The following is a 57671-nucleotide window of genomic DNA, read 5'->3' as shown; positions in this document are numbered from 1 at the left end:
AACTTGTTTACCCCACAGGAGTTCCTAGATGCAGCTCAGCAAACACCCGATCCGCTCCCTCATGGCGGCTGCGATCGCACTGGCCGCGCTGCCGGCCATGGCAGGCGAAAATCCGTACTCCAAGGCGGTGTTCTTCGGTGACAGCCTCACCGACGCCGGCTACTTCCGCCCGCTGCTGCCCGAGGCCACGCAGGGGCTCTCCGGCCAGTTCACCACCAACCCGGGCTGGGTGTGGTCGCAGCAGGTCGCCAATTACTACGGCCTCAACAAGGACCCCAACGGCAACGGCCAGAACGGCGACAACTACGCTGTCGGCGGCGCCCGCGTGTCGGTCGAAGGCAGCGGTGCCCTCGGCGCGATCCCGTCTCTGAAGTCGCAGGCGGCCCGCTACCTGGCGGCAAACGGTGGCAAGGCTGACCGTAACGCCCTGTATACCGTCTGGGGTGGCGCAAATGACCTGTTTGCCGCCGCCGGCGCTGCCGGTGCGGGTGCGCCGCCGGCCCAGGTGCAGGGCATCATCGGTGCGGCGGTTACCGACCAGATCGCGCTGGTCGGTGCCCTGAAGCAGGCCGGTGCCCAGTACGTGCTGGTGCCGAACCTGCCGGACGTGGGCATCACCCCGCAGTTCCGCGGCCCGAACGCGGCGGCTGCCACCGCCATGTCGGTCGGCTACAACAAGGCGCTGTATGGCGGCCTGAAGCAGGCGGGCATCGAGTTCATTCCGCTCGATACCTTCAGCATCCTGCGTGAAGTGACCGCCAACCCGGGCATGTACGGCTTCACCAACGTCACCGGCACCGCCTGCAAGATCAACCCGGCCAACACCACGGGCAGCATCATCGGCTGCAACCCGACCACCTACGTCAGCCCGGATGCGTACCAGACCTATCTGTTCGCCGATGGCGTGCATCCGACCGTTACCGGTCACCAGCTGCTGGGCCAGTACGCCGTCTCGGTGCTGGAGGCTCCGCGCCTGCAGCAGGTGCTGAGCCACTCGGCACAGACCGTCGGCCGTTCGCGTGCCGACCAGGTCAGCAACCACCTGGGCGCCCGTCCGGCCGATGGCCTGTCGTGGTGGGGTGGCGTGCGCGGTGACCTGCAACGCTATGACCACGCCGACCTGTACGACGGCGTGGCGCCGGCCGGCCTGTTCGGTGTCGACTGGGCACGCAACGGCGTGGTGGTCGGCGGCTTCGCCGGCTTCGGTCGCATGAGTGCCGACTTCGGCAACAGCCGTGGCGACTTCACCCAGAAGGACACCACCGCCGGCCTGTTCGCTGCCTGGTATGGCGACCGCGTCTGGGTCAACGGCCAGGTCAGCTACACCTGGTTGTCGTATGACGTGAACCGCAAGGTCCAGCTGGGCCCGGCTACCCGCGAACACGGTGGCTCGCCGGACGGCAGCAACCTGACCGCTGCACTGAATGCCGGTTACGAGTTCGGCACCGAAGGTGGCTTCCGCCACGGCCCGATCGCTGCGGTGATCTGGCAGAAGGTCAAGATCGATGGTTACAGCGAAAGCGCTGCTGCGGGCACGCTGGCCACCGCCCTGGGCTACGACCGCCAGAACGTCGACTCGACCGTCGGCCGCATCGGCTGGCAGGCCCGCTTCGATGGCGGCACCGTCAAGCCGTACGTGCAGGTGACCTACGACCACGAGTTCGAGGACACCAAGCAGGCCAGCGCGTGGCTGCAGACCCTGCCGGAACTGGGCAGCTACCGCGTGCCGGGCCTGGACTTCGACAAGAACTACGCCACCGCTGTTCTGGGTGCGCGCATGGACCTGTTCGGCCTGCAGGGCAACGTTGGCCTGAGCACCACGGCCGCGCAGAAGCGTGCCCGTGACGCGACGATTTTCGCCACCGTGGGTGGCAGCTTCTGATGAATGCAACATCCCGGGCACCGCAAGGTGCCTGGGATGCCTGCACGGCAGCGCCGGGCCATGCCCGACGGGTGCGGCGGCCACCATTGCGCAACACCGGCCGCTCCGCATAGACTTTCACCCGCAATGCGGGCGTAGCTCAATGGTAGAGCTGTAGCTTCCCAAGCGTGCGACACGAGCCGTGCCGCACGTTCAACCGACCAGGCGGTTTCCTGGCCACAGCTGTACAGATCTCGGTCTGACAGCAAAACGTCCCCCAGCAACACGGTGGACGATACGTTGAACGGTAGGAGTACATCCCTACTGGCACGGCGAAGGCTGTGCATGCAATTGTTGGTCGTCCACCCTGCCAAGGGTTGTCGAACCAACCCGGTGTTCAGCCACCGGTAGCCAAGGAGTGGTGCGGGAGAAGTAATTCTCCGGTGCTAAGCTCTCCGTTAATGTAGCCATCCTCACGGATACGATTCTCCCGTGAGGGAGGACTCGTGACCTCGGTAGTCGTAACCGAGTAGGCGCTAGGCTGAGTATCAAGGATCAGTACAAACGAATCGCCATATAAACGTCGTCAAGCTAGACGGGCCAACTGCGACTGGGCCCTACCCAAAACGGGACGAGGTCGGATGTTTCTCTGCTTGGTAGAGACACGCTGACAATTGCACCTCCGGCGAAAAGGCGAGATCCTAGGTACTCTGTTGCATGTACGGAACGTGGTAAGCCCAACTGGTTGTCGCCTCGGCGACTAGGTTCTCCGCAAGGAGAAACGATGACCAAGTGGGTATAGGATGGTGGAGTAAGCGAACGCCTCTCTGTAATCGAGGGGATAGGGGATGAAAAGATCGCCCCAACCCGAAAGGGTGCTGACTTCCACCGGGTGGTCTGTCGCTAGACAGGCTTCGCAAACTCACACCCAACGGGGAACGACTCCCCTTTGGGGCGTCTATCCCCTGACGGGCTCTGGGCGGGTGTAGCTCAATGGTAGAGCTGTTGCTTCCCAAGCAACTGACGAGGGTTCGATTCCCTTCACCCGCTCCACTCCAGGAGGTAGATATGGACGCCATCATCGATGGTGATGTCGCCTCCTCACACCTCAGCAACTGGCACTCCATCAACTGGAAAGCCACAAGCTGCGCTGTGTCGAGGATGCAGGCAAGAATAGCGAAGGCAGCCAAGGATAAGCAGTGGCGTAGGGTCACACGCCTACAGAAACTACTTGTCCGCTCAACTGCAGCCAAAGCAACGGCTGTACGTCGAGTCACGGAGAACCAAGGCCGTCGTACCCCGGGTGTAGACCGTGCAACGTGGTCGACACCTGCGGCAAAGTGGAATGCCATCAACTCCCTGCAACGTAAGGGATACAAGGCAAAACCGCTTCGCCGAATCCACATCCCCAAGGCCCGAGGTGGCACCCGCCCTCTCGGTATACCGACGATGAAAGATCGAGCAATGCAGGCGCTGTATCTGTTTGCGCTCGACCCCGTCGCCGAAGCATATGGGGACATTCACTCATACGGGTTCCGTAATTTCAGGTCGACAGCTGACGCTGCCGCCCACCTGAAGACCTGTCTGAGCACGAAGACCAGCTCACGCTGGGTGATGGAAGGGGATATCAAAGGCTGCTTCGACAACATCAGTCACGACTGGCTGATGAAACACGTACCAATTGACCGGCATGTGCTGTCGCAGTGGCTGAAAGCAGGCTTCATGGAAGACCGTAAGTTGTTTCCGACGGACGCGGGTACACCACAGGGCGGAATCATTTCCCCCGTGCTCGCAAACATTGTCCTTGACGGATTGGGCCGGCTCATCGATGCGCTCCCACGCCGCAACAAGTGCAACTTCGTCCGCTACGCAGACGACTTTGTCATCACAGGAGCCTCTGCGGAGATCCTGGAACGCAAGGTCAAGCCGATCGTCGTCAAGTTCCTCGCAGAAAGAGGGCTCACGCTCTCCGAAAGCAAGACGAAGATCACACACATGGACGAAGGCTTCGACTTCTTGGGATGGAACTTCCGGAAATTTGGAAATCTCCTCCTTAGAAGGCCGTCGAAACAAAACACCAACGCCTTCATGGCTAAGATCCGCAGCCAGCTCCGGCTACTGCGGGGATCCACCCAAGACGACGTACTGCACGTCCTTAACCCGATCATTCGGGGGTGGGGCATGTATCACCAAGTCGTGAACGCTTCAGAACCGTTCGCAAGATTGGATCACCTTATCCACCACGCGGTCTGGTGTTGGGCCAAACGCCGTCACCCCACCAAAGGTCTCCGCTGGATCAAACGTCGGTACTTCCGGCGCGACAAGTCCCGCGACTGGATCTTCGGTGTTGGTAAACACACTCTGATGCGCCTGTCGTCCCTCAAGGTCGGCGAGTACATCAAGGTGCGGTCTGACGTTAGCCCCTACGACCCCAAAGACGAGAGCTACTTTAATCAGCGGTTGCAGTACCGCATGAAGCGCTCGCTGACCGGGAAAAGGAAACTGCTATGGCTTTGGACAAAGCAAGAGGCCAAGTGCGCCTGCTGTGGGCGGAAACTGACCAGCACCAGCTGGCACATCCACCACAAGGTTTTCAGGGTGTACGGGGGGTCTGACCGCCTCTCCAACCTTGTTTTGCTCCACACCACCTGTCACGAGCAGCTTCACGCCCGTGCCAGGCTACGGCTGTCGCCCCCTCCCATAGAAGAAGGGGGTTCGTGACTGCTTGAGCCGTGTGAAGGGTAACTTTCACGCACGGTTCTGAGGGGGGAGGGTGGCCGCGAGGCCACCTTCCCACCCGACTACTGACGTGGGTTCGATTCCCATCGCCCGCTCCATGTCTCCAAGGTGTTCACCCCAGGCAGACGCGGCGCAATCGTTGAACCACACCCCAGTCCAGCGTGTGGCAACGGCGCCGGAACCTCATTCTTCAATGCGTCGGGCTGTGGCTCTTCCGAACCACAGCCCGGGTGGCTTATGCGCCCGCTTGCGCAGCCGCGTCCTTGGCCGCGGCAGTGACGGAACTCCCGAAACCGGTATAGGTCGATCCGTTGCAGTGCAGGTATGCGCGGAAGACGACGCCATTCAACTCGGCGTTGTCAAAATAGCAGTGCGTACCGGTCTTGGATGATTTCTTCACAAGCCGCATTGCCATGGCGTTTGAATCGTCGACGCTGGAGCCAAGACCGGCAACGCTCCAGGACTGGCCGGGGCGGTTGCAGGTGTAGGGGTACTTATAGCCATGCGCCGACCCATAGTAGTAGTCGACATTGCACCAGGCCTGCGTCGCCGCCAGGTTGATGGCCAGCTCAAGTACGTTCTGTCCCGCAGTGGTGGTCGTCATGCCATAGGCGGAAAGCGGCGTGGAACTGCACTGCGCCTTGATACCGACACCCGGTGCCCGGAGGCTGACATAGGGGTCGCGCGCGAAGACACTGCAGACGGGACCTTCCTCGGCGACGGCAAGGAAGCCATTGGTGTTGGCCGTCGCAGCATCGATATTGCTGCCAACGCCAGCGACCGTTCCATTCTTGCCGCAGCGCCGGATCACCACCCCTCCGCCGTTCGGCAGCATGTCCATGCCGGGGTCGCAGATGCCAGGCCCGATCGAGGATGCCCCTGCCGGTCCGGTGTAATCACGTTCGGCGTTTGCGGCCATCGGGGCCTGGGTGGAAAGCAGTGCCAGCATCAGCGGAAAAGAAATCGCAGCCATTCAAAACCTCGAATCCATGAGTGAGTCGTGACGCTAGCAGAGGCGCCATTCTGGAAAACTGGAATTCGACCAATCCGCCACTGCTGCAAGCCAGTGATCCGATTCAGAATGCCCACGCCCATGGAAATGTGCGGTAGTTCGCGCTGCGTCTCTGGCTGCGCGGCTGCCGCGGCGGGCTCCTGCAACCTCCGCTGTCTGCCGGGTCCGCCGGGTCGCAGGGTTCAGTTGGTGCTGGGCTTGGGGATGCTAAAAGATCGTTAACCCTTGCCTCCCATCGTCCGCTGCCCGGAGCGCGAATGATCCCCGCACTTTTGCCCCTCAGGCGTTGCTTTGATTTTTCAGGGCGATCCAACCGGAAGGAGTTCTGGTCGTACTCCCTGTCTGCTGCACTTGTGGGGGCAGTGGGCTACACCTTGATGGACGGCGGATACTGGCTGACGGGCACCGTGCTGCTCGATGGGGAGGCCTTCGAGCCGTTCCGGACGCTGGGGTGGGTCATGACGGTCTGCGCGGTCATCGTCCTCCTTCCGCCCATGCTGGCCCTGGCCGTTCGACGACTGCACGACATCGACGAGTCCGGCTGGTACGTCGTGATCGCCTTCATCCCGTTGGGTGTGTTCGTCCTCTTCCCGGTCATGCTTCTGCCGGGCAACGAGGAAGAGAATCGATTCGGCGGTGTTTCCGGCCTGCCGGGTGCCTGACTCAACGCCGGGCGAAGTCCACCAGGTCGGAAGGGTAGTGGGGGCAGGTGCGTAGCGTGGCGTCGTCACCGCCATACAGCACCACCAGCGCAGCCACTTCAAATGCCCAGTAGCCCCACGCGTTCGGCCCGATCAGGCGCCGGGTCCGCTTCTGAGCCTTTGGCGGCAGCAGGAAGAAGTCGCGGTACTGCACCTGCAGGTAGCCGGCCAGCAGTGAAGGGTCGAACGCTTCACCGTCGCGCAGCGGCGCGAACAGCTCGGCGAACGGTCGCGGATGAAAGACCTCATCACTGGCTTCCACCAGGCCCAGCGCCGGCGCGCTGAGGTAGTCCAGCACGCGGTCGGTGTCGAAACAGAGCACCTTCTCCACCAGCGCCGGCAGGCGTTCCTGCGCATCCAGCAGCACGTCCAGTGACAACAGCTGCAGTGCGTACTCGTAGTGCTGCGTTGTACGCGATTGCAACGACGCAGCCAGCGCGATGTCGTGACCTTGTTGCTGCAGGCTTTCCCGGGCAATGGCCAGCAAACGCGCATGCTCGAGCCAGAGATCTGCTACGTCGGCATGCATCTGCTGCAATGCCGCGGGGGCGAAGCCGCGGTCGATGCCTTTCAGCAGCAGGTTGCTGCCGGTCTGTGCAACCGTCTCCCAGCCGTAGGCATGCTCCAGGGCTGCATGTCCCTGCAGCGGTTCCTCCGCAGATTCACCGCCATTGCGCGCATGGCGTGCAAGCAAGGCCATGCCTGCGTTCCAGTCCGCCTGCCAATCCGGCAGGCGAAGCGTGCGGCGCGGCTGGCCCGGGGCCTTGGCCAGTGCTCTCCATCGCGGCAGCATGTCCTGCAGCAGATTCCGGCGATTCACGGCAGTCATCGATTCCATCATCAGCGAGAGTCTAGCGGCATTGCCGGCTCGAACCCCATTGCCTGGCACAGCGTTGAAGGTTTGAATTGTGCACAGTCGCCGCCACCAAGCCTGCATGACCGTTGATCGAATCGCCCTCCGTCGTTTCACCCAGTGGCTGCCGTTCCTGATATGGGTAGCGATCTGCGTGGTGTGGTGGTCGCCTTGGGGCGTGGTCGTTGGCCTGGCCGCATGTCTTGCCCTGGGCGGCGTGCTGCAGCACTTCGATCTGGTCGGCGATGCTGTAGGGGGCGCACTGCTGCGCTCGCGGGCGAAGCTGCCCTTCGCCACCCGGCCGCCCACGCATGATGTCCTGTTGGATTGGGGCGAGCTGGGCATGGGCGGGCCGGCCTACGGCACCCTGATGCTGCGCGATGGCGCCATTGTCGAGGGCGTATCCACCGCAGGCAGCCACGATGCCAGCGGCGAGTGGCTGGCGCTGGCGGGTAGCGCGCTGCGTGTGGCCAGTGGCTACAGTGATCGCAGCGAAGCGGTGATCGTCTACGACGAAGCGGACAAGAGGGTGATGCACCTGCTGGCGATTGTTCCCAGCCTGTTCTGGCAGGAACTGCACGAGCGCCGGCAGCTTGGCGGGGATGCCGAAGCCGCGATGTGGTTGCGGGATATTCCCAGTCGATCGACCACGCTGCGCCCCTGCCGGGGTTTATGGCTGGAACAGGAGCATCCGGCGCTGGCCGCCGGGGTGCCGCAGGTGTTGCGGCATGTCCTGCCTGATGCCCGGGTGCTGCAGGCCATCCCGCTGCTTCCCGACGACCTGCGCCTGACTGCGCATCCGACCTTGTTCGCGCGCATCTGCCCGTACGCGCTCTGTCTTGATGGCGAGCCCAGTGACCGTCACGCCTGCGATCTGGAGACGGTCATTGCCAGCCCGTCCGGTCGATGCGTGGTGGTGGCGGGAAGCGTGCTTGATGGGGATCTGCGTCCCATCGAGGGCGTATGGCTCGTCCACTGGCAGGGGCGTTGGCAGGCCATTGGCCGCCGTGCGATGGGCGGCACTGGCAAGACCCGGAGTGGGGCCTGGATCGATGTCATCGCGGTCGGCGATGACGGAACGCTTCGCTGCGAAGCCTATGAGGAACACTGGACGTTCGAGGCGATCACACGCGTCCCCACGCCACACACGGCATTGGCGCTGCCTGTGGAATGGCGGGAAACCGCATTGGCCGTGCGTGTCCGCGATGGGGGCTTCTCGCTGCGCCTGCCCCGCGCGGATCAGCGGCCCTCAGTCACAGGTTAGACTGCGTCGAATCAAACAAGGAGGTTCCGGCATGCGTCGTCGATGCACGCCGGGAAAACGCTGAAAAAGCTGAAGAAATGGGCTGCGGGCAGTACCGGGTGCGGATGACCGGACTACCGTATGGCTCATGCGCCTGCCGCCTGCACCTGTTGCGCATACTCCTCGGTAAACAGCCCTGACAACGCCCTGCGCTGCTCTGCGTCGATGGCGCGCGAGGCGTTGGTTGTGTAGTCGAAATGCACCATCACGCAGCGCCCGCTGGCCACCAGGGCCTCGAACTGGAACGCCTGCTGCACGATCGACAGCGAGGAGCGGCCGATGTTTTCGATGCGGGTCTCGATGCGTACTTCGTGTCCCGGCTGTATCTGCTGCAGGAAGTCGATCTCGTAGCGGCGCAGGATCAGCGTCAGGTCGCGCATGCTGGCCTCGCGGCTGAAATGGCGGAAGATCTCCTGGCGACCTTCCTCGAACCAGACGGGCAGGGCGGTGTTGGTGACGTGGCCGAGTACATCCACTTCGGAGAAACGCGGAAGGATCGTCAACGGCATGAAGTCTCCGGGGTGTAGTGGGTGGGGTCTCCGGCGACGGTGCAGCCATCGCCGGAGACAGTGCGGCGACTACCGGCTGTCAGTCTGAGTAGAAGCCGTTGCCGAGGGTGCCGGGCAGGCCGGGTTCCGGCCACGGCATCAGTGACGTGCAGGCGTCGTACAGCGTGCAGAAGTCCTGCCGCAGTTGCGCAGGCACCCAGCTGCCATAGGAAACGTCGGTCGAGTCGCCCTGGCAGGCGTAGGAAACATCGATCCAGCGGGTATTGGCGTGTGAGGCAACGCCCTGGTGCTGTGTCTTGCCCGTGCAGTAGCGCAGGCCCTGGCCGATCAGGGTGTTGTTGGCATCGAAGTAGAGCCGGGAGACTGCGTGGGTGGGCGCAGCCTGTACGTGTGCGGCGCTCCCCATCAGGCCAAACAGCAACAACAGCGGAATTCCCATTCGCATCTGTGGTTCTCCTTGGGTTGTGTAAGCCGGCCGTGTCCTGTCCTGTAGCCGGCAACAGCCATCTTCGCACAGCCCCGGCAGGCACGCAGATGCGGCGGCCTGCAGGGCATCATCCGCCCGCCACACGCCCGCGCTATGCTGCGCGCCTGCCGTCCGATCCTGCCGCGATGAAGCTCGCCATCCTGTCCCGCAACAGCTCCCTGTACTCCACCCGCCGGCTGGTCGAGGCGGCCCGCGCGCGCGGCCACACCGTTCGCATCCTCGACCCGCTGCGCTGCTACATGCGCATCGCCGCCGATGGTTTTTCGATGCACTACAAGGGTCGGCCGATGACCGGCGTGGACATGGTCATCCCGCGCATCGGCGCCTCGATCACCCGCTATGGCACCGCCGTGCTGCGCCAGTTCGAGCTGATGGGTGCGCGCACTCCCAACCCGTCCGATGCGATCCTGCGTTCGCGCGACAAGCTGCGCGCGCACCAGCTGCTGGCAGCCAAGGGCATCGACATGCCGGTCACCGTGTTCGGCGACAACCCCGATGACACCGTCGACCTGCTGTCGATGCTCGGCCCGCCGCCGCACGTGGTGAAGCTCAACGAGGGCACTCAGGGACGGGGCGTGATCCTCACCGAGAAGGCCAGCGCTTCGCGTGGCATCGTCGAGGCCCTGCGGGGCCTGTACGCCAACTTCCTGATGCAGGAGTTCATCGGCGAAGCCAAGGGCGCCGACCTGCGCTGCTTCGTGGTCGGTGACCAGGTGGTGGCGTCGATGCAGCGCCAGGCGCCGGAGGGTGACTTCCGCTCCAACCTGCATGCCGGCGGCACCGCGGTGGCGGCCAAGGCCAGCCGCGCCGAACAGCAGGTGGCGGTGCGTTCGGCCAAGGCGCTGGGCTTGTCGGTCTGTGGCGTGGACCTGATCCGCTCCGCGCGTGGGCCGCTGGTGCTGGAGGTCAACTCCACGCCAGGGCTGGAGGGCATCGAAGCCGCCTGCGGGGTGGATGTGGCCACGCGCATCATCGAGCACGTTGAGAAGATCAAAAAGCCATGATTAATCAATGGCTTGGAATTCTCATGGGTAAATGAGGCCGGCTTTAACGCGCCTTTAATCGGCGCCGGCGTAGGCTTCAGCGAACCGCAGCTCTGCCTCTCAGCAGGATCGGTATCGGGATACGACTTCAGACCCAGGCGGGGCACCGCCTGGGTCTTTTTTATGCCGCCGGAAGTCCCTTGTGGAGGCAGCGTGACGGCCGTAGAGTGGCGCCCATCGTTCCTGGATGGATCCGGAGGCTGGCGATGTACCGCATCACGATGATCGCGTTGTTGCTGGGGCTGTCTGGTGCTGTCTCCGCCAAGCCGGAGAAGACCGCCATACAGATGGATGGGCAGGCCCCGGTGGCCGAGCAGGTCCGGCGGGTTGAGAAGGCCCTCGATGACGGCGAGTACAGCGAGATTTCCGCCGATGACCGCGCCCAGGTGCAGCAGGCACTGGCGCGCATCACCCAGCGCATGGGCGACCACCGCACGCTTCAGGAGCTCCCGCCGCAGGTCCAGGCGGAGGTGTTCAACGACCAGGAGCGGATCAATACCGTTCTTGTCCGCGCCCACGAGGACAGCCGCCAGATCTGCCAGCACACCCGCACCACCGGCAGCAACATGCCTAAAAGCCGCTGCCTGACCGTGGCCGAGCGCCGCCGGATCGAGGAAAAGGGCAAGGCCCTGCTCAACGACCAGCGCACCTTCAACAACTTCAACCCTGCCACCAACCACTAGGCCGTCCGATGCCCCTGCGCATGGCACTTGCTGGCGTGAAGGTGGTGCGAATACAGTCAACACTCAACTCAAACAAGGATTCGTTTGTCATGAAGTCCCTCCTGTTGTCGGCGGTCCTGATCTCGGGCCTGACCCTGGCCACCGCCGCCTCTGCATCGAACCAGTCCGGTGAGGTCTTTATCCCCGGCAAGCCGCTGCAGCAGCAGATCGAGCGCATCGAAATCGAACTCAACGATGGCGAGACCTACAGCGAACTGAAGCAGACCGACCGCAGCCGCGTACGCGAGGCGCTGGTGCGCATGCGTACGGCCGTCGAGCAGCATCCTGACCGCGATTCCATGCCTGAACAGGTACGAACCGATGTCTTCAACGACCAGCAGATCGTGAACACGGTTTTGACACAGGCACGTGAAGATAGTCGTCTAATATGCCAACGTGAAAAGGCCACGGGTTCGAACCGGTCCACGACGCAGTGCACTACCGTTGCCGAGCGCGCCCGGCGGAAGGACAAGGCACAGCGTGATATGGGCCAGGCCCAGCGCATCGGCAAATTCGTAAATTAGAGGTGACAGTGAGAATCCTGGTAATCGAAGACAACAGCGACATTGCGGCCAACCTGGGCGACTACCTGGAGGACCGGGGCCACACCGTGGACTTCGCGGCTGACGGGGTTACCGGTCTGCACCTGGCCGTGGTGCACGAGTTCGACGCGATCGTGCTGGATCTCAATCTGCCAGGCATGGACGGCATCGAGGTCTGCCGCAAGTTGCGCAATGAAGCGCGCAAGCAGACCCCGGTACTGATGCTCACCGCCCGCGATTCGCTGGACAACAAGCTGGCCGGCTTCGATTCCGGCGCGGACGACTACCTGATCAAGCCGTTCGCGCTGCAGGAAGTGGAAGTGCGTCTGAACGCCCTGTCGCGACGCGGCAAGGGCGTGCAGACCCGCGTGCTGGAAACCGGCGATCTGGAATACAACCTGGATACGCTGGAAGTGCGCCGCCAGGGCAAGCTGCTGCAGCTCAACCCGACCGCGCTGAAGATCCTGCAGGCGCTGATGGAAGCGGCCCCGGCCGTGGTGACCCGCCAGGAGCTGGAAACCCGTGTGTGGGGTGAAGAACTGCCCGATTCGGATTCCCTGCGCGTGCACATCCATGGCCTGCGTGCGGTGGTCGACAAGCCGTTTGAAGTGCCGCTGATCCAGACCCGCCATGGCATCGGATACCGCATCGCCACCCCGGAAGCCTGATTCGGTGGCAACCAAGGGGGAGCGCCGGCGCACGCCTTATCGGCGGCGCCTGCGCAGCCGCATCATCGTTTCGTTCGTGTTGTTGGGCTTCTGCCTGACGACACTGTTTGCGTTCGCCACCAACTGGGCCCGCCTGCGCGTGGAAAAACAGCTGGTGGAAGAGCTGATGAACCGCAACATCGACGAGTATGCGCGCCGCTATTACGAGCACCCCGGGCATAACCCGGACGCACCGGTGCTGCAGATCAAGGCCTATGCCTATTCGAAGGACAAGTTCGACCGGGTGCGCGAAGAGCGCGCGCAGTGGGCGGGCTTTTCCGATGGCATCCACAGCGTCAGCGGCGATGAGCACGGCGAGCCGTACTCCTACAAGCTGGCCGTACGCAAGACGCCCGACGCCTGGTTCTTCCTCGCCTATGACATGACCGACAGCGTGCGCGGCGGCAAGCAGCTCAACCGCGCGCTGGTGCTGTCGGTGCTGGTGTTCAGCGTGCTGTCGCTGGTGCTGGGCTGGTGGTCGGCCTCGAAGGTGATGAAGCCGGTGTCGGATCTGGCCGCGCGGCTGCGTGCCTATCGCGGCGGCACCAGTGATCCCGAGCCGTTGGCGCCAGGCTTCCCCGACGACGAAGTGGGGCAGCTGGCCCAGGCGCTGGACGACTATTCCTCGCGGCTGACCGAAGTGGTGCAGCGCGACCGTGAATTCAATGCAGACGTCAGCCATGAGCTGCGCACGCCGCTGGCGGTGATCCGTGGCGCTACCGAACTGTTGCTGACCCGGCCCGGCCTGGACGAGAAGGTGCTGCAGCGCCTGCAGCGCATCCAGCGCGCCGAACAGCAGTGCAGCGATCTGATCGGCGCGCTGCTGCTGCTGTCGCGCAACGAGCGCGGGCAGGGCACCAGCAACGTCGCCCGCGTGGCCGAGCAGCTGCTGGACGCACACCGTGCGCAGCTGGGTGGCAAGCCGCTGGAGCTGCTGCTGGAAGGTGAGCGCAATCTGGTGATCGACGCGCCCGAGGCGGCGCTGTCGGTGGCACTGGGCAACCTGATCGGCAACGCCGTGAAGTACTCGCAGGACGGCGAGGTACGCGTGTTCGTCGGCACCAATTCGGTGTCGGTAACCGACAGTGGCCCGGGCCTGAGCGAGGAAGACGCGGCCAAGCTGTTCCAGCGTGGCTACCGCGGCACGCATGCTGGCCACTCGCAGGGCGGCGGCATCGGCCTGTCGATCGTCAGTCGCCTGTGCGACCTGTACGGCTGGCAGGTAAGCGTGCGCCCCGGCGGCCAGCGTGGCGTGATTGCCACCCTGACGTTCTCGCCGAAGCCGTTGTAAGGGCCCCTGCTTTGGTGGGTGCCGACCTTGGTCGGCACGAACCCCGCCGACCCTGCATCGCGCCCTGTGCCGCTTGTGCCACCACCGTGATCGCTGCCGCGCCCCGCGCGTGTAGATCCACGCCATGCGTGGATGCACTTCGGTAGTGCCGGCCGCTGGCCGGCAACCAGGCCTCAACCCCCGGCCAACCCCAGATACCGCGCATGCAGCTGTTCCACCTGCACCTGCAGGTCCTCCGGCCGCCCATCATTGACCACCACGTCATCGGCCAGCGCCAACCGCTGTGCGCGGCTGGCCTGCGCAGCAATCATCCGGTCGGCCAGCGCGGCATCAATGCCATCGCGCTGCATCAGCCGCGCATGCTGCACGGCTTCGGGCGCATCCACCAGCAATACCCGGTCCAGCCACGGGTAGGCTTTCTGCCCGCCCACCTCGGTCAGCAGCGGAATCGCGGCAATCGCATAGGGGCTCTCAGCCTGCTCGCACTGCTGTTGCATCAGCAGGCGGATGGCCGGGTGGGTGATGGCTTCCAGCGCCGTCCGCTCGGCCGGGTCGGCAAACACGTGGGCGCGCAGGCGCCCCCGGTCCAGGCTGCCATCGGCCAGCAGCATGTCGGCGCCGAAACGCTCGGCGATACGGGCCAGCGCCGGGCTGCCGGCAGCCACCACGGCCCGTGCGGCCAGATCGGCGTCGGCCACCACGATCCCCAGCGCCTCAAAGCGCCGGGTCACCTCGCTCTTGCCCGAGGCGATGCCTCCGGTCAGGCCAACCACATAGCGGCTCATGGGGACTCCCCTCAGCGCAGCCCGCTCATCACCAGATACTGCTCCACCAGTGGCGCACCCCACATGAAGTACAGCCAGCCGGCGATGGCCAGGTACGGCCCGAACGGGATGGGCGTGGCGCGGTCACGGCCGCGGCTGTACAGCCAGATCGAACCGATGATGGCGCCCAGCACCGACGACAGCAGGATGATCGGCAGGATGCCCTTCAGACCACACCAGGCGCCCAGGGCCGCCAGCAGCTTGAAGTCGCCGTGGCCCATGCCTTCCTTGCCGGTCAGCTGCTTGAACAGCCACCAGACAGTCCACAATGACAGGTAGCCCACCGCCGCGCCCACCAGGGCGGGCTTGGCTGGCATGTAGAGGTTGTCGATGCTGCCTATCAGCCCCAGCCACATCAGCGGCAGGGTCAACTGGTCGGGCAGCAGCTGCGTTCGCAGGTCGATGCCGGACAGGGCGATCAGGAAGCAGGTCAGCACGATGGCACCGAAGCCCTGCCAGCCGAAGCCGAACTGCCAGACGCAGGCCAGCACCAGCACCGAGGTCAGTGCCTCCACCAGCGGGTACTGCAGCGAGATCGGCGCCTTGCAGTGGCGGCACTTGCCACCCTGGATGATCCAGCTGAACAGCGGGATGTTCTCGTACCAGCTCAGCTTGTGCTTGCAGTGCGGGCAATGCGACGGCTCCACCACGATCCCCGGTGGGGGTGGTTCATAGAAGTCCGGTTCCTCCAGGACTTCGCGCGCATCGCGCTTCCACTGCCACTCCAGCCGCTTGGGCAGCCGCAGGATGACCACGTTCAGGAAACTGCCCAGCAGCAGTCCCAGGGCGGCCGCGGCGGGGTAGCCGAGGCCGGGGTGCTGGTCGAGAAATGCCATTGATACCTTTAGCCGACGACGGCGCCGAGTTTGAAGATGGGCAGGTACATGCCGATGACCATACCGCCAACGACGACACCGATGAAGACCATGATCATCGGTTCGAGCAGGCTGCTCAGGGCGTCAACGGCATTGTTGACCTCCTGCTCATAATACTCGGCAACCTTGAACAACATGGCGTCCAAGGCACCGGCCTCTTCGCCGATGCCGGTCATCTGGATGACCATGTGCGGGAACAGGTTCAGCTGCTTCATGGCTACATTGACCGGATAGCCGACCGACACGTCGTCGCGCATCCGCAGTACGCCTTCCTCATAGACCTTGTTGCCGGTAGCGCCGGCAACGATGCCCAGCGCCTCCACCAGTGGCACGCCAGCCTTGAAGGTCACCGCCGTAGTGCGGGCGAAGCGGGCGATCGAACTGTTGTGCATGATCTGGCCGATCACCGGCACCCTCAGAATCAGCCGATCCATGGTGTGCTGCATGTTGGGTGATCGTTTGTAGGCCATGGTGAACGCAACGACGGCGCCAATCGCCACGATCGCCATCAACCACCACCACGAAACCATGAAGCGTGACAGATTGACGATCATCTGGGTGAATGCTGGCAGGTCCGCGCCGAAACCACGGAACACTTCCTCAAACTGTGGTACGACGAAGATCAGCATGATGGCACTGACCACCAACGCAACCACCACCACCATGGCAGGATAGAACAGCGCCTTCTTGATCTTGCCCTTCAGCGCTTCGATGTTTTCCTTGTAGGTGGCGACCGTGTCCAGCACCGTTTCAAGCACACCGGCGCCTTCCCCGGCCCGGACAAGGTTCCGGTAAAGCTCGTCGAACTGCACGGGATGCTTGCTGACCGCCTCATATAGCGAGGAACCGCCCTCGATATCGGCGCGGATCCCTTCCACCATCTTCTTCATGCGTGGGTTCTTATGCCCACTTGCGATGATGTCCAGCGCTGAGACGATCGGCACACCGGACTTCATCATCGTCGCCATCTGACGGCTGAAGAAGGCAATGTCCTTTGGTGAAACCTTGCTGCCGGCTGCTCCGAACAGTGGCTTCGGCTTGGGCTTTACCGTGCCGGGGTTGATGCCCTGGCGCCGTAGTTCCGCCCGCAGCAGATTCGCGTTCTTGGCGACCTGCTCCCCTTTCATCTTCACGCCCCGCTTGTCGGTCCCCTCCCAGACAAACGGTTGCAGCTCCGTGGTGGTGCGAGCCACGGGCTCTTTCTTGATCGCACTGCGACTGACAGACATGTTGGCTCCCCAAGGCCCGCCATCCCCAGGCGGGCATCATGACCGGCGATGGTAGCCGGTTCGGGGCCGTCCGGGGAGTGTACCAGCGTGACGTTGCGCAGAGTTCTTGACCAGCGGAGACGAAAGGTGACGCGCTGCGTCACATTGCCGCGTCCATCGCAGATTCGGCCGGAGGGGGTTTCCATCCGCGAAATTGCTGCCATCATGGGCGGGGGGAAATCGGGGAGACGCTGCCATGGGAGATTGGCACGTAACCTGCGTTGATCCACCCGCGGGGACGGGTAGCCTGCTCAACCGGCCATTGGCTGGTCGGCCGCCACCCCGACATCAACTACCACTCATCTTGGGGACGTACCACCATGAAGAACCAGAAGGGCTTCACCCTGATCGAACTGATGATCGTCGTTGCGATCATCGCGATTCTGGCTGCCATTGCCATCCCGCAGTACAACGATTACACCGCTCGTGCTCAGCTGACCGAGGCTTTCACCTTGGCTAGTGGCCTAAAGACTCCTGTCGCTGAAGCTTATGCCCAGGATAGTGCCACGACTTCCTGTGCCGTTCCGACTGGCACGGTTACCTCGGGTAAGTATGTGACCAGCATTACGCCGACGGGTGCTGCCGATAGCTGCAAAATTGTTGCAAAAATGAAGGGCTCCGGCGTCAACGACAAAGTCAAGGATGCCGAGATTACCCTGACCTATAAGCCGTCGACCGGCGAATGGTCCTGCAATAGCAGCGTCAATGCTGCATTGACGCCGAAGGCCTGCACTGCTGCGGCTGCCGGTGGCGGCGGCACCACCCCCCCGTAAGAGTCAAGGCTTCTTTGGCTCGACAGAGCCCCGGCCGCGCCGGGGCTTTTTTTTGGCATGAACCCTGCTTTGCAGGGAATATCCATCTGCGCGTTGGGGAGCGCCTCCATGAGCAAGCAATCTGGTTTTACCTTGATCGAGTTGATGATTGTCGTAGCGATCATCGCCATCCTGGCTGCAATCGCTATACCGCAGTACAACGACTACACCGCACGGGGCCAGTTGTCTGAGGCCATTGTGCTGTTGGGCGGCCTGAAGACGCCGGTGGCCGAGCAGTTCGCGAACAGCAACGGCGCGACATCCTGCGCACTGCCGGACAGCGCAGTGCTGACTGGCAAGTATGTCGACGGTATCAAGGCGACAGCAGCGGTTCCTTGTGTCATCACGGCGACGATGAAGGCCACAGGCGTGAACGACAAAGTGAAGTCCGCCACTGTCACCATCACCTATGCTGCGAATTCCGGCATATGGGATTGCAAGACCGATGCCCCGGCTGAAGTGGCGCCCAAGGGTTGCCCTCACGGTTGATGCTGTTGGGCATTCCGCGCAGGCAGTGTGTGGGGTAGGCTGCGCGGGGGAGTAGGAGTACACACATGAACACAGTTGTCACCGCCAACCTTGTCGGCATCACCGGTTTGGCCCGTCGCTTGGTCCAGGACGGTGCCTTGGACGAGGCCTCCGCCCGCGACGCCATGGCCAAGGCGGCGGCTGCCCGCCAGCCGCTGCCTACGTGGTTCGCGCAGAACAAGCTGGTCAGTGCCTCGCAGCTCGCCGCCGCCAACGCGGTTGAGTTCGGCATGCCGCTGTTCGATGTTTCCACTTTCGATGCCAGCCAGAACGCGATGAGCCTGGTCAGCGAGGAGCTGCTGCGCAAGCACAACGTATTGCCGTTGTTCAAGCGCGGCGGCAAGCTGTTCGTGGGTACCAGCAACCCGACCCATGCGCTGGACGAGATCAAGTTCCATACCAATCTGGTGGTGGAACCGATCCTGGTCGATGAGGACCAGATCCGCCGCACGCTTGAGCAGTGGCACGCCAGCCAAGATGCCATCGGAAACGCACTGGGTGGCGATGACGAGGGCATGGGCAACCTGGATGTCGCGGCCGGTGACGAAGATCTCGGCGCCAGCAGCGGCGACTCGGGCATCGACGCCAAGGGCGACGACACCCCGGTGGTGAAGTTCGTCAACAAGGTGTTGGTCGATGCCATCCGCAAGGGCGCATCGGACATCCACTTCGAGCCTTACGAAGACGACTACCGCGTGCGCCTGCGCATCGACGGCCTGCTGAAGATGGTGGCGCGCGCGCCGGTGAAGTTGAACCAGCGCATCGCCGCGCGTCTGAAGGTGATGGCGCAGCTGGACATCGCTGAGAAGCGCGTGCCGCAGGACGGGCGCATCAAGCTGAACCTGTCCAAGACCAAGCAGATCGATTTCCGCGTCAGCACGCTGCCGACCCTGTTCGGTGAAAAGGTGGTGCTGCGTATCCTGGATGGCAGCGCGGCCAAGCTGGGCATCGACAAGCTGGGCTACGAGCCGGACCAGCAGAAGCTGTTCCACGACGCCATCCACAAGCCGTACGGCATGGTGCTGGTGACCGGCCCGACCGGTTCGGGCAAGACGGTGTCGCTGTATACCGCGCTGGGCATCCTCAACGATGAGACGCGCAACATCTCCACCGCCGAAGACCCGGTGGAAATCCGCTTGCCCGGCGTCAACCAGGTGCAGCAGAACAACAAGCGCGGCATGACCTTCGCTGCGGCACTGCGCTCGTTCCTGCGACAGGATCCGGACATCATTATGGTCGGCGAAATCCGCGACCTGGAGACGGCCGAGATTGCGATCAAGGCGGCGCAGACCGGCCACATGGTGCTGTCCACGCTGCATACCAACGATGCGCCGCAGACCATCGCGCGCCTGATGAACATGGGTATCGCCCCGTACAACATCACCAGCTCGGTGACGCTGGTGATCGCGCAGCGCCTGGCACGCCGGTTGTGCGGCAACTGCAAGCGACCGGCGAACCTGCCGGAGCACGCGTTGCTGGCCGAGGGCTTCACCCAGGCGCAGCTGGATGCGGGCATCCAGTTGTACGAGGCGGTGGGCTGCGATGAGTGCACCGAGGGCTACAAGGGCCGAACCGGTATCTACCAGGTGATGCCGATGACCGATGAGATCGCCACCATCGTGCTGGCCGGTGGCAACGCACTGCAGATTGCCGAGGCGGCGCAGCAGATCGGGGTGAATGACCTGCGGCAGTCGGCGTTGAAGAAGGCGGCAGCGGGTGTGACCAGCCTGGCCGAGATCAATCGCGTTACCAAGGATTGAGGTAGATCCACGCCATGCGTGGATGACGCGATGCATGGGGGTTGCCGGCCAGCGGCCGGCACTACCACGTTGGTGGGTAGATCCACGCCATGCGTGGATGGCGCGATGCATTGGGTTGCCGGCCAGCGGCCGGCACTACCACGTTGGTGGGTGGATCCACGCCATGCGTGGATGGCGCGATGCATTGGGTTGCCGGCCAGCGGCCGGCACTACCACGTTGGTGGGTAGATCCACGCCATGCGTGGATGACGCGATGCATGAGGTTGCCGGCCAGCGGCCGGCACTACCGCGTTGGTGGGTAGATCCACGCCATGCGTGGATGACGCGATGCATGAGGTTGCCGGCCAGCGGCCGGCACTACCACGTTGGTGGGTAGATCCACGCCATGCGTGGATGACGCGATGCATTGGGTTGCCGGCCAGCGGCCGGCACTACCGCGTTGGTGGGTGGATCCACGCCATGCGTGGATGGCGCGGCGGCGCACGCCAACCAAGGTTGGCGCCTACCAGGGCCGTTCGGCCCTTACTCCATCCCCAGCTTCTTCAGCTTGTAGCGCAGCGCGCGGAAGGTAATCCCCAGCTGCGCGGCCGTGCGGGTCTTGTTCCAGCGGTTCTCTTCCAGCGCGCGCTGGATGGCGCTGCGTTCCAGCTGCTCGATGTACGAGGGCAGGGCGGCGCCGCCCGGCTGCAGGTCGGCCACGGCTTCGGCGGGAGCAGCGCCGCCGAGCGCACGCGGGGCGTGCTGCGGCAGGCGTAGGTCGTCGGCACCAATGCGGTCTTCTTCGGCCAGTGCAAGCGCGCGCTCCAGAATGTTCTCCAGCTCGCGCACATTGCCCGGGAACGCATAGTGGGCCAGCGCTTCCAGCGCCGACGGCGCCAGCAGCGGGGTGGCACGGCCGTGGCTGCGGGCCAGGCGTGCCAGCACGGCGGCTGCCAGCTCCGGCAGGTCCTGGCGGCGCTCGCGCAGCGGCGGCACCTTCAGTTCGATCACGTTGATGCGGTAGTACAGGTCGTGGCGGAAGCGCCCGTCCTCGACCAGCTCGGCCAGGTCACGGTGCGTGGCCGAGAGAATGCGCACGTCCACCGGTTCTTCGTTGGCCGCACCGACCGCACGCACCGACTTTTCCTGGATCGCGCGCAGCAGCTTCACCTGCATCTGCAGCGGCAGCTCGGCCACTTCGTCCAGGAACAGGGTGCCGCCGTGTGCAGCCTGGAACAGGCCCGGCTTGTCGGCATGGGCGCCGCTGAAGCTGCCTTTGCGATGGCCGAAGAACTCGCTCTCCATCAGCTCGCCGGGAATGGCACCGCAGTTGACCGGCACGAACGGACCAGCCGCACGCGCGCCCTGGGCGTGGATGGTGCGCGCGACCAGTTCCTTGCCCACGCCCGATTCACCGAGGATGTAGACCGGTGCCTGGCTGCGCGCGACCTTGCCGATGGTGGTGCGCAGTACGTCCATCGCCGGCGAAGCGCCGAGCAGGCGAGCAGCCTGTTCGGTGGCGGGGCCGGGCGCAGGGCGTTCGGTGTTGTTGAGTTCCAGCGCGTGCTTGACCAGGCCGCGCAGCACCGAGATGTCCACCGGCTTGCTGACGAAGTCGAAGGCGCCGGCCTTCAGCGCTTCCACGGCCAGGTCCATGCTGCCGAATGCGGTGATCATCGCCACCGGTGTGCGCGGGTAGTGCTGGGCGATCTCGCTGACCAGCTCGATGCCGTTGCCATCCGGAAGGCGCATGTCGGTGATGCACAGGTCGTACGGGTTGCTGGCCAGCAGCTCGCGCGCTTCGGCCAGGTTGGCGGCGGTACTGATGCGCAGCCCCATGCGGCCGAGGGTCAGTACCAGCAGTTCGCGGATGTCGCGTTCATCGTCGACGACGAGGGCGCTGCGGGTTTCGTTCATGGGCGTGAAAGATAAACGAGGGGGCTGGAAGCGACAAATGTTTGACGCACAGATTTGGAATCAGGTGGGCAACAGCGTGTGCGGGCCGGGAAGCACCAGGCGGAAGCACGAGCCTCCTGCCGGCACCGGGATGTAGTCGAGCCGTGCCTGGTTGGCGCGGCACAACTCGCGGGCGATGTACAGGCCCAGCCCGGTGCCGTGCTCGGAGGTAGTGAAGAACGGACGGAACAGCTGTGCGGCCACGCTCTCGGGAATGCCGGGGCCACGGTCCATCACGTCGATCACCGCGCTGCGCTCGTGCTGCGCCACGCGCAGGCGCACCCGCGCCGGCTGCTGGCCGATGCGGCCGTACTTCAGTGCGTTGTGCACCAGCACGGTGAGCACCTGGTACAGGTGTTTGCTGTCGACCTGCGCCATCACCGCCGTGTCGCTGATGATCGGTTCGATGCTGTCGGTTTCCAGCGTCTGGCCCTGCTTGTACTCCAGCACGAAGCGGCGCACGAAGGCGACCAGGTCGACGTTCTCGGGTGTGGCGCGCTCGCGCCGTGCCAGCCCCAGCACGCTCTCGACGATGCCGTTGGTGCGCTGGCATTGCTGGCGGATGATCTGCAGCAGGCGGCGGTCGCTTTCGTTGAAACCGGTGCCTTCCTCCAGCAGCTGCACGGCGTAGTTGATCGCCGCCAGCGGATTGCGGATTTCATGGGCGAGGCTGGCCGAGAAGCGGCCCATCGCCGACAGGGTGAGCGATTCGGCGCGCCGCGAGACCACGCTGGAGTCGTCCAGGAATACCAGCGCCAGTTCGCTGCCGGCCAGCAGGCGGGCGAAGCGCGGTTGCACTTCCGGCTGGTCGGGGTTGAGCTGCAGCGGCAGTTCGTCCTGCGCCCAGCCGTTGCGCCAGCGCTGCAGGCGGCGCGCCAGTTCCGGCGCAGCACTGGCCAGATCCAGCCGTCCCGTCTCACCGATGCCGTCGTTGTCGCCGAGCAGCATCGAGGCCGCTTCATTGGCCAGGGTGATGCGGTTGTCGGCGTCCACCACCAGCACGCCGGTGCGCATGCGGCGGATGATCAGTTCGTTGATCTGGAACAGGTTGGCCACTTCGTCGCCGCGCTGGTTGGCCAGCTGCTGGTTGCGGCGCGCGCGGTTGCCCACCTGGTAGCTGATGAAGGCCAGCGCCAGGTAGCTGGTGGCAAACATGGCCAGCTCGGCCAGCGTGCGGGTGGGGTCACCGCCTTCGAGCACCTTCCAGAGGTATTCGATGCCGGTGGCCAGGCTGGCAGCAACCGCCAGGCCCAGGCCCCAGCTCAGCGGCAGCAGGGTGGCGGCGGCGGCGATGTTGAACAGCAGCGACATCGAGATGCCGGCGCTGGCACCGGGCAGGGCATGCGCCAGCAAGGTGGCGGCGATGGTGTCCACCAGCACGCTGCTGACCACGATCGGGCGCAGCCAGCGTTCGTTGCGGCCGATCGCCAGGGCCAGCAGCGACAGCAGCAGATAGATCGCCGCGACGGTATCGGCCAGACGCGGGTGATGGGCCTCGCCGACCATGCCGGACAGGGGGCTGTAGAGCAGGCCGGCGATGACCGCGGCGATCAGCACCCGGTACAGCGCGAAGAAGTACAGCTCACGCCGCGGAATCGATTCGATGCGGTCGATCAATGAAGCACTGGGTGACACGCCGGAACTCCCCTTCTGGCTGCCTGGGTCTGGAATCTGCGGCGGCCCTGCCTGGCATCCCCTGAAGCCGGGCGGGTTCGTCGCTTCTATGTGGCCTGCGGCGGAAGCCGCCGGGCAAGCCCGACACTACACACCTTGGTTGACCAGTATAGGGCCCCCGGCAGGACGCCGCCGGAGCCGCCCGGATCGCGCATTTGGCCTGCCGTGGATACCGGTGGCCAACACCGGCCCGGGCGCAACTGCCTGAATGGCGGTGGAAATCTGGCCGGGTGTGGCGTTTTGTACAGACTTCTTTGCGCCCCGGCGCTGGCTCGGCCACAATAGTGGGCCCGCCGCGGTCCATGCCGGCGCCCCGCCGGGGCCCTGAGGAATTGCGTGCGGTCGTTCCTATTCCCACGGTGACGCATGAATTTCCACGAATACCAGTCAAAACAACTGCTTGCCGAGTACGGCATCCCGGTCCCGGCCGGCAAGGTCGCTGCGACCCCGGACGAAGCGGTTGCCGCTGCCAACTCCCTGGGCCAGGGCCCCTGGATGGTCAAGGCGCAGATCCACGCTGGCGGCCGCGGCAAGGCTGGCGGCGTCAAGTTCTGCAAGACCACCGACGACGTGAAGGCCGCTGCGGCCAAGATGCTCGGCACCAAGATGGCCACCTACCAGACCGCTGGCGTTGAACTGCCGGTCAACCTGGTGCTGGTGACCACCGCCGGCGAGATCGTCAAGGAACTGTACCTGTCGGTGCTGGTCGACCGTGGCACCAAGACCATCACCTACATCGCCTCTTCGGAAGGCGGCGTGGAGATCGAGCAGGTCGCCGCTGAAACCCCGGAGCTGATCCACTCGCTGAACGTCGACTTCGTCGAAGGCGTGCAGGGTTACCACGGCCGTGATTTCGGCTTCAAGCTGGGCCTGACCGCCAAGCAGGCCGGCCAGTTCGCCAGCATCATGGTGAACCTGTACCGCCTGTTCAACGAAAAGGACCTGGCGCTGGTTGAAATCAACCCGCTGGCCATCCTGGACGACGGCAACCTGTACGCGCTGGACGGCAAGTTCGACAGCGACGACAACGCCGCGTTCCGCCAGAAGGCCCTGGTCGCCATGCGCGACAAGACCCAGGAAGATCCGACCGAAGTGATCGCTTCGGAGCTGGACATCAACTACGTCACCATGGACGGCAACATCGGCTGCATGGTCAACGGCGCAGGCCTGGCCATGGCCACCATGGACGTCATCAAGCTCAACGGCGGCGAGCCGGCGAACTTCCTGGACGTGGGCGGCGGCGCCAACAAGCAGCGCGTCATCGAAGCGTTCAAGCTGATCCTGTCCTCGGACAAGGTTGAAGGCATCTTCGTCAACATCTTCGGCGGCATCGTCCGCTGCGACATGATTGCCGAAGGCATCATCGCCGCCGTGAAGGAAGTGGGCGTCAAGGTTCCGGTCGTGGTGCGCCTGGAAGGCACCAACGTGGAAGAAGGCAAGCAGCTGCTGCGTGACAGCGGCATGGCCATCATCCCGGCTGACAACATCAACGATGGCGCCAAGAAGATCGTTGAAGCTGTCAAGAACGCTGCCTGATTCGACACCAAGGAATTCCCATGTCTGTTTTGATTAACAAGAACACCAAGGTGATCGTGCAGGGCTTCACCGGCCAGCAGGGCACCTTCCACGCCACTCAGATGATCGAGTACGGCACCCAGGTTGTTGGCGGCGTGACCCCGGGCAAGGGTGGCACCACCCACATCGACCTGCCGGTCTTCAACACCGTTGCCGACGCCGTGCAGAGCACCGGCGCCAACGCTTCGGTCATCTACGTGCCGCCGCCGTACGCGGCCGACGCGATCCTGGAAGCCGCTGCTGCCGGCATCAAGGTCATCGTCTGCATCACCGAAGGCATCCCGGTGCTGGACATGCTGCGCGTCAAGAACGTGCTGACCCGTTCGCATCCGGACACTGTGCTGATCGGGCCGAACTGCCCGGGCGTCATCACCCCGGGCGAGTGCAAGATCGGCATCATGCCGGGCCACATCCACCAGCCGGGCAAGATCGGCATCGTGTCGCGTTCGGGCACCCTGACCTATGAAGCGGTCAAGCAGACCACTGAAGTCGGCCTGGGCCAGTCCACCTGCATCGGCATCGGTGGTGACCCGATCAACGGCCTGAACTTCGTCGACTGCCTGAAGCTGTTCAACGAAGACCCGCAGACCGAAGGCATCATCATGGTCGGCGAAATCGGCGGTGACGCTGAAGAAGCCGGCGCCGAGTACATCAAGAACCACGTGAAGAAGCCGGTCGTCGGCTTCATCGCCGGTGCGTCGGCTCCGGCCGGCAAGCGCATGGGCCACGCCGGTGCGATCGCCTCGGGCGGCAAGGGCACTGCCGAAGGCAAGTTCGCCGCCATGGAAGCTGCCGGTGTTGTCACCGTCCGCTCGCCGGGCGACCTGGGCGCTGCCATCGCCAAGCTGGTGAAATAAGACCGCTTGTGTAGAGTCGAGCCATGCTCGACTGACGCTCTTGCTTCAAACAGAAAGGCCGCCTCCGGGCGGCCTTTCTGCGTCTGGTGCCCTGACCATCCCGGTAACCCCATCCACGCATGGCGTGGATCTACTGAGCCGGGGCTGTCCACGCAGTGAGCGCGCCCGGCGCGCGCATGGCGCAGCGCTACAATGGGCACATTGCAACCACAGGCTGGATTCCCATGGCTTCGATCCGCATCGCGATGGCGCAGTTCGACTTCCCGGTCGGCGATGTCGCCGGCAACACCGAGCGCATCATCGAGATGATCGGCCAGGCGCGCGACGAGTACGGCGCCGAGCTGGTGATGTTCCCCGAGCTGGCGGTGAGTGGTTATCCGCCGGAAGACCTGCTGCTGCGCCCGGGCTTCCTGTACGAGTGCGAGCAGGCGATGGCCCGCATCGCTGCTGCCTGCCGTGGCATCACCGCCGTGGTTGGTTGGCCGCAGGCGGCCGGTGCGGTGGTCTACAACGCCGCCAGCGTGCTGCGTGACGGCCTGGTCGAGCAGACCTACCGCAAGCGCGAGCTGCCCAATTATGCGGTGTTCGACGAGCGCCGCTACTTCGATGTCGATCCGGATGGCGGCAGCTGCGTGTTCGAGGTCAACGGCATTCCGGTGGGCCTGCTGATCTGCGAAGACCTGTGGTTCGCCGAGCCGCTGGCCGACACCGTGCGCGAAGGTGCGCAGCTGGTGGTGGTGCCCAATGCTTCACCGTACGAGCGCGGCAAGCACGCCCAGCGCGATGCGGTGCTGGCTGCACGCACCCGTGAGAGCGGGGCGGCGATCGCCTACCTCAACGTGGTCGGTGGCCAGGACGCGCTGGTGTTCGACGGTGCCTCGGTGGTGGCCGATGGCGACGGTACCGTGCACCCGGCCGCCGCCGCCTTCGTCGACCAGTGGCTGGTGGTGGAGTACGACGGTGAAACCCGCCGCTTCATGCCGCACGTGTGGATGGACGATGGCGACGAGAGCATGGACGCGCTGGCCTGGCGCGCAGTGACCCGTGGCATCCAGGACTACTGCCGCAAGAACGGCTTCAAGAAGGTGTGGCTGGGCTTGTCCGGCGGCATCGATTCGGCGCTGGTGCTGGCCATGGCCGTGGACGCGATGGGCGCGGAAAACGTCACCGCGGTGCGGTTGCCGTCGCGCTATACCGCAGGCCTGTCCAACGATTTGGCCGCCGAACAGTGCCAGGCACTGGGCGTGAAGCTGGAGGCGGTATCGATCGAGCCGGCGTTCAAGGGACTGATGGAATCGCTGGCGCCGATGTTCGAAGGCACTGCGCCGGACGTGACCGAAGAGAACCTGCAGTCGCGCAGCCGTGGCGTGATCCTGATGGCGCTGGCCAACAAGTTCGGTGGCCTGTTGCTGACCACCGGCAACAAAAGCGAATACGCGGTGGGTTACGCCACCATCTACGGCGACATGTGCGGTGGCTATGCGCCGCTGAAGGACCTGTACAAGACCGAAGTGTTCGGGCTGTCGAAGTGGCGCAACACCGTGGGCGGCGCGCCGGTGATCCCGCCGGCCGTGATCAGCCGCCCGCCGTCGGCCGAGCTGCGCGAGAACCAGCTGGACCAGGATTCGCTGCCGGCCTATGACGTGCTGGACGGCATCCTGTACCGCTACATCGACCAGGAGCAGTCGCGCACGGAGATCGTTGCGGCCGGTTACGACGCTGCCGTGGTCGACCGGGTGCTGCGCCTGGTGCGCATCAGCGAGTGGAAGCGGCACCAGGCCGCGCCGGGGCCGAAGGTCTCGCGCCGGGCATTTGGCCGCGAGCGTCGTTACCCGATCAGCAACGGCTACAAGGGCTGAAGCTGCGGTTTTGGCGGGTAGTGCCGGCCGCTGGCCGGCAACCCGTATACCGCGTATCCACGCATGGCGTGGCTCTACTGCGTTCGGTAGTGCCGGCCGCTGGCCGGCAACCCGTGTACCGCGTATCCACGCATGGCGTGGATCTATTGCGTTCGGTAGTGCCGGCCGCTGGCCGGCAACCCCGCATACCGCGTATCCACGCATGACGTGGATCTACTCCGTTCGGTAGTGCCGGCCGCTGGCCGGCAACCCGCATACCGCGTATCCACGCATGGCGTGGATCTACCGTTCGGTAGTGCCGGCCGCTGGCCGGCAACCCGCATACCGCGTATCCACGCATGGCGTGGATCTACTGCGTTCGGTAGGCCGGCCGCTGGCCGGCAACCCCGCATACCGCGCATCCACGCATGGCGTGGCTCTACTGCGTCCGGTAGTGCCGGCCGCTGGCCGGCAGCCCGTATACCGCGCATCCACGCATGGCGTGGCTCTACTGCGTCCGGTAGTGCCGGCCGCTGGCCGGCAACCCCGCATACCGCGCATCCACGCATGGCGTGGCTCTACTGCGTCCGGTAGTGCCGGCCGCTGGCCGGCAACCCGTGTACCGCGTATCCACGCATGGCGTGGCTCTACTGCGTTCGGTAGTGCCGGCCGCTGGCCGGCAACCCGTATACCGCGCATCCACGCATGGCGTGGATCTACTGCGTTCGGTAGTGCCGGCCGCTGGCCGGCAACCCCGCATACCGCGCATCCACGCATGGCGTGGCTCTACTGCGTCCGGTAGTGCCGGCCGCTGGCCGGCAACCCGTGTACCGTGCATCCACGCATGGCGTGGCTCTACTCCGTTCGGTAGTGCCGGCCGCTGGCCGGCAACCCGCATACCGCGTATCCACGCATGACGTGGATCTACTGGGCGTCCTCAAGCAGCTGTTCGAGGCTGGCAGTTTCCGCAGCGTCGTTGAAGCGTCCGTCCCCCAGCCGTGCCCGCACAAACGCCAGGCCATCCGCCGCCGCCGCATCCAGCGTGCCGCGGTGGTCGACCGGGTAACGCCGGAACGCGACCGGCTCGCCTCGCAGGGCCAGGCCTGCGGCATACAGCAGAGTGGTCAGATAGGGCACATCGCGGTCCTCGCTGCCGTGGCCCAGCATCAGCGGTTGGCTGAAGCCGCGGCGCGGTACGCCGAGATAGTCGTACAGCACCGCCCAGATGCCCGGCACGCTGGTCAGCGGTGCAGTGAACATGCTGCCGGTATCCGCACCGTCCAGCGTGGTGGCCAGTTCGCCCAGGCACTGCTCGCGTGCCACTGCCACGCGGGCGCGACCGGTGTCGCTGAGGACGCGGTCGATCTGTGGCGCAACCTGCAACAGACCGTCGAGCAGATACGCGTGATACGCGTTGAGCGCGCCAGGATTGGCGGTGCGGTTGTCCGGCTTCATCACCAGCGCGGTCAGCTCGACGGCGGTGGGCGTGCCGGTGGTGAAGCTGCCGCGGTAGTGCAGGGAAGGGCCACCATAGGTGGGCGCCAGATGCCCGGCTGTGAGGGCTGCAGCGCCACCCTGTGAATGACCAACCGAGACCCAGCGCGGCGACAGCGCTGCGTTGCCCAGGTACTGGCGGCTGGCCTTGACCAGGTCGATGGCATTGCGCGCGGCAGTGCGCACATGCAGATAGGCATGCTCGCCGGGGCTGCCGAGCCCCTGGTAGTCCGCGGCGACCACCGCATAGCCCTGGGCCAGGAACTGATCGAGGAAGCGCCCGTCGCGTTCGGGTTGGTAGGGGCCGGACACCGAGGGCGCGCAGCGATCGGCGATGCCCTGGGTGCCATGTGCCCAGGACACCACCGGCCAGCCGCTCGCTGGAGCCGCGCCGGCGGGCAGGTACAGCAGGCCGGTGCCTTCGGCCAGCTGGCCGCGAAGATCCGGGGTGCGGTAGTGGAGCTTGTAGGCCTGCGCAGCCTTGGACGGCACCCATGACGCGCGATAGGGGGCAGCAGACAGCAGATCGCCCGGTGCACCCGGTGCGGCAGCCAGGGGGCCCGGGGACAGCGCCAGCACGGCGGTGGCAAGGAGGCAGGCGAGGGGGCGGAAACGGCGGGGCGGTAGGGTCATGGGGCGCTCCTTCACGGCCGGGATGGCCGTTGCGCCGCAGTGTGAGGGGGCGTCGCCGGAGCGGGATGCGACCGGCGTCGCATCCGCCGGGAATTCGTAGAATTCCTAGTGTCGTGGTCCATGGGCGTACGAACCATCCACGCATGGCGTGGATCTACCGACAAAGAAAAGGCCCCTTTCGGGGCCCTCTCTTACTTCTTTTCCAGTCGCGCGTTGCGCTGGCCGGTGCTGGCGGATTTCTCGCCGGCGAACGGGTTCAGCTTGCGGATCATCCACGGGTACTTCGGCCACTTGCCTTCCAGCCACGGGTGGTCCGGCTGGTTCAGCTGCAGGACGCGGCGGGCATCGTCGGCCAGGGTCTTGTTGCCCAGGTGGGTGTAGGAATCGGCCAGCACAGCCACGGCGTCGTACTGGAAGGCGCTCTGCGGGTAGGTTTCCAGCAGGTAGTTGGCGCGGCCGGCGGCCGAGACCCAGGCGCCGCGGCGCATGTAGTACAGGGCGTTGTCCAGCTCATGCTGGGCGAACACGTCACGCAGCTCCAGCATGCGCTGGCGCGCATCGGCGGCGTAGCGGCTGTTCGGGTAGCGGTCCACCACGATGTTGAAGTCCGAATACGCCTGGTGCGGCGTGGACAGGTCGCGGCGGCTGGCATCCAGCGACCATACGCGGCGCAGGAAAACCGTACTGCGGTTGGAGTTGGCCAGGCCGCGCAGGTAGTACAGGTACGCGATGTTGCGATGGGTCGGGTAGGTACGGATGAAGCGGTCGATGCTGGACACCGCGTCATCATGCTTGCCGGCCTTGTACTGGGCGTAGGCGGTCTCGATCATCGCCTGCTCGGTGTACGGACCGTACGGATACTGGGCCACCAGGCGGCGGAAGCTGGCTTCGGCGCCGCTCCAGTTGCCACCCTGCATCAGCTTGTGGCTCTTCTCGTACAACTGTTCGACCGGCGTCCCTTCATCGGGGCGATCGCCCTTCTTGGCACCACGGTGGCAGCCGGTGGCGGCGATGACCAGCACCAGCAGCAGGGCGGTGAGGCGGACGGGCGCGGAGAGCATGGCGGAGCGTCGGATCATGGGGTCGAGGCGGGACGCGGCTGGAATACGAAGGGTCGATGATAGCCTAGTGTCCTGTCCAGCGACTGAAACCGGCCGCCGGGACCCCAAAATTTCAAAGAATGCCCCCTGCCATGTCTGAACAACCCTCTGAATCGGCCCGCCAGGCCATCGTCCCCGACACCGCTGCCGGCCGTCGTTTCGACGCCGTGGTGGCCGAACTGTTCCCCGAATACTCGCGTTCGCGCCTGACCGAGTGGATCAAGGCTGGTGAGGTGCTGCTGGACGGCGCCCAGGTGCGCCCGCGCGATCCGCTGCGCGGCGGCGAGCTCGTGACCCTCAATGTGGTGCTCGAGACCCAGACCGACGCCCAGCCGGAGGACATCCCGCTGGACGTGCTGTTCGAGGACGAGCACCTGCTGGTGATCAACAAGCCGGTCGGCCTGGTGGTGCACCCGGGCGCGGGCAACCACAGCGGCACCCTGGTCAACGCCCTGCTGTTCCGCGACCCCTCGGTGGCGGTGCTGCCGCGCGCCGGCATCGTGCACCGCCTGGACAAGGACACCAGCGGCGTGATGGTGGTGGCCAAGACCCTGGAAGCGCAGACCGCACTGGTCGAGCAGCTGGCCGCGCGCGACGTGCACCGCCAGTACCTGGCCATCGTGATGGGTGCGCTGGTGGCCGGCGGTACCGCCGATGCCCCGATCGACCGCCACCCACGCGACCGCCTGAAGATGGCCGTGCGCGAGGATGGCAAGGAAGCGATCACCCATTACCGACTGCGCGAGCGCTTCCGTGCGCACACTGCGCTGGAGTGCCGCCTGGAAACCGGCCGTACCCATCAGATCCGCGTGCACATGGCGCACGTGCGCCATCCGATCATCGGTGACCCGCTGTACGGCGGTGCGCTGAAGCTGCCCAAGGGCGCCAGCGATGAGCTGGTAGCCGCGCTGCGCGGCTTCAAGCGCCAGGCCCTGCACGCCGAGACCCTGGAGTTCACGCACCCGATCACCGGTGAGCCGGTGCGCAACACCGCGCCGGTGCCGGACGACATGCTGCACCTGATGAAGGTGCTGCGCGAAGACAGCGAAGCCTTCGCCGCACGCGAGCGGGACCGCTGGTGATGGCCGCCGCGTTGCCTTTGCTGCAGGCGGACTGGCCGGCGCCTCCGGGCGTCCATGCGCTGACCACGCGTCGGCACGGTGCGGGCATTTCGCCGGCGCCGTTCGCGCAGTTCAACCTGGGCAACCGGCACGCGGCCGATGGTGATACCCCTGCCAACGTGGAGCACAACCGCCAGCTGCTGCAGCAGGGGCTGGCGCTGCCGTCGGCACCGCACTGGCTGCGCCAGGTGCACAGCAGTACCGTGCTGCGCTTCACAACGCCGCCGGTGCCAGGCGCAAGCGAACCGGTGGCCGACGCTGCGGTGACCTCGGTGCCCGGCGTGGTGCTGGCGATCCTGACCGCCGACTGCCTGCCGGTGGTGTTCGCCGCTGCCGACGGTAGCGAGGTGGGCGCCGCTCACGCTGGATGGCGCGGGCTGGCCGACGGCATGCTGGAGGCCACCGTGGCCGCCATGCAGACCCCGCCCGCGCAGCTTCGCGCGTGGCTGGGCCCGGCGGCCGGGCCGGCCGACTACGAGATCGGCGAAGAGGTCTTCCACGCCTTCGTCGGCCATGATCCAGCGGCCGAGGCGGCGTTTGTGGCGACACGCCAGGGGCACTGGAAGGTGGACCTGTTCGCCCTGGCACGTCAGCGCCTGCAGGCGGCGGGCATGGACCCGGCGCAGGTGTATGGCGGCACGGTGTCGACGATGGCCGATCCTGACCTGTATTCGCACCGGCGCGACCGTCGCACCGGGCGCATGGCGACCCTGGCCTGGATCGCGCCCTGACCCCGCCGCTGTTCGCGCGTGTGCTGGGGCCGGCCTTCGCCACCCTGGCCGCGCCGGTGCAGGCGCTGCATGCCGCACCGTTGCCTTGCCGCTACGTGGGGCAAGCGCGCATCGTGAGAGGGCGACACTGGCTGGTGCCGCTGCTGGCCGCGTTGGCGCGGTTGCCGAAGGACGGCGACGCGCTGCCCACCGAAGTGGCGTTCAGTGCACACGGGCAGGGCGAACGCTGGGCACGACGATTCGGTCGCTGGCCGATGGTGTCGCGGCTGTGGGCGCACGAAGGGTATCTGCGCGAGCAGCTGGGCGCGGTGCGCTTCGAATTTGATCTGCAGGCCCGCGAGGGTGGCATTGACTGGTCGGTGCGGCGGGTCTGGGCGTTCGGGCTGCTGCCGCTGCCGAGGCGCTGGTTTGGTGGTGTGCGTTGCCGCGAAGCCTGGCAGGGTGCGCGTTACACTTTCCTGGTCGATGTGACCTTGCCCTGGGCCGGAGCCCTGATCCGCTATGAAGGCTGGCTCGAACCGCAGTGATTCCGCCGCCGAGGCCGGCAGCGCGGTGATCGTGTTCGATGGCGTGTGTGCGCTGTGCAACCGCTGGGTGCGCTTCCTGCTGCGTTTCGACCGCAAGGGCCGCTACCGCTTTGCGGCGATGCAGGGCGCGCAGGGCAGTGCGATGTTGCGCGCGCATGGGCTGGACCCGCAGGACCCGATGTCGTTCCTGCTGCTGGACGAACAGGGCGCCTGGACCGATACCGATGCGATCCTGCGCGTGCTGGCGGGGCTGGGCGGCGCCTGGCGCCTGACCGGTGCATTGCGCGTGCTGCCGCGCAGCTGGCGTGATGCCGCGTACCGCGCGCTGGCCCGCAACCGCTACCGCTGGTTCGGGCGGCATGACGCCTGTTACCTGCCCGCACCGGAGCAGGCCGCGCGGTTCCTGGATTGAAGAAAAAAGGGGACGGAGGGGATTAAGTCGTTTGTGCACAAACGACTTAATCCCCTCCGTCCCCTTTTTTCCCTCAACCTTCCAGCGCGTCCAGATAGCTGCGGCGCCAGTGGTTGATGTCGTAGGTGCGCAGGTGCTCCATCATCGCGTGCCAGCGTTCCTTGCGCCTGCGCAGCGACATCGTTGCCGCGGTGGCGATGGCGTCGGCCACGCCGTCCAGATCATGCGGGTTCACCAGCAGCGCCTGCTTGAGTTCGTCGGCGGCGCCGGCCAGCAGCGACAGCACCAGCACGCCGGGGTCTTCCGGGTCCTGCGACGCCACGTACTCCTTGGCTACCAGGTTCATGCCATCGCGCAGCGGCGTGACCAGGCCCACTGCCGCCGCCCGGTAGAAGCCGGTCAGCGTGGCATGGGTGAAGTTCTGGTTGACGTAGCGCAGCGGCGTCCAGTCCGGTTCGGCGTGGCCACCGTTGATGTGCCCGGCGATCTGTTCCAGCTGGCTGCGCAGCTGCCGGTACTCGGTGACATCGCCGCGCGAGACCGGGGCGATCTGCAGGTAGGTCAGCGAGCCGCGCTGATCCGGATGGCGCTCCAGATAGCGCTCGAAGCCGAGGAAGCGTTCGGGCAGGCCCTTGGAATAGTCCAGGCGATCCACGCCGATCGCCAGCTGGCGGTCACGCAGGCTGTTGCGCAGGTTCTTCACAGCGGCCTTGGTGGCGGCGGTGCCGGCCTGTCGCGCGATCAGCTCGGTGTCGATACCGATCGGGAACGCCGCCGCACGGAAGCAGCGCCCGCCCGGTGCTTCCAGCTTGCCGTTTTCGAGCACGCGGCCGCCGCCGAACAGGCGCAGGTAGGTCTGGAAGCGATCGGCGTCGCGCTGGGTCTGGAAGCCGACCAGATCGTAGGCGTACAGCGCGGAGAACAACCGAAGGTGGTCGGGCATGGCCTGCAGCAGGTCGGCCGACGGCATCGGGATGTGCAGGAAGAAGCCGATGCGGCAGCCGATGCCACGCTCGCGCAGCAGGGCACCAAGCGGGATCAGGTGGTAGTCGTGGATCCAGACGATGTCGTCCTCGCGCAGCAGCGGCGCGAGCTTGTCGGCGAACAGCGCGTTGACCTTATGGTAGGTCTCGCGGGTGCCCCGGTCGTAGTCGACCAGATCCAGGCGGAAGTGCAGCAACGGCCAGAGGGTGCGATTGGCGAAACCGTTGTAGTAGCCATCCACCTCGCGCTTGCTCAGGTCGAGGGTGACGAATTCGATGTCACCGTCCTTCTGTGTGTGCAGCGTGCCGCTGCCGTCGCGCACACTCTTGCCGCTCCAGCCGAACCACATGCCGCCACGTTCCTTCAGCGCGGCCAGCAGGCCCACCGCCAGGCCGCCGGCGCGGTTCTCGCCCGGTACGGCCACACGGTTTGAAACCACCACCAGACGACTCACGATGCCTCCTGCCAGGACCGCGACAGGCGCATCGCGGCGGTGATCAGGCCGACGTGCGAATAGGTCTGCGGGAAATTGCCCCAGGCCTCGCCGCTGTCGAAGGCCAGATCCTCCGACAGCAGGCCCAGGTGGTTGCGCTGTTTCAGCAGCAGCTCGAACATCCCGCGTGCTTCGTCCATGCGCCCGATTGCCGCCAGCGCATCGATGTACCAGAAGGTGCAGATGGTGAAGCTGGTTTCCGGTTCGCCGAAGTCATCCGGCGCGACATAGCGGTACAGCGAGTTGCCATGCTTGAGGTCGCGCCCGATGGCGTCGACGGTGGCAATGAAGCGCGCATCCATCGCGTCGATGAAGCCGATGTCGGCCAGCAGCAGCAACGAGGCGTCCAGCCGATGACCACCGAAGGTGTCGGTGAAGTGGCCCAGCTCCTCGCTCCAGGACTCGGCCATGATGCGCGCATGGATGGTGTCGGCACGCTCGCGCCAGTAATGGGCGCGGTCATCGCGCTTCAGGCGCACGGCGATCTTGCACAGGCGATCGCACGCTGCCCAGCACATCGCGCTGGTGTAGGTGTGCACCTCGGTGCGGCCGCGGAATTCCCACAGGCCGGCATCGGGTACGTCGTGCAGGGCGAACGCCTGTTCACCCAAGGGTTCCAGGCGGGCGAAGGTGTGCGCATCGCCCGGGTCCTGCAGGCGGCGGTCGAAGAACAACTGGGTGGACGCCAGCACCACGCTGCCGTAGACATCGTGCTGGCGCTGCACCCAGGCCAGGTTGCCGCGCCGCACCGGGCCCATGCCACGGTAGCCGGACAGGCTGGGTACTTCGTCCTCGTCCAGCTTGGCCTCGAAGCCGATGCCATACAGCGGCTGCAGCGTGCCATCGGTGGTGGCCAGGTTGAAGATATAGCCGAGGAACTGCTCCATCGTGCGCGTTGCGCCGAGGCGGTTCAGTGCGCGCACCACGAACGCGGCATCACGCAGCCAGCAGTAACGGTAGTCCCAGTTGCGCACGCTGCCGGGCGCTTCCGGAATGGAGGTGGTCATCGCCGCGATGATCGCGCCGCTGTCCTCGTACTGGCACAGCTTCAGGGTGATCGCACTGCGGATCACCGCGTCCTGCCATTCCAGCGGAATGGACAGGTAGCGCACCCATTCGCGCCAGTAGTCGCGGGTGCGCTGGAAGGCTTCCTGCACATAGCCACTGATCGAGCGGTTGAGCGATTCATCCACGCCCAGGATCAGGTGGATGGGATGGTTGAGCACGAACGGCAGGCCATCGCGGATGAAGCGCACCGGCACGTCGGTGGTCAGCCGCAGCACGTGTTCGGGCAGGATCCAGCGCACGTGGTTGCTGCCCCAGGTGGACTCGGGCACGCGTGCGCCCCAGTCGGCCAGTGGCCGTGCGTGCACGGTGATGCGTGGGCTGCCGGCCAGTGGTCGTACCTGGCGGATCAGGCTGACCGGTCGGTAGAAACGGTCGTTCTGGCGCCAGCGCGGGGCGAAATCAAGGATTTCCAGTTCACCACCGTGCGCGTCGCGCAGCACGGTACGCAGGATCGCGGTGTTGGTCAGGTATTCCTGCTCGCTGCTCGCGAAGTCCTCCAGCTCGATGGCGAAGTCGCCACCGGTCTGCTGGTTGGGGCCGAGCAGGGCACAGAAGGTGGGGTCGCCGTCGAAGGTGGGCAGGCAGCTCCAGACAACGCGGGCACGTTTGTCGATCAGGGCGCCGAAGCTGCCGTTGCCGACCACGCCCAGATCAAGATCGGGTTGGGTCATCACGCGGTACATCTCGGTTGCGGCCGTGGGGTGGCCGGGTCAATAGGCATTCTCACGCAGCCAGGCGTGCACGCCGCGTATGTCGGGCAGCGCGAACACGGCTTTGCTGGGTTCCCGTTCGCCCACCAGTACGCTCCAGCCATGCTGGCCATTGGCGGCGTCGAAGCCGAACTCATCGGTCAGGTCATCGCCGAGGAACACCGGCAGGCGGCCGCGGAACGGCAGGTACTGCATCATCCGGCGCACGGCACGGCCCTTGTCGGTGCCGACAGGCACGAACTCGACCACATGGTCGCCAGGCTGCAGGCGGTAGCTGGCACGGCCACGCACGTGGCGGTCGGCGAAGGCGCGCACATCACTTGCCGCGTGCGGCGCACCGCGCCAATGCAGCGCCAGGCCGACGCCCTTGTCTTCCACCAGCACGCCGGGATGGCCATGGGCAAAGCGCATCGCCTGCTGGTGCAGCGCGTGCAGCCACTCGGCGGTGTCGTCGTCGTGTTCGTCGCGCAGGACGCGACCGTCTTCGCCGCGCAGTTCGTGGCCATGCAGGCCGGCGGCGGGCAATTTCAGGGGAGCGAACAGTTGATCCAACTGCTCAAGCGGGCGACCACTGACCAGTGCCACGGCACCTTCCAGGCGGTCGCTGATGCGGCCGATGGCTTCACGCACATCCGGCAGCAACTGCACGGCATCCGGGCGTGCAGCGAATTCGATCAGGGTGCCGTCGACATCGAGGAACAACGCGCAGGCGTCATCCAGCAATGGCGGTGGCGGACGCAGGGGGAGCGGTTCAGCCATGACGCCCAGCTTGCCAGCGTGGGCGTGTACGTGGGGTCGAGGGCAGGCTACGGATTGGGTAGTGCCGGCCGCTGGCCGGCACCGTCATGGTCCCTGGATGCACCCTGAGGTTGCCGGCCAGCGGCCGGCACTACCGGACTGATGAATCAGAACGTATAGCGGACGCGGCCGTAGTAGTACGCGCCGTTGCTGCCGATCGGCGACAGCACGTCGTACGGCAGGTTGCCGAAGTAGTGGATATCGCTGTTGGATCGATCCGGGTAGTTGTCGGTCAGGTTCTGGCCGCCGATGGCCACGCTCCATTGCGGGGTGATGCGGTACTCCACTTCCGCATCCAGCTGCCATTCGGCCTGGTAGGTCTGGCGCGGGATGTAGCCATCACCGAAGTTGAACACGCGGGTGGCGCTGCCATAGCGGTTCACGCGGGTGCTAAGCGACCAGTGGTCGTTGCTCCATGCGGCCGAGAGACTGCCGCGCGTACGCGGGGTGGCATCGGTGAGGGTGTTGGTCTCTTCGATGCCGAACAGCACATAGTCCGGGTTCAGCGCGCGCAGCTGCGCCGGCGTGGCCAGCACGTTCTTCAGCGTGGTCTTCGTGTACGCATAGGTGCCGGTCAACAGCAGCTGGCCATCGCCCAGCGACTGGCGCCAGTTGCTCACCAGTTCGGCGCCGCGGGTGCGGGTGTCGGCGGCGTTGACGAAGAAACTGGCGCTCTGCAGGCCGCTGACGCCGTAGTTGGCCGCCACGTAGTCGGTCAGTGCATCGCCGGTGATGCTCTCCGACAGCGCGATGCGGTCGTCGATGTCGATCTGGAAGAAGTCCAGCGACAGGTCGAAGTGCTCACCGATGCGGCTGGTGAAGCCCAGCGAGGTGTTGATCGATTTTTCCGGCTTCAGGTTCTGCGCACCGAGGCCACGGGCGATCGGATTGTTGACCGACAGCAGGCGACCCTGCACCAGCTGGCCGCCGGCGTTGTAGCCGGTGGAGGTGGATTCGTAGCCGATCTGCGCCAGCGACGGCGCGCGGAAGTTGTTGGAAATGGCACCGCGCAGCGCGAACGCCGGGGTGAATTCATAGCGCAGGCCGAGCTTGCCGGTCAGTTCACCGCCGAAATCGTCGTTGTGCTCGTAGCGTGCGGCCAGATCGGTGGAGAACTTCTCGCCGAACTGGCTGGACAGGCTGGCGTAGGCGCTGGCCACGTCGCGCGACAGCCGCGCCGCATCCTGCGGGGTCAGGCCACCACCGGCCTGCGAGCCGGTCGGGCGATCGGTGTAGGGGCCGGCGGCGTAGCTGGCCGGGTCACCCGGGCGGGTCTGGTAGCGCTCATGGCGCGCTTCCACGCCCAGGCCCAGGGTGTGGCTGATGCTGTCGCTCTGGGTGAACACACGACTCAGGTCGAGGTTGCCCACGGTCTGTGCGTATTCGTAGTCGGCGGTCTTGAAGCGGGTCGGGCTGGTCGGGCCCAGCGACGCGTTGAGCGAATCACGCAGGCGGTAGGTGAAGTCGTTCTGGCCGTAATCCAGGCTGCCGTCGTAGCTCCATTCACCCCACTGGCCGCGCACGCCGGCCACGGCCTGCACGTCGCGGTTCTCGCCTTCGGAGATCGGCCGGTAACCGTTCGGATAGACCTGCTTCCAGTTGGCATCGCCATCGGGGTAGCGGAAGTAGTTCGCACCTTCGGTATCACGCTGGTTGAAGGTGCCGAACGCGTAGAACGTCGACGTCTGGCCTACCGGAATCTCGGTGTTCAGCCACAGGTTGATGTCCTTGCTCTTGCCATCGCCCAGCACGTAGTTGCGCTTGCCCAGCAGCGCCAGGTTGTCCGGCGTCTGGTCCCACGGCGGAATCTGGTCGAAGCCGGCGCGGTTGGTGCCGTTGCGGTGCTTGTACTCCAGGCCGATACGCAGGAAGCCGCCGTCCTCGCCCAGCGAGGTGCCGACCTTGGCGCTGATGTTGCCGGTCTGGCCGTCGGTGAGGGTGCGGCCGATCGGCTTGAGGTCGGTGTGGTTGGCGCCGTAGCTGGCCTCTATCTCGCCACCGTCGCCGCCGTTGTCGAGGATCACGTTGATCACGCCGGCCACGGCGTCCGAGCCGTACAGCGCACCGGCGCCGTCGCGCAGCACTTCGATGCGCTTGATCGCGCTGACCGGGATCGAATTGAAGTCGACCGGCGTGGTGCCCTTGCCGATCTTGCTGTCGGTGTTCACCAGCGCGGTGTGGTGGCGGCGCTTGCCATTGACCAGCACCAGCACTTGGTCCGGCGACAGGCCACGCAGCTGTGCGGCGCGCACGTGGTCGGCGCCGCCGGAGTTGGACTGGCGCGGGAAGTTGAACGACGGCAACAGCGCCTGCAGCGCGCTGCCCAGTTCGCCATTGACCACGCCGGCCTTGCGGATGTCCTCGGCGGTGAGCACGTCCACCGGCGAGGTGGATTCGAGCACGGTGCGGTCGGCGGCACGGGTGCCGGTGACGATCACGGTGTCGAGGTTGGTAGCGTCCTGGGCCAGAGCCGGGACGGCGGTGGAGGAAAGCGCGAGGGCGATGGCGAGGCCGAGCGGCGACGCGGGCAGGCGGATGGACATGGGGGCTCCAGCAACAACGACGACGGGGAAGGGGGAGATAGTTTCACTTACATCCATCCGGATGAAGCGATATATTATCTTCGCGTGATGGCCGGTGCCGATGCAAGTCCCTGCCGGTCCGGCATGAGTTGATGCCCCGTTGGCATCAGCACGCCGGACCGGTGGCGCTGTACGCTGCCGGCTCGCCTTGTCCCCCTTCCCCGGAGCTGTACCGATGAAACACCTTGGCCTCGTCTTCGCCGTGCTGCTGGCCACCAGTGGCTGCGCCAGCCTGTCCTCTCAGGCGCCCAGCGCCTATGCCACGGCCACCACCGCCGAACTGAAGGGTGATGCCGCACGCCCGTCCGCCGGCCACGGCTGGGTGCGCAGTGAGCTGTACTTCGGCGTGGGCGAGGAGCAGGGCGCCGGCAACCGTCCGCAGGCCGACACCATCAGCGAGACGCAGTGGCGCACCTTCCTGGACAAGGAAGTGACCCCGCGCTTCCCGGATGGACTGACCGTGTTCGATGCCTATGGCCAATGGCTGTTCCGCGGTGATGCCGCGCCCAACCGCCTGCGCACCAAGGTGCTGGTGGTGCTGCACGAGGACACCCCGCAGCGCCGTGCTGATATCGAAGCGATCCGCCTGGCGTGGAAGCAGCAGACCAAGCATCAATCGGTGCTGTGGTCGCGGCAAGCGGTCGAGGTATCGTTCTGAGTTGAAGGTGCCGCCGCGGTGCCGCAGGGAGCGATGATGAACTACAGGGAATGCCTGCTGGGCCTGGTATTGGCAGGTGTGCTGGCACCGACGGCGCAGGCGCGTGGGGACGATAGCGAAACGCTACGCTTCCAGGTGGCCGCGCATGTGCAGGCGCATGCCGATCCTCAGCAGGACGGCAGCATCGTGGTGCAGTTGTCGCCGTCGGGCAAGCGCCAGAGGCTGGAGGGTGCGGCGGATGCCGACGGCAATTCGCGATGGTCGCTGGAAGACGTCGATTTCGATGGATACCCGGAACTGGTCGCGCGTGCATCGGTGGGCATGGTCAACGAGGCGGTGGCGGTGTACCGCTTCGACCCGGCCAGTGCCGGGTTCCGCGCGCTGCAGGCCGACACCCATGGCAAGGACAGCTGCGGTGACCTGATGGGGTTGAGCGTGGATGCTGCCACTCGAACCCTGACCAGCAGCTGCCGTAGCGGCCCGATGTGGTACGCCGACCAGTACCGGTTTGCAGGTGCGAAGCTCTATCTCTACCGCAGCGAGAGCGTGCTGATGCTGGGCGACACGGTGAACGCCGCGTTGCAATGGGAACAGAGCGACGAGCAGGGTCCGCTGGCGGTCTGGCGCACCTATGATCCCGCCGGTCGTGTGCTGGAGACCGCCATCGCTGATGGCCTGGGCGCACCGCCGAATGGGCCGCTGCGTGGCCAGCAGGCCACCGTGGTGCCAGCGCGCCTGTTCCTGTTCGACCGACCCGGTGCATCCAGCACCAAGCGTTATCTGGTGCAGGGCGACCTTGTGGAAATGCTGGATGAACAGGATGGCTGGATGAAGCTGCGCTACCGCAATCCGAAGCTGGGCGCGGTGGTGGGCTGGATCAACGTCAACGATTGAAGAAAAAAGGGGACGGAGGGAATTAAGTCGTTTGTGCCGTTAACGACTTAATTCCCTCCGTCCCCTTTTTTTGCGGAAGCATCACTTCATCAGGTCTAGCCTCGGACGTTCCCCCGTTCGAGGATGTATCCGATGAGCAAGCGCGTGGCCGAAATCGTGGTGGACGCCCTGCAGCAGGCTGGTGTCCGCCGTTGCTACGGTATCGTGGGCGATACGCTCAATCATGTGACCGATGCGATGCATGGCAGTGACATCGCCTGGGTGCACGTACGACATGAGGAAGTGGCCGCATTCGCCGCAGGCGCGGATTCGCTGGTCAGCGGCCAGTTGACTGCGTGTGCTGGCTCCTGCGGCCCGGGAGGCCTGCATTTCATCAATGGCATCTTCGAGAGCAATCGCAACCGCGCGCCGATGGTGTTGATCGCCAGCCAGATCGTCACCAGCGAGCTGGGCATGGAGTTCCCGCAGGAAGTGGACTTCAAGGCGGTGTATGGCAGCTGCACGGTGTTCTGCGAGCAGGTGCACAGTGCCGAACAGGCGCGACGCGTGGTGGCACTGGCCTGCCAGGCCGCGATCAGCCGTCGCGGCGTCGCCGTAGTGATCCTGCCGGCTGACATCAGCGAGGCCGAGGTGAAGCACGATGTGCCGTTCTCGGTGCACTACACCCAGCCGGTGCTGCGCCCGTCCGACGCCGAACTGCAGCGCATCGCCGAGCTGCTGGGGCAGGGCAAGCGCATCGGCATCTATGCCGGCGCCGGCTGCCAGGGCGCACACCCGCAGCTGCTGGAACTGGCACGACGCCTGCAGGCGCCGGTCGCGCATACCTCGCGCGCCAAGGATTTCGTCGAGCCGGACAACCCGTACAACATGGGCATGACCGGCATCTTCGGCATCGAGTCCGGCTTCCACACGCTGATGGAGTGCGACACGCTGCTGCTGCTCGGCGCCGACTTTGCCTGGGGCCAGTTCTACCCGGACAAGGCCACGATCATCCAGGTCGACCGCGATGGCAGCCACCTCGGCCGTCGCCATCCGGTGAACCTTGGCGTGGTCGGTGATATCGCGCCGACGCTGGACGCCTTGCTGCCGATGCTGCCGCCGCGCGAGGACAGCAGTTTCCTGGACGAGTGCATCGAGCGCCGTGACAAGGCACTGAAGAAGCGCGAGAAAGAAGAGCAGCCCGGTGAGGGCGAGCTGATCCATCCGCAGCACCTGACCGCGCTGCTGTCGAAGTACGCCACCGATGATGCACTGTTCACCGCCGATGGAGGCTCGCCGATGGTGTGGGTGTTGCGCCACATCCGTGTCAACGGCCGCCGCCGCACGCTGACCAGCTTGCTGCACGGCACGATGGCCAACGCGATGCCACAGGCACTGGGCCTGCAGAAGGCGTTCCCGGGTCGGCAGGTGATCTCGCTGTCCGGCGATGGTGGCCTGGCGATGCTGTTGGGCGATCTGTTGACGGCCGTGCAGGAAAACCTGCCGATCAAGGTGGTGGTGTTCAACAACGGCTCGCTGAACTTCGTCGAGCTGGAGCAGAAGGTGGAGGGGCTGCTGGACAACTACACCGACCTGAAGAACCCGGACTTCGGCCGCCTGGCCGAGGTGATCGGCTTCCACGGCCGCACCGTGACCCGCAGCGAGGATCTGGAGGAGGCGGTGCAGGACTTCCTGGCGCAGCGCGGCCCGGCGCTGCTGGACGTGCATACCAGCCGCGCCGAGCTGGTGATGCCGCCGCAGATCGAGGCCAAGCAGGTGGCCGGTACCGCGCTGTATGCGGCCAAGGCGGTGTTGAACGGCCGCTTCGACGACGTGAAGCATCTGCTGGTGGACAACTTCCTGAAGAAGTAGGGGTTGGTCGATGCAGGGCTGCGCCCTGCACCCGCGGTAGTGCCGGCCGCTGGCCGGCAACTTCAAAAGCAAAGGCGGCTATCCGTGGGATGGCGGGGTGGGTCCGGTTGCGGGGGACGCTGCAAGTCCCCCTCCGGGGCCCGGCCTAGCCGCTGGCGGCTGTGCGTTCGGGCGCTTGCGAAGCAATGCTTCGCAAGCAAAGCGCCCTCACCCATGTAAGCTCGGTCGCGCCATCCATGGCGCTCACGCCCCCGCAACCGGACCCACCCCGCCCTCGACAGTTTTTCGCTGCTGTTGGTAGGTGTCGACCTTGGTCGACACGGTAGATCCACGCCATGCGTGGATAGCGTGGAAATGATCGAATTGTTCTTGTAGAGCCGAGCCATGCTCGGCTGAGAGGCTTGGCGTACAGCAGCCGAGCATGGGCTCGGCGCAACAACGAGAGCCTGCCTTTGCTTTTGATCTTTTGATTCTCTTCCGTGGCTGGCACGCGCAGGAAACTGTCAGGGGCCGTTCGGGATGGGCTGCGCAGGACCGTTGGCGCCATGGATGGCGCCATCCAGCCCCCAGGGACGGGTTTACGGCGTGTCCTGCGCAGCCCATCCCGACCGGCCCAACCCAGAAATCGCTGTCCGCGACCAACCCAGCCACGAGGGGCCCCGCCGTTGGCTGGAACCCATCATTCCACGACGGAATTGGCGCACCGGCCCCGCTGGGCCTACCATCGGCGGTCCCCACCCCCACCACCCCTTCCATGTCCGCTCCCGCTTCCGCCGCACCGCGTCGCTGGTTCGTCTCCGGCGACTTCAACGGCTTCTTCGGCCTGGTCGTCGACAACCTCTCCATCCTCGGCTTCATCGCCATGGCCCTGGTCGGGATCTTCCAGTTCCCCGCCGACGTGGTGTTCGGCCGCATGTTCCCCGGCACCGCCTTCGGTGTGCTGGTGGGCAACCTGCTGTACACCCTGATGGCCCGCCGGCTGGCTGCGCGTACCGGTCGCGACGATGTCACTGCCATGCCGCTCGGCCTGGATGCACCGACCAGCATCGGCATGGCGCTGCTGGTGCTCGGCCCGGCCTTCATCGCCTTCAAGCAGCAGGGCATGGATCCGCACGCTGCAGGCATCGCCACCTGGCAGCTGGGCATGGCCGCGCTGGTCATCATGGGCGTGCTCAAGTTCGTGCTGTCATTCTTCGGTGAAGCGGTCACCCGCGCGCTGCCGCGTGCTGCGCTGCTGGGTTCCATCGCCGGCATCGCGCTGGTGCTGATGGGCCTGCTGCCGCTGCTGGAAACGCTGCGCTCGCCGCTGGTTGGTTTCACTACGCTGGGCCTGCTGCTGTACGTGCTGATCGCCAAGGGCAAGCTGCCGGTGCGTGGCCCCGGCGTGCTGCTGGCCTTCGTGTTCGGCACCGTGCTGTATTACGGCCTTGGCCTGGCTGGGCTGGGTGCACCGGGCTTCCACGTACCGGAGTGGGTGCCGCCGCAGGTGGTGCTGCCGCTGCCGACGCTGGGCTTCCTCGAGGGCCTGCCCACCGCGATGACCTACCTGCCGCTGCTGCTGCCGTTCGGCCTGCTGATGGTGGTCGGTGGCATCAACGTGTCTGAAAGCGCACGCGCGGCCGGTGATGATTACCGCACCCGCGACATCCTGCTGGTGGAGGCGGTGGCCACGCTGGTGGCCGGTGTCTGCGGCGGCGTGGCGCAGACCACGCCGTACATCGGCCAGCCGGCCTACAAGCATATGGGCGCGCGCAGCGGCTACACGCTGCTGACCGGCCTGTTCGTTGGCATCGGCGGCATGCTCGGCATCATCTCCGGGCTGGTGCAGTGGCTGCCGCTGGCGGTGCTGGCACCGATCATCGTGTACGTGGCCATCGACATCACCACCCAGGCCTTCCAGGCCACGCCGCGCCACCACACCGGTGCGATGGTGTTCGGTTTCCTGCCGTCGGTGGCCTACCTGCTGGCGATCAAGGCGCCAGGCTGGATCGCACCGGACCAGCTGCCGCAGCTGCTGACCAAGCTCGATGGCCACGGATTGCCTGAGCTGGCGGTGATCTTCACTCTCGGCAATGGCTTCATCATCACCTCGATGCTGTGGATCTCTGCGGTGGCGGCGATGGTGGATGGCCGCCTGCGCCGCGCCTGCGGCTTCCTGCTGGTGGCGGCGGTGCTGACCCTGTTCGGCCTGATCCACTCGGTGGACCCGCGCGGTGGCATCTACCTGCCGTGGGATCTGGACGGCCTGGCGCGCATCATCAGCTGGCAGTTCGCCGGCGCCTATGTGGCATTGGCGCTGCTGCTGGGCCTGCTGTCACTGCAGAAGCAGGCGGTGAAGCCGCTGGGTGAAAACAGCTGACCCCAGAGTAGTGCCGGCCGCTGGCCGGCATCCTCATGGACCTCGGACGTAGCGTGCAGCTGCCGGCCAGCGGCCGGCACTACCGCTCTCCATCCAGTTCCGGGTAGTGGCGGAAGATGCCGTTGGTGTTGAACGGCAACCGCCGTTCCGAGTCCAGATAGGAGGCAATGTTGGGTCGTTTCGCCACCCGCTCCTGCAGCGCGCGCAGCAGGGGCAGGGTCGGTTCCAGTGCCTGCATACGGCGTGGGAACATGTAATCCAGCCCGCTCAGCAGCTGGAACAGCGACAGGTCCACATACGAATGCTCGCGCAGTGCATGGCGGCCACCGTTGGCGGCCAGCACCTGCTCGAAGTAGCCGAGGAACTTCGGCAGCCTCTCGCTGCGCAGTGACGCGGCGCGTGCCTTGGCTTCGGTCTTCTGCTCTTCGTAGTACTTCGATGCAGCGATCGGATGGTGGGTGTCATGCACCTCGGCCACCAGGTCGGCGATGGTCAGCTGCAACTGCAGCGCCTGCATCCGCCGCGAGGCTGCCTGTGGCACCAGGTCCAGCGTCGGGCCCAGGAAATCCAGGATTGCCGCGACCTGCGCGATGACCTGGCGACCGGTCTTCAGGAACGGCGGCGCGAAGGGCTGCGCACCTTCACTGCTGCCATCGAGAAACGGCTGCATCACTGCATCGCCGTGCACCCGCGCCATGTCGATGTAGTCGGCACCGGCATCCTCCAGCGCCAGGCGCACGAACTCGCCACGGCCCTGGATGCCGGTCCAGTAATACAGCGCGTACTGCATGGCTGTGTCTCCACGGGACAGGATGCATAGCGTCGCGCTGCTCGCGCAAAGCGGGCGTGAGTGCAATGCCTACCTGGCGTTGGATGTCGGAGTGTTCAGGCCGATGGCGCGACGGTGATGATGTCGTGTTCATTGACGCTGCCAGCCAGCGTGTAGCGATATCCCTTGGCCAGGACTTCAACGTAGCTGTCATGTGCGGCAAGGATGAAAAGCTGCAGGTCGTGGACATTGCGGGGATCGTAGTGCGCGAGCAGTGCCGCCAGGCCAGGATCGTGGATGACCCGGTAGAAGCCGGGGAAAGGGCAGAGACCGGTTTGCCGCCAGTGCGCGGTTTCATCGGCTGGTCCGGTTTCCTCGACGATCTCACCGTGGCGCATCTCGTGAAAATTTCCGCCCCGGCAACGCGCTTCATGGACAAGTTCGAAATCCACCTGCAGTGAGCGGTAACGCATGCCCGGCTGCGCTGCATAGTCCTCCAGCGTCTGTGCCTCCACGTTCACCTGTGCGCTCGCGTTCTGCTCTCGATACACCAGTGTCAGGTCGAGCGTGCTGATGCGGAAAGGCACCGGTTCCGGGCGAAGCTCCATGGGTCGTTCGTCGAAGGGGCTGGACTACTTATTGGGCCGCCCGTCGCACTGCGCTGTCAACGCGTTTCCCGAACCTTACCGGAACGGGTGGGGAACCCACGGAAATCAGCTGGGTCACACCTTCTCCATGCGTGTGAAAACGAGGTGCTGCATCATGCAGAGTGGAAAGGCGGTATGGCCCTGGGTGTTGGGCGTGGTGGTGATCGGTGGCGCGGGCGGTTGGCTGTTCCGCGACCAGCTGAAGAGCCTGGCGGACGGAGTCTCGGTGCCGGTGCAATCGCCCCCCGCCAGTACCGGCACACCGGCACAACCGAAGGCGGCTGCGGAACCCGCGCCGGCACCACCGCCGATCAGGCATCTGCTGGATACCGAGGCTGCGGCCGACCCGGCGCTGCCCAAGCTGGCTGACAGCGATGCCGTGGCCTGGGGCGCACTGAGCCAGCTGTTCCAGGGCGAGGGTCCGCTGACCCTGCTGCTGCGCGATCATCTGATCCAGCGCCTGGTCACCCAGGTCGACAACCTGGACAAGCCCAGCGTGCCGCCGACCGCGCTGGCCGCGCGGCCGCTGCCGGGCAACCTGCAGGTCGAGGCGGGTGAGGGCGGCGAACGCATCGCCGCAGCCAATGCGGCGCGCTATGCGCCCTACGTGCAGGCCTTCACCGCGCTCGACCCGGCGGCAACGGCCACGGCCTACAAGCGCTTCTATCCACTGATCCAGCAGGCCTATGTGGACCTGGGCCGGCCCGACGGGTACTTCAATGATCGCCTGGTCGCGGTGATCGACCACCTGCTGGACACCCCGGAGCCGGCCCAGCCGCCGTTGGTGGAACGCGATGAGCGCGGCCGCTATCGCTTCGTCGACGCCACTCTGCAGTCACGCTCGATCGGGCAGAAGGCCCTGCTGCGCATGGATGTGGCGCAGGCGCGGGCGATCAAGCAGCAGCTGCGGGCGATCCGCAGCGCGATCACCCGCTGAGCCGGTCCATCGCGCAGAACTGATCGGGATCAACGCGCCGACCACACCCGTTCCGGCATGCTGGCCGCAGGCTGACTGGCCTCGGGGTGCAGTCGCAGTCACCCTTGAAACGGGGTGGGGCAACCGCATCTTTCCAGCATCGCCGGCGCGGGCCGGCCCTGATGACCGATGAGGATTCGCAATGCGGATGGACAAGCTCACCTCGCGTTTCCAGCAGGCGCTGGCAGACGCACAGTCGCTGGCCGTTGGCCGCGACAACAGCATCATCGAACCGGTTCACCTGTTCAGCGCGTTGCTGGACCAGCAGGGTGGCAGTACGCGCCCGCTGCTGGCCCAGGCCGGGGTGAACGTGCCGGTGCTGCGCGAGCGCCTGACCGAGGCGCTGGATGCGCTGCCCAAGGTGTCCGGCCAGGCCGGCAACGTTTCGATGGGCAATGACCTGGGGCGTCTGCTCAACCAGACCGACAAGCTGGCCCAGCAGAACGGCGATGCCTTCATTGCCAGCGAGTGGTTCGTGCTGGCGGCGCTGGACGACGGCGGCACGCTGGGCATGGCGCTGCGCGCCGCCGGTGCCGACAAGACCCGCCTGCAGGCTGCGATCGACAAGCTGCGTGGCGGCGAGAACGTGCAGTCGGAGAATGCCGAGGAACAGCGGCAGGCGCTGGAGAAGTACACCATCGATCTGACCGCGCGTGCCGAGAGCGGCAAGCTCGATCCGGTGATCGGCCGTGACGAGGAAATCCGCCGCACGATCCAGGTGCTGCAGCGCCGGACCAAGAACAACCCGGTGCTGATCGGCGAACCCGGCGTAGGCAAGACTGCCATCGTGGAAGGGCTGGCCCAGCGCATCATCAACGACGAAGTGCCCGAAGGCCTGCGCGGCAAGCGTGTGCTGTCGCTGGACATGGGCGCGCTGATTGCCGGTGCCAAGTTCCGCGGTGAGTTCGAAGAGCGGTTGAAGGGCGTGCTCAACGACCTGGCCAAGAGCGAAGGGCAGATCATCCTGTTCATCGATGAGCTGCACACCATGGTCGGCGCCGGCAAGGCCGACGGCGCGATGGATGCCGGCAACATGCTCAAGCCGGCGCTGGCACGTGGCGAACTGCACTGCGTGGGTGCCACCACGCTGGATGAGTACCGCAAGTACATCGAAAAGGACGCCGCGCTGGAGCGCCGCTTCCAGAAGGTGTTCGTGGGTGAGCCGTCGGTGGAAGACACCATCGCGATCCTGCGCGGGCTGAAGGAAAAGTACGCGGTGCACCACGGCGTGGAGATCACCGACCCGGCCATCGTGGCGGCGGCGACCCTGTCCAACCGCTACATCACCGACCGCCAGCTGCCGGACAAGGCCATCGATCTGATGGACGAGGCGGCCTCGCGCCTGCGCATGGAGATCGACTCCAAGCCGGAGGAGCTGGACCGCCTGGAACGCCGGGTGATCCAGCTGAAGATCCAGCGCGAGATGCTGAAGAAGGAAAAGGACGAGGCCTCGCGGCAGCGCCTGGCCGATCTGGAGAACGACATCGAGGCGCTGGAGCGCGAGTTCTCCGACCTCAATGAAATCTGGAAGTCGGAGAAGGCCGCGCTGCAGGGTGCGACCAAGATCAAGGAGCAGGTCGAGCAGGCCAAGCTGGAGCTGGAAGCCGCGCAGCGCCGCCAGGATTTCGCCAAGATGAGCGAGATCCAGTACGGCCTGCTGCCGCAGCTGGAAAAACAGCTGGCCGCCGCGCAGGAAGCCGAACACAGGGACTTCAAGCTGGTGCAGGACCGGGTTACCGACGAGGAGATCGCCGAGGTCGTGTCGCGCTGGACCGGCATTCCGGTCAACAAGATGCTCGAAGGTGAGCGCGACAAGCTGCTGCGGATGGAAGAGGTGCTGCACAACCGCGTGGTCGGCCAGGAGGAAGCGATCAAGGTCGTCTCCGATGCCGTGCGCCGTTCGCGTGCGGGCCTGTCCGATCCGAATCGCCCGGCCGGTTCGTTCCTGTTCCTCGGCCCGACCGGCGTCGGCAAGACCGAGCTGTGCAAGTCGCTGGCCGAGTTCCTGTTCGACAGTGCCGACGCGATGATCCGCATCGACATGAGCGAGTTCATGGAGAAGCACAGCGTCGCCCGCCTGATCGGTGCGCCCCCGGGCTACGTCGGTTACGAAGAGGGTGGCTACCTGACCGAGGCCGTGCGTCGCCGTCCGTATTCGTTGATCCTGCTGGACGAAGTGGAGAAGGCGCATCCGGATGTGTTCAACATCCTGCTGCAGGTGCTGGACGATGGCCGCCTGACCGATGGCCAGGGCCGCACCGTGGACTTCCGCAACACCGTCATCGTGATGACCTCGAACCTGGGCTCGCACCAGATCCAGGACATGAGCGCTGATGACAGCCCGGAGGCCTACACGCAGATGAAGGCGGCGGTGATGGGCGTGGTGCAGGCCCACTTCCGCCCGGAGTTCATCAACCGCCTGGACGACATCGTGGTGTTCCACCCGTTGGACAAGCAGCAGATCAAGCAGATCGCGCGCATCCAGATGCGTGGCCTGGAGAAGCGGCTGGCCGAGCGCGGGTTGAAGCTGGTGGTGTCCGATGCGGCGTTCGATCTACTCGGCAACGTCGGCTTCGATCCGGTGTACGGCGCACGTCCGTTGAAGCGGGCGATCCAGGCGCAGCTGGAGAACCCGCTGGCGCAGAAGATCCTGTCCGGTGCCTTCGTCAACGGCGACACCATTGAAGTCGGCAACGACGGCGGCCACCTGGTGTTCGCCAAGGCGTGATTCACACGGGGCGCTGCCTGATCGCGGCGCCCCGTTTCCTGGGAAGTACGCCGGGCCATGCCCGGCGCTCACTCAGAAGCGGTGCGTATAGCCGCTCATCAAGCCGAACTGGTTCGCCTTCTGCACGATCGGGCTGTCGGCCGCATCGCCGAGCAGGCGCGTGCCTTCGGCCGAGATGTACCAGTTGCCATTGCGGCCCACGCGGTGGCTCCATTTCAGGCCAAGACCGGCGCTGGCCAGCCCAGCCTTCGGCGTGTGCTGGGCAAAGCCGGTGCGCGCCGCCTGTTCCGGGCTGACGCCGTACCAGGTCTGCATGTAGCCACGGTTGCCGTAGTCGGTGGACACGCTGCCGCTGACCACACCGCCGGCCAGGTCGAACAGCGGCATGCTCAGGTTCAGGTGGATCTGCTGGGTGGCCAGGCCGTTCTCGGCCTTGTCCTCGTCCTTGCGGGTGAACTGCCAGGCGCCGCTCAGCACGGCTTCGCCCAGCGTATAACCAGCCGAGACACCGACCAGGGGACGGGTATCGATATCACCCATGCCGCGCAGGAAGTCCGAACCGCCGAGCAGGGAGTCCTTGTCGCGGCGGATGCCGCTGGCGCCGATGTAGGCACGCACGCGGGTGTGCTCGCCAATGGACGTGCCCCAACCGATGCCACTGGTGCCCAGAAACCATCCCCCCGGCGAGGTGACATCGAACGACAGCGACGGCGTCGCGCGGTATTCCTCGCTGCCGCTGTAGCGCGGCGTCACGCCACCACCAGCGGCGAGCTCGAAGGTCCAGTGGTCATCCTTGGCGTGGGCGATCGGCGCGGCGAACAGCGGCAGCAGGGCCAGGCAGAGCAGGGTGGGGGAACGGCGAAGCTGGGACATGGAATCTCTCGACAATGGGAGGAAAGCAGCGCGCGCATCCGGCGAGTGCTGCAGGGTCGCCAGCGTGGCGATATGCCGGCGACCGATCCCTCCGCAGTTGTGCGGGAGTTGTAATCAACTGTAATGGCGCCCGTGGGCGTTCAGCTGGCAGCCAGCGGCCAGTGCATTTCCAGGCGCGCGCCACCCAGCGTGGCGCGGCTGATGCGCAGCTCGCCACCGTGGCGGGCTGCGATGCGGCTGACGATGGCCAGGCCCAGCCCGAAGCCGCCGGTGTCGCGGCTGCGGCTGTCATCCAGGCGGGTGAACGGGCGCATCACTTTTTCGTGGTCGGCCTCGGCGATGCCCGGGCCGTCGTCATCCACGCGCAGGCACGCGCGGCCGCCGACACCGACCAGCGACACTTCCACCTGCGAACGCGCGTGGCGCAGCGCATTGCCCACCAGATTGCCCAGCGCCAGTTGCAGCAGCCGCGGTTCGGCATCCACCCGCGGCAACGCACTGGGCTGCACGCGCAGGACCACGCCGGCTCGTTCGGCATCACGGCGTGCATCGGCCAGGCAGGCCTGCAGCCAGTCGTTGGCTTCAATGCGCTGCATCGGCTCGCCTTCGCCGGGATGCTCCAGACGCTCATAGGCCAGCAGTTCGCTGACCAGCCGGTTGAGTTCGGCCAGGTCGCCGTGCAGCCCCTGTGCCAGCCGTGTACGGCGTTCGTGATCGTCGCTGTCCTGCATCAGGTCCAGGCCGAAGGCCACGCGCGCGATCGGCGTACGCAGCTCATGCGAGATCGCGTGGGTGAGGTCGCGCTGGCGCTGGACCAGTTCGGCCACGCGTGCGGCCATGCGGTTGGAATGGTCGACGATGACGCGTATCTGCGAGCGTGGCGAAACCTGCGCGCGCGCCTGCAGATCGCCGGCACCGATGCGATCGGCGTGCACGCGCAGCGCGTCCAGATCGCGCCAGAGCAGGCGCACCCAGGCGTACAGGCACAGCCCGAACAGGGCCAGCATCACCGAATAGGCGATCAGGGTGAGATAGAGGGTCATCGACGGCTCGCCTGGTAGATGCAGGCGCAGCCAGGGGCCATCGGGATGCAGTGGATCAAGCGGCGCCAGTACGATCTCAAACTTCTGCCGGGAAATGAGCCCGTTGCGCTGCAGCTGTTCCTGTTCGCCGGCCGCGAGGGCCGGTGCTGACGGCAGCAGAGCCAATGCGATGCCATAGTGGGGTTGCCATTGCGCCAGCTGATCCTGCTGGGCGGCGGAGTCCTTTCCGTCCAACCCCTGCCGCAATGCATACAACTGGCCGCGCACCTGCTCTGCGAACACACGCTGCTGGAACGGCAGGTAGATGCGATCGAAGATCACGTTGATCAGCAGCAGGGTGATCAGGAAGCTCGCGCCGACCACCAGCCACAGGCGCAGAAACAGCCGCTTCATGCCGACCAGGACGAGGGATTGAACTGGTAGCCGCGGCCCCACACCGTCTTGATCCGCCGCGGTTCGCGCGCGTCATCGCCCAGCTTGCGGCGAAGCTTGCCGATGCTGACATCGACACTGCGGTCCAGCCCGTCGAAGCCGATGCCGCGCACCGCCTGCAGGATCTGGTCACGCGAGAGAATCTGCCCCGGCTGGCTGGCCAGCAGCCACAGGATCTCGAATTCGGTGGTGCCCATGTCCACCGGCTGGCCGTGCAGATGCACCTCGCGCTGCATGCGGTCGATCAGCAGCTCGCCGTGCATCAGGCGGCAGGGGGTGCCGGTGTTGCTGCTGCCATGGCGGCGGCGCAGCAGGGCGCGCAGGCGGGCCAGCAGCAGGCGCGGCTCGATCGGCTTGTGCACATAGTCGTCGGCGCCCGATTCCAGGCCGAGCACCTGTTCGATGTCGTCCTCGCAGGCGGTCAGCATCAGGATCGGCACATCGGAGAAGCTGCGGATCTGCCGGCACACGTCTATGCCGCCGAGGCCGGGCAGCATCAGGTCCAGCACCACCAGTTCCGGCGCGTGCTGGCGGCAGGCCGCACCGGCGAGGTCGCCACGGGCCACATGCTGCACGGCGAAGCCGTGTTCGTGCAGGTAGTCACTGACCAGCTCGGCCAGGCGGCGGTCGTCCTCCACCAGCAGCACCGGGGTCGGCGTGCTGCTGGCGGTGGGTGTCCAAGGGGATGGCTGCATGCGCGTTGGGCCTCCGTGCCCGGGCAGGAGCGCCCGGCGGCGAAGCCTAGCAACGGCCCATGACGGCTGCCTGAATCGCGGCCAACCTGATAACCGGTGGTACTGGCGTCATCGCCAGCAGCTTTCAGCGCGTGGTTCTGGCTGGCCTATGGTGGCGGTTTCCCCGGATGGAGCCTGGCGCAATGAGCGACCCGCAGTGGCAACTGGAAACCCTGGCCGTGCACGGCGGCTACCGTCCCGACCCGACCACCCGCGCGGTGGCGGTGCCGATCTACCAGACGGTGGCGTATGCCTTCGATGACACCCAGCATGGCGCCGATCTGTTCGACCTGAAGGTGCCCGGCAACATCTACACGCGCATCATGAACCCCACCACCGACGTACTGGAGCAGCGCCTGGCCGCACTGGAAGGCGGCATCGGTGCGCTGGCACTGGCCTCGGGGCAGGCGGCCATCACCTATGCCATCCAGACCATTGCCGAGGCCGGTGACAACATCGTTGCCTCCAGTGCGCTGTATGGCGGCAGCCTCAACCTGCTGGCGCACACGCTGCCGCAGTACGGCATCCAGGCGCGCTTCGCCGACCCGGCCGATCCGTCCGCCTTCGCCGCGCTGATCGACGAACGCACCAAGGCGGTGTTCGTCGAATCGATCGGCAACCCGCGTGGCAACGTCACCGACATCGCGGCGATTGCCGAGGTCGCGCATGCCGCTGGCGTGCCGCTGATTGTCGACAACACCGTGGCCACGCCGTTCCTGCTGCGCCCGTTCGAGCACGGCGCCGACATCGTGGTGCATTCGCTGACCAAGTACCTCGGCGGCCACGGCAACAGCCTCGGCGGCGCGATCGTCGATTCCGGCCGCTTCGACTGGGCTGCACAACCCCAGCGCTTCGCACGGCTCAACCAGCCCGACCCCAGCTATCACGGCGTGGTCTATACCGAAGCGCTGGGGTCGGCGGCCTACATCGGCCGCGCGCGGGTGGTGCCGCTGCGCAATACCGGCGCGGCGCTGTCGCCGTTCAATGCGTTCCTGATCCTGCAGGGCATTGAAACCCTGGCGCTGCGCATGGAGCGCATCAACGCCAACGCGCTGGCTGTCGCGCAGTTTCTGAAGTCACACGCAAAGGTGGCCTGGGTGCGCTACGCCGGGCTGGCCGACGACCCCGAGCATGCCGCCGCGCAACGTTACCTGGGTGGGCACGGCTCGGGCGTACTGACCTTCGGCCTGCCGGGCGGCCGTGAAGCCGGCGCACGTTTCCTCGATGCGCTGAAGCTGTTCACCCGCCTGGTCAACCTGGGCGATGCAAAATCGCTGGCCACCCATCCGGCCTCGACCACCCATCGCCAGCTGGATGCCGCCGAACTGGCCAAGGCCGGCGTCAGCGAGGACACCGTGCGGCTGTCGATCGGCATCGAGCACATCGGCGACCTGCGTGCCGACCTGGAGCAGGCCCTGGCAGGCGCCTGATAGCCGCACGCTTGGTCGTCATCGCCACAGGCGATCACCACCGGCACCGCGATGCGCTACGGTGGAACTGCCTCTCCGAGGCATGGCAACGTGGCGATCCAGATCCCCGGTCGATGCGGGTCGACCGGGGATTTTTTTGTTTCCGGGGTCAGGTCTGTTCTCCTGCGGAAAACGGATCTGACCGCATGCGCCGCCGTGTCGACCAAGGTCGACACCTACCAACAGCAGCGCGGCCCCCCGCCATCCCACGGAATGCCAGCTTTTGCTTTTGTCGTTGCCGTTGCTTCAGCAGGTGCAGGGCTGCAAGCCCTGCCGCACCCACACTCCTCACACCACCGGAATACTGTGCTGTCCCAGCCCGCGATACGGCGGCGTGGCCATCACCATCTCCGCCAGCGAGTACGCCAGCTCACGCTCGGCCATCACCGTGCCATCGGCACCATGCTCCAGCAGGTGCTTCACCTCCGCATCGCTGTGTGCTCGCGCCAGCAGGGTCAGATCCGGATTGATCGCACGCAGCTTGGCCAGCGCCTCACCGGCTTCCAGCGGCTGAGGAATCGCCAGCACCGCAATCTTCGCGCGTTCCGGATGCGCTTCGGCCAGCACACGGTCGGCAGCAGCACTACCACGGATCGCCGCCAGGCCCTTGGCGTGCGCCTGTTCGACGTGCTCCTTGTTGTCATCGATCACCAGCACCGGCACGCCGCGATCGCGCAACACCTGCGCCAGCTCGCTGCCGACCCGGCCGTAACCAATGACGATGGCATGGTCATGCAGGTCACGCGAGGGACCGGTGGCCTCTTCCGGCTCGGCGGCCTGGGGCGACTGCTCCTGCTTGGCCTGCCAACGGTCGAGCAGGCCGAATACCAGCGGGTTGAGCATGATCGACACCAGCGCACCGGCCAGGACCAGCGACTGGCCTTCCTTCGGCAGGATCTGCAGCGCCACGCCGAGGCCGGCGATGATGAAGGCGAACTCGCCGATCTGCGCCAGGCTGGCCGAGATGGTCAGCGCAGTGCTGGTCGGGTGCCCGAACGCACGCACGATGAAGAACGCGGCGGCCGATTTGCCGAACATGATGATCAGCACGGTGGCCAGCACCTGCCACGGGTGCTGGATGAGGATGTTCGGGTCGAACAGCATGCCGACCGAGACGAAGAACAGCACCGCGAACGCATCGCGCAGCGGCAGCGAATCATGTGCGGCCTTGTGGCTCAGCTCCGATTCGTTGAGCAGCATGCCGGCGAAGAACGCGCCCAGCGCGAACGAGACGCCGAACAGCATCGCCGAGCCGAACGCCACGCCCAGCGCGATCGCCAGCACCGACAGGGTGAACAGTTCGCGCGAACCGGTGCCGGCGATACGTTCGAGGATCCACGGAATGACCCGGCGCCCGACCACCAGCATCACCGCCACGAACAGGCCCAGCTGCACGAAGGTCCAGCCGATGTCGGCCAGCACGCTGCCCAGCGAGTGCGATTCCTTGGCCGCATCGGGGCCGAACACACCGGCCATCACCGGCATCATCACCAGCGCCAGCACACAGGCCAGGTCTTCCACGATCAGCCAGCCGACCGCGATCTTGCCGCGCATGGTCTCCAGCAGGCGGCGCTCCTCCATCGCCCGCAACAGCACCACGGTACTGGCGGTGGCCAGCGAGAAACCGAAGATGACGCCATGCAGGGCTGGCCAGCCCATCAGTGAGGCCACGCCCCAGCCGAGCAGGGTAGCGACCGCGATCTGGCCGATGGCACCGGGGATGGCGATGGCCTTGACCGCCATCAGGTCCTTCAGCGAGAAGTGCAGGCCGACGCCGAACATCAGCAGCATCACGCCCAGCTCGGCCAGCTGGTTGGCCAGCGCCTGGTCGGCGACGAAGCCGGGGGTGAACGGGCCTACGCAGATGCC

Annotated in this window: 47 protein-coding genes and 1 tRNA gene (1 of these 48 running past the window's edge); 27 read left to right on the top strand and 21 right to left on the bottom strand. The window is 65.7% G+C overall.

Annotated elements, in window-relative coordinates; genetic code table 11:
• The first annotated feature begins 28 nt into the window (after positions 1-28).
• The 3 genes from ACZK3J_RS18155 (at position 29) to ltrA (ending at position 4582) form a co-directional block, all read left to right on the top strand.
• Positions 29-1882, top strand: a complete 1854-nt coding sequence (locus tag ACZK3J_RS18155; RefSeq protein ID WP_032128836.1) for an autotransporter domain-containing esterase — start codon at positions 29-31, stop codon at positions 1880-1882.
• A 958-nt stretch (positions 1883-2840) separates the two neighbouring features.
• Positions 2841-2914: transfer RNA gene (locus ACZK3J_RS18150), tRNA-Gly, on the top strand.
• A gap of 15 nt (positions 2915-2929) precedes the next feature.
• The gene (ltrA, locus tag ACZK3J_RS18145) at positions 2930-4582 is read left to right on the top strand and encodes a group II intron reverse transcriptase/maturase (RefSeq protein WP_164106453.1); all 1653 of its coding nucleotides are present in this window, start codon (positions 2930-2932) and stop codon (positions 4580-4582) included.
• Positions 4583-4835: 253 nt separating this feature from the next.
• Here ltrA and ACZK3J_RS18140 read toward each other — a convergent pair whose 3' ends face one another.
• A complete protein-coding gene (locus tag ACZK3J_RS18140; RefSeq protein WP_049463496.1) occupies positions 4836-5573 on the bottom strand; it encodes a hypothetical protein in 738 nt (245 codons plus the stop codon).
• A 296-nt stretch (positions 5574-5869) separates the two neighbouring features.
• Between ACZK3J_RS18140 and ACZK3J_RS18135 the strand changes: the two genes are divergently transcribed.
• Positions 5870-6274 (top strand): DUF805 domain-containing protein, encoded by a 405-nt coding sequence (locus ACZK3J_RS18135; RefSeq protein ID WP_134951407.1) that lies wholly within the window; start codon positions 5870-5872, stop codon positions 6272-6274.
• Between the two features lies 1 nt (position 6275).
• Here the strand turns inward: ACZK3J_RS18135 and ACZK3J_RS18130 are convergent, their stop codons facing one another.
• A complete protein-coding gene (locus ACZK3J_RS18130) occupies positions 6276-7133 on the bottom strand; it encodes a PoNe immunity protein domain-containing protein (protein ID WP_238380425.1) in 858 nt (285 codons plus the stop codon).
• A gap of 115 nt (positions 7134-7248) precedes the next feature.
• Between ACZK3J_RS18130 and ACZK3J_RS18125 the strand changes: the two genes are divergently transcribed.
• Positions 7249-8430, top strand: coding sequence for a hypothetical protein (locus tag ACZK3J_RS18125; protein WP_100437658.1), 1182 nt, complete (start codon positions 7249-7251; stop codon positions 8428-8430).
• 125 nt (positions 8431-8555) lie between these two features.
• On the opposite strand, the gene ACZK3J_RS18120 is transcribed toward ACZK3J_RS18125, so the two are convergent.
• Together ACZK3J_RS18120 and ACZK3J_RS18115 are read right to left on the bottom strand one after the other, a co-directional pair.
• The gene (locus tag ACZK3J_RS18120; RefSeq protein ID WP_032128832.1) at positions 8556-8978 is read right to left on the bottom strand and encodes an acyl-CoA thioesterase; all 423 of its coding nucleotides are present in this window, start codon (positions 8976-8978) and stop codon (positions 8556-8558) included.
• A gap of 79 nt (positions 8979-9057) precedes the next feature.
• Complete coding sequence (locus ACZK3J_RS18115) at positions 9058-9423, bottom strand: hypothetical protein (protein ID WP_223224661.1); 366 nt, start codon at positions 9421-9423, stop codon at positions 9058-9060.
• Between the two features lie 167 nt (positions 9424-9590).
• On the opposite strand from ACZK3J_RS18115, the gene rimK reads away from it, so the two are divergent.
• The 5 genes from rimK to ACZK3J_RS18090 all read left to right on the top strand — a co-directional run bounded on the left by rimK (position 9591) and on the right by ACZK3J_RS18090 (position 13770).
• Positions 9591-10469: a 30S ribosomal protein S6--L-glutamate ligase gene (gene rimK, locus ACZK3J_RS18110; RefSeq protein WP_005418651.1), complete on the top strand. Its 879-nt coding sequence runs from the start codon at positions 9591-9593 to the stop codon at positions 10467-10469.
• A 245-nt stretch (positions 10470-10714) separates the two neighbouring features.
• Positions 10715-11191, top strand: coding sequence for a hypothetical protein (locus ACZK3J_RS18105; protein ID WP_010481495.1), 477 nt, complete (start codon positions 10715-10717; stop codon positions 11189-11191).
• Between the two features lie 89 nt (positions 11192-11280).
• Positions 11281-11754 (top strand): hypothetical protein, encoded by a 474-nt coding sequence (locus tag ACZK3J_RS18100; protein WP_049463500.1) that lies wholly within the window; start codon positions 11281-11283, stop codon positions 11752-11754.
• Positions 11755-11762: 8 nt separating this feature from the next.
• Entirely contained in the window at positions 11763-12440 is a 678-nt protein-coding gene (locus ACZK3J_RS18095) for a response regulator transcription factor (RefSeq protein WP_005410804.1), read from the top strand.
• The gene (locus ACZK3J_RS18090; protein ID WP_478476141.1) at positions 12403-13770 is read left to right on the top strand and encodes a sensor histidine kinase; all 1368 of its coding nucleotides are present in this window, start codon (positions 12403-12405) and stop codon (positions 13768-13770) included. Before ACZK3J_RS18095 ends, ACZK3J_RS18090 begins: the two co-directional genes overlap by 38 nt.
• Positions 13771-13943: 173 nt before the next feature.
• Here ACZK3J_RS18090 and coaE read toward each other — a convergent pair whose 3' ends face one another.
• The 3 genes from coaE to ACZK3J_RS18075 are packed head-to-tail and all read right to left on the bottom strand — an operon-like array spanning position 13944 to position 16698.
• Positions 13944-14555, bottom strand: coding sequence for a dephospho-CoA kinase (gene coaE / locus ACZK3J_RS18085; RefSeq protein WP_149908728.1), 612 nt, complete (start codon positions 14553-14555; stop codon positions 13944-13946).
• Between the two features lie 11 nt (positions 14556-14566).
• A complete protein-coding gene (locus ACZK3J_RS18080) occupies positions 14567-15430 on the bottom strand; it encodes a prepilin peptidase (RefSeq protein ID WP_032128827.1) in 864 nt (287 codons plus the stop codon).
• Positions 15431-15438: 8 nt separating this feature from the next.
• Positions 15439-16698, bottom strand: coding sequence for a type II secretion system F family protein (locus tag ACZK3J_RS18075; protein ID WP_277779290.1), 1260 nt, complete (start codon positions 16696-16698; stop codon positions 15439-15441).
• Between the two features lie 359 nt (positions 16699-17057).
• On the opposite strand from ACZK3J_RS18075, the gene ACZK3J_RS18070 reads away from it, so the two are divergent.
• The 3 genes from ACZK3J_RS18070 (at position 17058) to pilB (ending at position 19837) form a co-directional block, all read left to right on the top strand.
• Positions 17058-17510 (top strand): pilin, encoded by a 453-nt coding sequence (locus ACZK3J_RS18070; protein ID WP_478476140.1) that lies wholly within the window; start codon positions 17058-17060, stop codon positions 17508-17510.
• Between the two features lie 108 nt (positions 17511-17618).
• Positions 17619-18038: a pilin gene (locus ACZK3J_RS18065; RefSeq protein WP_277779292.1), complete on the top strand. Its 420-nt coding sequence runs from the start codon at positions 17619-17621 to the stop codon at positions 18036-18038.
• Between the two features lie 65 nt (positions 18039-18103).
• The gene (pilB, locus tag ACZK3J_RS18060; RefSeq protein ID WP_277779293.1) at positions 18104-19837 is read left to right on the top strand and encodes a type IV-A pilus assembly ATPase PilB; all 1734 of its coding nucleotides are present in this window, start codon (positions 18104-18106) and stop codon (positions 19835-19837) included.
• Positions 19838-20359: 522 nt separating this feature from the next.
• Here pilB and ACZK3J_RS18055 read toward each other — a convergent pair.
• Together ACZK3J_RS18055 and ACZK3J_RS18050 are read right to left on the bottom strand one after the other, a co-directional pair.
• Positions 20360-21733: a sigma-54-dependent transcriptional regulator gene (locus ACZK3J_RS18055; RefSeq protein ID WP_478476139.1), complete on the bottom strand. Its 1374-nt coding sequence runs from the start codon at positions 21731-21733 to the stop codon at positions 20360-20362.
• Positions 21734-21793: 60 nt separating this feature from the next.
• Complete coding sequence (locus ACZK3J_RS18050; RefSeq protein WP_478476138.1) at positions 21794-23407, bottom strand: sensor histidine kinase; 1614 nt, start codon at positions 23405-23407, stop codon at positions 21794-21796.
• 405 nt (positions 23408-23812) lie between these two features.
• Between ACZK3J_RS18050 and sucC the strand changes: the two genes are divergently transcribed.
• The 3 genes from sucC to ACZK3J_RS18035 all read left to right on the top strand — a co-directional run bounded on the left by sucC (position 23813) and on the right by ACZK3J_RS18035 (position 27737).
• Positions 23813-24982, top strand: coding sequence for an ADP-forming succinate--CoA ligase subunit beta (gene sucC / locus ACZK3J_RS18045; protein ID WP_004154430.1), 1170 nt, complete (start codon positions 23813-23815; stop codon positions 24980-24982).
• Between the two features lie 20 nt (positions 24983-25002).
• Positions 25003-25878, top strand: a complete 876-nt coding sequence (gene sucD, locus ACZK3J_RS18040; RefSeq protein WP_005410793.1) for a succinate--CoA ligase subunit alpha — start codon at positions 25003-25005, stop codon at positions 25876-25878.
• A gap of 224 nt (positions 25879-26102) precedes the next feature.
• The gene (locus ACZK3J_RS18035; RefSeq protein ID WP_478476137.1) at positions 26103-27737 is read left to right on the top strand and encodes an NAD+ synthase; all 1635 of its coding nucleotides are present in this window, start codon (positions 26103-26105) and stop codon (positions 27735-27737) included.
• Between the two features lie 903 nt (positions 27738-28640).
• Here ACZK3J_RS18035 and ACZK3J_RS18030 read toward each other — a convergent pair.
• Positions 28641-29843 (bottom strand): lipase family protein, encoded by a 1203-nt coding sequence (locus tag ACZK3J_RS18030; protein ID WP_478476136.1) that lies wholly within the window; start codon positions 29841-29843, stop codon positions 28641-28643.
• Between the two features lie 191 nt (positions 29844-30034).
• Positions 30035-30922, bottom strand: coding sequence for an outer membrane protein assembly factor BamD (locus ACZK3J_RS18025; RefSeq protein WP_029379759.1), 888 nt, complete (start codon positions 30920-30922; stop codon positions 30035-30037).
• A 113-nt stretch (positions 30923-31035) separates the two neighbouring features.
• On the opposite strand from ACZK3J_RS18025, the gene rluD reads away from it, so the two are divergent.
• From rluD to ACZK3J_RS18005, 4 genes are read left to right on the top strand one after another with little or no spacing between them, the layout of a single operon-like run.
• Positions 31036-32025, top strand: a complete 990-nt coding sequence (rluD, locus tag ACZK3J_RS18020) for a 23S rRNA pseudouridine(1911/1915/1917) synthase RluD (protein WP_080291790.1) — start codon at positions 31036-31038, stop codon at positions 32023-32025.
• A complete protein-coding gene (gene pgeF / locus ACZK3J_RS18015; protein WP_032128817.1) occupies positions 32025-32795 on the top strand; it encodes a peptidoglycan editing factor PgeF in 771 nt (256 codons plus the stop codon). The genes rluD and pgeF overlap by 1 nt, the downstream gene beginning before the upstream one ends.
• Before the next feature lie 20 nt (positions 32796-32815).
• Complete coding sequence (locus ACZK3J_RS18010; protein WP_478476135.1) at positions 32816-33322, top strand: DUF4166 domain-containing protein; 507 nt, start codon at positions 32816-32818, stop codon at positions 33320-33322.
• Positions 33297-33734 carry a thiol-disulfide oxidoreductase DCC family protein gene (locus ACZK3J_RS18005; protein WP_032128816.1) on the top strand — a complete coding sequence of 146 codons (438 nt, stop codon included), beginning with the start codon at positions 33297-33299 and terminating at the stop codon, positions 33732-33734. The genes ACZK3J_RS18010 and ACZK3J_RS18005 overlap by 26 nt, the downstream gene beginning before the upstream one ends.
• Positions 33735-33807: 73 nt before the next feature.
• Here ACZK3J_RS18005 and otsA read toward each other — a convergent pair whose 3' ends face one another.
• From otsA to ACZK3J_RS17985, 4 genes are all read right to left on the bottom strand, one after another.
• Positions 33808-35172, bottom strand: coding sequence for an alpha,alpha-trehalose-phosphate synthase (UDP-forming) (gene otsA, locus ACZK3J_RS18000; protein ID WP_478476134.1), 1365 nt, complete (start codon positions 35170-35172; stop codon positions 33808-33810).
• On the bottom strand, positions 35169-36950 hold the full coding sequence (locus ACZK3J_RS17995) for a glycoside hydrolase family 15 protein (protein WP_478476133.1): 1782 nt from the start codon (positions 36948-36950) through the stop codon (positions 35169-35171). Before ACZK3J_RS17995 ends, otsA begins: the two co-directional genes overlap by 4 nt.
• A 39-nt stretch (positions 36951-36989) precedes the next feature.
• Positions 36990-37748 (bottom strand): trehalose-phosphatase, encoded by a 759-nt coding sequence (otsB, locus tag ACZK3J_RS17990; RefSeq protein ID WP_478476132.1) that lies wholly within the window; start codon positions 37746-37748, stop codon positions 36990-36992.
• 146 nt (positions 37749-37894) lie between these two features.
• Positions 37895-40330: a TonB-dependent receptor plug domain-containing protein gene (locus tag ACZK3J_RS17985; RefSeq protein WP_149908715.1), complete on the bottom strand. Its 2436-nt coding sequence runs from the start codon at positions 40328-40330 to the stop codon at positions 37895-37897.
• Between the two features lie 214 nt (positions 40331-40544).
• On the opposite strand from ACZK3J_RS17985, the gene ACZK3J_RS17980 reads away from it, so the two are divergent.
• The 4 genes from ACZK3J_RS17980 to ACZK3J_RS17965 all read left to right on the top strand — a co-directional run bounded on the left by ACZK3J_RS17980 (position 40545) and on the right by ACZK3J_RS17965 (position 46131).
• The gene (locus ACZK3J_RS17980; protein ID WP_121504690.1) at positions 40545-41027 is read left to right on the top strand and encodes a DUF3574 domain-containing protein; all 483 of its coding nucleotides are present in this window, start codon (positions 40545-40547) and stop codon (positions 41025-41027) included.
• A 36-nt stretch (positions 41028-41063) separates the two neighbouring features.
• Positions 41064-41921 (top strand): XAC2610-related protein, encoded by an 858-nt coding sequence (locus tag ACZK3J_RS17975; protein WP_478476131.1) that lies wholly within the window; start codon positions 41064-41066, stop codon positions 41919-41921.
• A 132-nt stretch (positions 41922-42053) separates the two neighbouring features.
• The gene (locus ACZK3J_RS17970) at positions 42054-43772 is read left to right on the top strand and encodes a thiamine pyrophosphate-dependent enzyme (RefSeq protein WP_125892753.1); all 1719 of its coding nucleotides are present in this window, start codon (positions 42054-42056) and stop codon (positions 43770-43772) included.
• A 754-nt stretch (positions 43773-44526) separates the two neighbouring features.
• Positions 44527-46131 (top strand): SulP family inorganic anion transporter, encoded by a 1605-nt coding sequence (locus tag ACZK3J_RS17965; RefSeq protein ID WP_478476130.1) that lies wholly within the window; start codon positions 44527-44529, stop codon positions 46129-46131.
• A 79-nt stretch (positions 46132-46210) separates the two neighbouring features.
• Here ACZK3J_RS17965 and ACZK3J_RS17960 read toward each other — a convergent pair whose 3' ends face one another.
• Both ACZK3J_RS17960 and ACZK3J_RS17955 read right to left on the bottom strand, forming a co-directional pair.
• Complete coding sequence (locus ACZK3J_RS17960; protein ID WP_478476129.1) at positions 46211-46921, bottom strand: glutathione S-transferase; 711 nt, start codon at positions 46919-46921, stop codon at positions 46211-46213.
• Positions 46922-47016: 95 nt separating this feature from the next.
• Positions 47017-47508, bottom strand: a complete 492-nt coding sequence (locus ACZK3J_RS17955) for a hypothetical protein (protein ID WP_049400792.1) — start codon at positions 47506-47508, stop codon at positions 47017-47019.
• A 154-nt stretch (positions 47509-47662) separates the two neighbouring features.
• Here ACZK3J_RS17955 and ACZK3J_RS17950 point away from each other — a divergent pair, with 154 nt between their 5' ends.
• Together ACZK3J_RS17950 and clpB are read left to right on the top strand one after the other, a co-directional pair.
• Complete coding sequence (locus ACZK3J_RS17950) at positions 47663-48484, top strand: DUF3014 domain-containing protein (RefSeq protein WP_478476128.1); 822 nt, start codon at positions 47663-47665, stop codon at positions 48482-48484.
• 181 nt (positions 48485-48665) lie between these two features.
• Complete coding sequence (gene clpB / locus ACZK3J_RS17945) at positions 48666-51251, top strand: ATP-dependent chaperone ClpB (RefSeq protein ID WP_478476127.1); 2586 nt, start codon at positions 48666-48668, stop codon at positions 51249-51251.
• Positions 51252-51323: 72 nt separating this feature from the next.
• Here the strand turns inward: clpB and ACZK3J_RS17940 are convergent, their stop codons facing one another.
• The 3 genes from ACZK3J_RS17940 to ACZK3J_RS17930 form a co-directional block, all read right to left on the bottom strand.
• Positions 51324-52124, bottom strand: a complete 801-nt coding sequence (locus tag ACZK3J_RS17940) for a MipA/OmpV family protein (protein WP_478476126.1) — start codon at positions 52122-52124, stop codon at positions 51324-51326.
• 140 nt (positions 52125-52264) lie between these two features.
• A complete protein-coding gene (locus tag ACZK3J_RS17935) occupies positions 52265-53560 on the bottom strand; it encodes an ATP-binding protein (protein WP_478476125.1) in 1296 nt (431 codons plus the stop codon).
• Positions 53557-54294, bottom strand: a complete 738-nt coding sequence (locus ACZK3J_RS17930) for a winged helix-turn-helix domain-containing protein (RefSeq protein ID WP_478476124.1) — start codon at positions 54292-54294, stop codon at positions 53557-53559. Before ACZK3J_RS17930 ends, ACZK3J_RS17935 begins: the two co-directional genes overlap by 4 nt.
• 182 nt (positions 54295-54476) lie before the next feature.
• On the opposite strand from ACZK3J_RS17930, the gene ACZK3J_RS17925 reads away from it, so the two are divergent.
• Positions 54477-55763, top strand: coding sequence for an O-acetylhomoserine aminocarboxypropyltransferase/cysteine synthase family protein (locus ACZK3J_RS17925; RefSeq protein ID WP_049461519.1), 1287 nt, complete (start codon positions 54477-54479; stop codon positions 55761-55763).
• A gap of 327 nt (positions 55764-56090) precedes the next feature.
• Here ACZK3J_RS17925 and ybaL read toward each other — a convergent pair whose 3' ends face one another.
• A protein-coding gene (gene ybaL / locus ACZK3J_RS17920) for a YbaL family putative K(+) efflux transporter (protein ID WP_049461518.1) crosses the window boundary here: on the bottom strand, positions 56091-57671 show its 3' portion. The gene runs 117 nt beyond the window's last position; the window shows 1581 of its 1698 coding nt (coding positions 118-1698); the start codon falls outside the window, past its right edge — the gene reads right to left on this strand; it ends in the stop codon at positions 56091-56093.

Source organism: Stenotrophomonas sp. 86428_Sma, from assembly GCF_056481585.1.
The sequence above is the reverse complement of the archived record's forward strand: the minus strand, read 5'-3'. Positions and strand labels throughout refer to the sequence as shown.

Bases quoted from the DNA above. Each gene is read 5' to 3' on its own strand.
- ACZK3J_RS18155 (WP_032128836.1), top strand. From the start codon at position 29: ATGCAGCTCAGCAAACACCCGATCCGCTCCCTCATGGCGGCTGCGATC.
- ltrA (WP_164106453.1), top strand. From the start codon at position 2,930: ATGGACGCCATCATCGATGGTGATGTCGCCTCCTCACACCTCAGCAAC.
- ACZK3J_RS18140 (WP_049463496.1), bottom strand. From the start codon at position 5,573: ATGGCTGCGATTTCTTTTCCGCTGATGCTGGCACTGCTTTCCACCCAG.
- ACZK3J_RS18135 (WP_134951407.1), top strand. From the start codon at position 5,870: ATGATCCCCGCACTTTTGCCCCTCAGGCGTTGCTTTGATTTTTCAGGG.
- ACZK3J_RS18125 (WP_100437658.1), top strand. From the start codon at position 7,249: ATGACCGTTGATCGAATCGCCCTCCGTCGTTTCACCCAGTGGCTGCCG.
- ACZK3J_RS18120 (WP_032128832.1), bottom strand. From the start codon at position 8,978: ATGCCGTTGACGATCCTTCCGCGTTTCTCCGAAGTGGATGTACTCGGC.
- ACZK3J_RS18115 (WP_223224661.1), bottom strand. From the start codon at position 9,423: ATGCGAATGGGAATTCCGCTGTTGTTGCTGTTTGGCCTGATGGGGAGC.
- rimK (WP_005418651.1), top strand. From the start codon at position 9,591: ATGAAGCTCGCCATCCTGTCCCGCAACAGCTCCCTGTACTCCACCCGC.
- ACZK3J_RS18105 (WP_010481495.1), top strand. From the start codon at position 10,715: ATGTACCGCATCACGATGATCGCGTTGTTGCTGGGGCTGTCTGGTGCT.
- ACZK3J_RS18100 (WP_049463500.1), top strand. From the start codon at position 11,281: ATGAAGTCCCTCCTGTTGTCGGCGGTCCTGATCTCGGGCCTGACCCTG.
- ACZK3J_RS18090 (WP_478476141.1), top strand. From the start codon at position 12,403: ATGGCATCGGATACCGCATCGCCACCCCGGAAGCCTGATTCGGTGGCA.
- coaE (WP_149908728.1), bottom strand. From the start codon at position 14,555: ATGAGCCGCTATGTGGTTGGCCTGACCGGAGGCATCGCCTCGGGCAAG.
- ACZK3J_RS18080 (WP_032128827.1), bottom strand. From the start codon at position 15,430: ATGGCATTTCTCGACCAGCACCCCGGCCTCGGCTACCCCGCCGCGGCC.
- ACZK3J_RS18075 (WP_277779290.1), bottom strand. From the start codon at position 16,698: ATGTCTGTCAGTCGCAGTGCGATCAAGAAAGAGCCCGTGGCTCGCACC.
- ACZK3J_RS18070 (WP_478476140.1), top strand. From the start codon at position 17,058: ATGAAGAACCAGAAGGGCTTCACCCTGATCGAACTGATGATCGTCGTT.
- ACZK3J_RS18065 (WP_277779292.1), top strand. From the start codon at position 17,619: ATGAGCAAGCAATCTGGTTTTACCTTGATCGAGTTGATGATTGTCGTA.
- pilB (WP_277779293.1), top strand. From the start codon at position 18,104: ATGAACACAGTTGTCACCGCCAACCTTGTCGGCATCACCGGTTTGGCC.
- ACZK3J_RS18055 (WP_478476139.1), bottom strand. From the start codon at position 21,733: ATGAACGAAACCCGCAGCGCCCTCGTCGTCGACGATGAACGCGACATC.
- sucC (WP_004154430.1), top strand. From the start codon at position 23,813: ATGAATTTCCACGAATACCAGTCAAAACAACTGCTTGCCGAGTACGGC.
- sucD (WP_005410793.1), top strand. From the start codon at position 25,003: ATGTCTGTTTTGATTAACAAGAACACCAAGGTGATCGTGCAGGGCTTC.
- ACZK3J_RS18035 (WP_478476137.1), top strand. From the start codon at position 26,103: ATGGCTTCGATCCGCATCGCGATGGCGCAGTTCGACTTCCCGGTCGGC.
- ACZK3J_RS18030 (WP_478476136.1), bottom strand. From the start codon at position 29,843: ATGACCCTACCGCCCCGCCGTTTCCGCCCCCTCGCCTGCCTCCTTGCC.
- ACZK3J_RS18025 (WP_029379759.1), bottom strand. From the start codon at position 30,922: ATGATCCGACGCTCCGCCATGCTCTCCGCGCCCGTCCGCCTCACCGCC.
- rluD (WP_080291790.1), top strand. From the start codon at position 31,036: ATGTCTGAACAACCCTCTGAATCGGCCCGCCAGGCCATCGTCCCCGAC.
- pgeF (WP_032128817.1), top strand. From the start codon at position 32,025: ATGGCCGCCGCGTTGCCTTTGCTGCAGGCGGACTGGCCGGCGCCTCCG.
- ACZK3J_RS18005 (WP_032128816.1), top strand. From the start codon at position 33,297: ATGAAGGCTGGCTCGAACCGCAGTGATTCCGCCGCCGAGGCCGGCAGC.
- ACZK3J_RS17995 (WP_478476133.1), bottom strand. From the start codon at position 36,950: ATGACCCAACCCGATCTTGATCTGGGCGTGGTCGGCAACGGCAGCTTC.
- otsB (WP_478476132.1), bottom strand. From the start codon at position 37,748: ATGGCTGAACCGCTCCCCCTGCGTCCGCCACCGCCATTGCTGGATGAC.
- ACZK3J_RS17985 (WP_149908715.1), bottom strand. From the start codon at position 40,330: ATGTCCATCCGCCTGCCCGCGTCGCCGCTCGGCCTCGCCATCGCCCTC.
- ACZK3J_RS17980 (WP_121504690.1), top strand. From the start codon at position 40,545: ATGAAACACCTTGGCCTCGTCTTCGCCGTGCTGCTGGCCACCAGTGGC.
- ACZK3J_RS17975 (WP_478476131.1), top strand. From the start codon at position 41,064: ATGAACTACAGGGAATGCCTGCTGGGCCTGGTATTGGCAGGTGTGCTG.
- ACZK3J_RS17970 (WP_125892753.1), top strand. From the start codon at position 42,054: ATGAGCAAGCGCGTGGCCGAAATCGTGGTGGACGCCCTGCAGCAGGCT.
- ACZK3J_RS17965 (WP_478476130.1), top strand. From the start codon at position 44,527: ATGTCCGCTCCCGCTTCCGCCGCACCGCGTCGCTGGTTCGTCTCCGGC.
- ACZK3J_RS17960 (WP_478476129.1), bottom strand. From the start codon at position 46,921: ATGCAGTACGCGCTGTATTACTGGACCGGCATCCAGGGCCGTGGCGAG.
- ACZK3J_RS17955 (WP_049400792.1), bottom strand. From the start codon at position 47,508: ATGGAGCTTCGCCCGGAACCGGTGCCTTTCCGCATCAGCACGCTCGAC.
- ACZK3J_RS17950 (WP_478476128.1), top strand. From the start codon at position 47,663: ATGCAGAGTGGAAAGGCGGTATGGCCCTGGGTGTTGGGCGTGGTGGTG.
- clpB (WP_478476127.1), top strand. From the start codon at position 48,666: ATGCGGATGGACAAGCTCACCTCGCGTTTCCAGCAGGCGCTGGCAGAC.
- ACZK3J_RS17940 (WP_478476126.1), bottom strand. From the start codon at position 52,124: ATGTCCCAGCTTCGCCGTTCCCCCACCCTGCTCTGCCTGGCCCTGCTG.
- ACZK3J_RS17935 (WP_478476125.1), bottom strand. From the start codon at position 53,560: ATGAAGCGGCTGTTTCTGCGCCTGTGGCTGGTGGTCGGCGCGAGCTTC.
- ACZK3J_RS17930 (WP_478476124.1), bottom strand. From the start codon at position 54,294: ATGCAGCCATCCCCTTGGACACCCACCGCCAGCAGCACGCCGACCCCG.
- ACZK3J_RS17925 (WP_049461519.1), top strand. From the start codon at position 54,477: ATGAGCGACCCGCAGTGGCAACTGGAAACCCTGGCCGTGCACGGCGGC.